At 47.0% G+C, this 57,671-nt stretch carries 55 protein-coding genes (1 of these 55 running past the window's edge); 18 read left to right on the forward strand and 37 right to left on the reverse strand.

From position 1 onward, the window contains the following. Positions 1-456: 456 nt before the first annotated feature. The 5 genes from BLV62_RS20160 to BLV62_RS20180 all read right to left on the reverse strand — a co-directional run bounded on the left by BLV62_RS20160 (position 457) and on the right by BLV62_RS20180 (position 6,140). Entirely contained in the window at positions 457-1,029 is a 573-nt protein-coding gene (locus tag BLV62_RS20160; RefSeq protein WP_139170316.1) for a DUF4142 domain-containing protein, read from the reverse strand. 216 nt (positions 1,030-1,245) lie between these two features. After that, positions 1,246-2,367: a zinc finger domain-containing protein gene (locus tag BLV62_RS20165; RefSeq protein WP_089763732.1), complete on the reverse strand. Its 1,122-nt coding sequence runs from the start codon at positions 2,365-2,367 to the stop codon at positions 1,246-1,248. A 58-nt stretch (positions 2,368-2,425) separates the two neighbouring features. Next, on the reverse strand, positions 2,426-3,538 hold the full coding sequence (locus tag BLV62_RS20170; RefSeq protein WP_089763733.1) for an SPFH domain-containing protein: 1,113 nt from the start codon (positions 3,536-3,538) through the stop codon (positions 2,426-2,428). Positions 3,539-3,607: 69 nt separating this feature from the next. Continuing rightward, positions 3,608-4,456 (reverse strand): alpha/beta hydrolase, encoded by an 849-nt coding sequence (locus BLV62_RS20175; RefSeq protein WP_089763734.1) that lies wholly within the window; start codon positions 4,454-4,456, stop codon positions 3,608-3,610. Positions 4,457-4,778: 322 nt separating this feature from the next. After that, positions 4,779-6,140, reverse strand: a complete 1,362-nt coding sequence (locus BLV62_RS20180) for an acyl-CoA dehydrogenase family protein (RefSeq protein WP_089763735.1) — start codon at positions 6,138-6,140, stop codon at positions 4,779-4,781. Positions 6,141-6,499: 359 nt separating this feature from the next. Between BLV62_RS20180 and BLV62_RS20185 the strand changes: the two genes are divergently transcribed. From BLV62_RS20185 to BLV62_RS20200, 4 genes are read left to right on the forward strand one after another with little or no spacing between them, the layout of a single operon-like run. Beyond that, on the forward strand, positions 6,500-7,063 hold the full coding sequence (locus BLV62_RS20185) for an RNA polymerase sigma-70 factor (RefSeq protein ID WP_089763736.1): 564 nt from the start codon (positions 6,500-6,502) through the stop codon (positions 7,061-7,063). 45 nt (positions 7,064-7,108) lie between these two features. After that, on the forward strand, positions 7,109-8,083 hold the full coding sequence (locus BLV62_RS20190; protein ID WP_089763737.1) for a FecR family protein: 975 nt from the start codon (positions 7,109-7,111) through the stop codon (positions 8,081-8,083). Between the two features lie 43 nt (positions 8,084-8,126). After that, the gene (locus BLV62_RS20195) at positions 8,127-10,721 is read left to right on the forward strand and encodes a TonB-dependent receptor (RefSeq protein ID WP_168927928.1); all 2,595 of its coding nucleotides are present in this window, start codon (positions 8,127-8,129) and stop codon (positions 10,719-10,721) included. 3 nt (positions 10,722-10,724) lie between these two features. Next, positions 10,725-11,747: a DUF4249 family protein gene (locus tag BLV62_RS20200; RefSeq protein ID WP_089763739.1), complete on the forward strand. Its 1,023-nt coding sequence runs from the start codon at positions 10,725-10,727 to the stop codon at positions 11,745-11,747. 27 nt (positions 11,748-11,774) lie between these two features. On the opposite strand, the gene BLV62_RS20205 is transcribed toward BLV62_RS20200, so the two are convergent. Both BLV62_RS20205 and BLV62_RS20210 read right to left on the reverse strand, forming a co-directional pair. After that, entirely contained in the window at positions 11,775-13,640 is a 1,866-nt protein-coding gene (locus BLV62_RS20205; RefSeq protein WP_225889645.1) for a M1 family metallopeptidase, read from the reverse strand. A gap of 34 nt (positions 13,641-13,674) precedes the next feature. Beyond that, positions 13,675-14,025 (reverse strand): hypothetical protein, encoded by a 351-nt coding sequence (locus BLV62_RS20210; RefSeq protein WP_089763741.1) that lies wholly within the window; start codon positions 14,023-14,025, stop codon positions 13,675-13,677. Between the two features lie 240 nt (positions 14,026-14,265). On the opposite strand from BLV62_RS20210, the gene BLV62_RS20215 reads away from it, so the two are divergent. Together BLV62_RS20215 and BLV62_RS20220 are read left to right on the forward strand one after the other, a co-directional pair. Continuing rightward, positions 14,266-15,363, forward strand: coding sequence for a ParM/StbA family protein (locus tag BLV62_RS20215; protein WP_089763742.1), 1,098 nt, complete (start codon positions 14,266-14,268; stop codon positions 15,361-15,363). Positions 15,364-15,437: 74 nt separating this feature from the next. Next, on the forward strand, positions 15,438-15,839 hold the full coding sequence (locus BLV62_RS20220; RefSeq protein WP_258522442.1) for a polymer-forming cytoskeletal protein: 402 nt from the start codon (positions 15,438-15,440) through the stop codon (positions 15,837-15,839). A 119-nt stretch (positions 15,840-15,958) separates the two neighbouring features. Here BLV62_RS20220 and BLV62_RS20225 read toward each other — a convergent pair whose 3' ends face one another. Genes BLV62_RS20225 through BLV62_RS20235 form a run of 3 tightly spaced genes read right to left on the reverse strand, consistent with a single transcriptional unit; the run spans position 15,959 to position 18,560 of the window. After that, a complete protein-coding gene (locus BLV62_RS20225) occupies positions 15,959-16,909 on the reverse strand; it encodes an NADP-dependent oxidoreductase (protein WP_089763744.1) in 951 nt (316 codons plus the stop codon). A 29-nt stretch (positions 16,910-16,938) separates the two neighbouring features. Then, positions 16,939-17,685: a hypothetical protein gene (locus BLV62_RS20230; protein WP_225889643.1), complete on the reverse strand. Its 747-nt coding sequence runs from the start codon at positions 17,683-17,685 to the stop codon at positions 16,939-16,941. Beyond that, a complete protein-coding gene (locus tag BLV62_RS20235; RefSeq protein WP_089763745.1) occupies positions 17,685-18,560 on the reverse strand; it encodes a 3' terminal RNA ribose 2'-O-methyltransferase Hen1 in 876 nt (291 codons plus the stop codon). The genes BLV62_RS20230 and BLV62_RS20235 overlap by 1 nt, the downstream gene beginning before the upstream one ends. A gap of 168 nt (positions 18,561-18,728) precedes the next feature. On the opposite strand from BLV62_RS20235, the gene BLV62_RS20240 reads away from it, so the two are divergent. Beyond that, positions 18,729-20,030, forward strand: a complete 1,302-nt coding sequence (locus BLV62_RS20240) for an O-acetylhomoserine aminocarboxypropyltransferase/cysteine synthase family protein (protein ID WP_089763746.1) — start codon at positions 18,729-18,731, stop codon at positions 20,028-20,030. A gap of 51 nt (positions 20,031-20,081) precedes the next feature. Here the strand turns inward: BLV62_RS20240 and BLV62_RS20245 are convergent, their stop codons facing one another. The 11 genes from BLV62_RS20245 to lepA all read right to left on the reverse strand — a co-directional run bounded on the left by BLV62_RS20245 (position 20,082) and on the right by lepA (position 30,928). Next, on the reverse strand, positions 20,082-22,505 hold the full coding sequence (locus BLV62_RS20245; RefSeq protein WP_089763747.1) for an AsmA family protein: 2,424 nt from the start codon (positions 22,503-22,505) through the stop codon (positions 20,082-20,084). Positions 22,506-22,556: 51 nt separating this feature from the next. Then, positions 22,557-23,264: a hypothetical protein gene (locus BLV62_RS20250; protein ID WP_089763748.1), complete on the reverse strand. Its 708-nt coding sequence runs from the start codon at positions 23,262-23,264 to the stop codon at positions 22,557-22,559. 1 nt (position 23,265) lies between these two features. After that, positions 23,266-24,054 carry an urease accessory protein UreD gene (locus BLV62_RS20255; protein WP_168927926.1) on the reverse strand — a complete coding sequence of 263 codons (789 nt, stop codon included), beginning with the start codon at positions 24,052-24,054 and terminating at the stop codon, positions 23,266-23,268. Continuing rightward, positions 24,051-24,689, reverse strand: a complete 639-nt coding sequence (ureG, locus tag BLV62_RS20260) for an urease accessory protein UreG (RefSeq protein WP_089763750.1) — start codon at positions 24,687-24,689, stop codon at positions 24,051-24,053. The genes BLV62_RS20255 and ureG overlap by 4 nt, the downstream gene beginning before the upstream one ends. 25 nt (positions 24,690-24,714) lie before the next feature. Further along, positions 24,715-25,395, reverse strand: coding sequence for an urease accessory protein UreF (locus BLV62_RS20265; RefSeq protein ID WP_089763751.1), 681 nt, complete (start codon positions 25,393-25,395; stop codon positions 24,715-24,717). Positions 25,396-25,398: 3 nt separating this feature from the next. Beyond that, on the reverse strand, positions 25,399-25,899 hold the full coding sequence (gene ureE, locus BLV62_RS20270; RefSeq protein ID WP_089763752.1) for an urease accessory protein UreE: 501 nt from the start codon (positions 25,897-25,899) through the stop codon (positions 25,399-25,401). A 12-nt stretch (positions 25,900-25,911) separates the two neighbouring features. Continuing rightward, on the reverse strand, positions 25,912-27,633 hold the full coding sequence (gene ureC, locus BLV62_RS20275; RefSeq protein WP_089763753.1) for an urease subunit alpha: 1,722 nt from the start codon (positions 27,631-27,633) through the stop codon (positions 25,912-25,914). Next, complete coding sequence (gene ureB, locus BLV62_RS28820) at positions 27,630-28,004, reverse strand: urease subunit beta (protein ID WP_089763754.1); 375 nt, start codon at positions 28,002-28,004, stop codon at positions 27,630-27,632. The genes ureC and ureB overlap by 4 nt, the downstream gene beginning before the upstream one ends. A gap of 18 nt (positions 28,005-28,022) precedes the next feature. After that, positions 28,023-28,325, reverse strand: a complete 303-nt coding sequence (ureA, locus tag BLV62_RS28825) for an urease subunit gamma (RefSeq protein WP_089763755.1) — start codon at positions 28,323-28,325, stop codon at positions 28,023-28,025. 176 nt (positions 28,326-28,501) lie between these two features. Further along, on the reverse strand, positions 28,502-29,029 hold the full coding sequence (locus tag BLV62_RS20290) for a thioredoxin family protein (protein WP_089763756.1): 528 nt from the start codon (positions 29,027-29,029) through the stop codon (positions 28,502-28,504). 105 nt (positions 29,030-29,134) lie between these two features. Beyond that, complete coding sequence (gene lepA / locus BLV62_RS20295; protein WP_089763757.1) at positions 29,135-30,928, reverse strand: translation elongation factor 4; 1,794 nt, start codon at positions 30,926-30,928, stop codon at positions 29,135-29,137. Positions 30,929-31,131: 203 nt separating this feature from the next. Between lepA and BLV62_RS20300 the strand changes: the two genes are divergently transcribed. The 3 genes from BLV62_RS20300 to BLV62_RS20310 all read left to right on the forward strand — a co-directional run bounded on the left by BLV62_RS20300 (position 31,132) and on the right by BLV62_RS20310 (position 33,361). Next, a complete protein-coding gene (locus tag BLV62_RS20300) occupies positions 31,132-31,389 on the forward strand; it encodes an acyl-CoA-binding protein (RefSeq protein WP_089763758.1) in 258 nt (85 codons plus the stop codon). 73 nt (positions 31,390-31,462) lie between these two features. Beyond that, positions 31,463-32,701 (forward strand): ornithine--oxo-acid transaminase, encoded by a 1,239-nt coding sequence (rocD, locus tag BLV62_RS20305; protein WP_089763759.1) that lies wholly within the window; start codon positions 31,463-31,465, stop codon positions 32,699-32,701. Between the two features lie 15 nt (positions 32,702-32,716). After that, positions 32,717-33,361 carry a VIT1/CCC1 transporter family protein gene (locus tag BLV62_RS20310; RefSeq protein WP_089763760.1) on the forward strand — a complete coding sequence of 215 codons (645 nt, stop codon included), beginning with the start codon at positions 32,717-32,719 and terminating at the stop codon, positions 33,359-33,361. Between the two features lie 216 nt (positions 33,362-33,577). Here the strand turns inward: BLV62_RS20310 and BLV62_RS20315 are convergent, their stop codons facing one another. Together BLV62_RS20315 and BLV62_RS20320 are read right to left on the reverse strand one after the other, a co-directional pair. Then, positions 33,578-33,970, reverse strand: a complete 393-nt coding sequence (locus tag BLV62_RS20315) for a hypothetical protein (protein ID WP_139170319.1) — start codon at positions 33,968-33,970, stop codon at positions 33,578-33,580. A gap of 43 nt (positions 33,971-34,013) precedes the next feature. Further along, the gene (locus BLV62_RS20320; protein WP_089763762.1) at positions 34,014-36,176 is read right to left on the reverse strand and encodes a S9 family peptidase; all 2,163 of its coding nucleotides are present in this window, start codon (positions 36,174-36,176) and stop codon (positions 34,014-34,016) included. Between the two features lie 231 nt (positions 36,177-36,407). On the opposite strand from BLV62_RS20320, the gene BLV62_RS20325 reads away from it, so the two are divergent. The 3 genes from BLV62_RS20325 (at position 36,408) to BLV62_RS20335 (ending at position 38,068) form a co-directional block, all read left to right on the forward strand. Continuing rightward, positions 36,408-36,665, forward strand: a complete 258-nt coding sequence (locus BLV62_RS20325; protein ID WP_089763763.1) for a hypothetical protein — start codon at positions 36,408-36,410, stop codon at positions 36,663-36,665. A gap of 65 nt (positions 36,666-36,730) precedes the next feature. After that, positions 36,731-37,345 carry a trimeric intracellular cation channel family protein gene (locus BLV62_RS20330; protein WP_089763764.1) on the forward strand — a complete coding sequence of 205 codons (615 nt, stop codon included), beginning with the start codon at positions 36,731-36,733 and terminating at the stop codon, positions 37,343-37,345. A 78-nt stretch (positions 37,346-37,423) separates the two neighbouring features. Then, positions 37,424-38,068, forward strand: coding sequence for a MarC family protein (locus tag BLV62_RS20335; protein WP_211117886.1), 645 nt, complete (start codon positions 37,424-37,426; stop codon positions 38,066-38,068). A 371-nt stretch (positions 38,069-38,439) separates the two neighbouring features. Here BLV62_RS20335 and BLV62_RS20340 read toward each other — a convergent pair whose 3' ends face one another. From BLV62_RS20340 to BLV62_RS20360, 5 genes are read right to left on the reverse strand one after another with little or no spacing between them, the layout of a single operon-like run. Next, on the reverse strand, positions 38,440-38,637 hold the full coding sequence (locus BLV62_RS20340; protein WP_089763765.1) for a hypothetical protein: 198 nt from the start codon (positions 38,635-38,637) through the stop codon (positions 38,440-38,442). A 50-nt stretch (positions 38,638-38,687) separates the two neighbouring features. Beyond that, positions 38,688-39,740 (reverse strand): efflux RND transporter periplasmic adaptor subunit, encoded by a 1,053-nt coding sequence (locus tag BLV62_RS20345; RefSeq protein WP_168927925.1) that lies wholly within the window; start codon positions 39,738-39,740, stop codon positions 38,688-38,690. A 22-nt stretch (positions 39,741-39,762) separates the two neighbouring features. After that, positions 39,763-42,981, reverse strand: a complete 3,219-nt coding sequence (locus tag BLV62_RS20350) for an efflux RND transporter permease subunit (protein WP_089763767.1) — start codon at positions 42,979-42,981, stop codon at positions 39,763-39,765. A gap of 11 nt (positions 42,982-42,992) precedes the next feature. Continuing rightward, a complete protein-coding gene (locus tag BLV62_RS20355; RefSeq protein WP_089763768.1) occupies positions 42,993-44,390 on the reverse strand; it encodes a TolC family protein in 1,398 nt (465 codons plus the stop codon). Between the two features lie 36 nt (positions 44,391-44,426). Continuing rightward, positions 44,427-44,795: a hypothetical protein gene (locus tag BLV62_RS20360; RefSeq protein WP_089763769.1), complete on the reverse strand. Its 369-nt coding sequence runs from the start codon at positions 44,793-44,795 to the stop codon at positions 44,427-44,429. Positions 44,796-44,937: 142 nt separating this feature from the next. Between BLV62_RS20360 and BLV62_RS20365 the strand changes: the two genes are divergently transcribed. After that, positions 44,938-45,888, forward strand: coding sequence for an aldo/keto reductase (locus tag BLV62_RS20365; RefSeq protein WP_089763770.1), 951 nt, complete (start codon positions 44,938-44,940; stop codon positions 45,886-45,888). Between the two features lie 71 nt (positions 45,889-45,959). On the opposite strand, the gene BLV62_RS20370 is transcribed toward BLV62_RS20365, so the two are convergent. The 3 genes from BLV62_RS20370 to BLV62_RS20380 form a co-directional block, all read right to left on the reverse strand. Continuing rightward, positions 45,960-46,988 (reverse strand): outer membrane beta-barrel protein, encoded by a 1,029-nt coding sequence (locus BLV62_RS20370; RefSeq protein ID WP_089763771.1) that lies wholly within the window; start codon positions 46,986-46,988, stop codon positions 45,960-45,962. Positions 46,989-47,082: 94 nt separating this feature from the next. Continuing rightward, positions 47,083-48,264, reverse strand: coding sequence for a BamA/TamA family outer membrane protein (locus BLV62_RS20375; RefSeq protein WP_089763772.1), 1,182 nt, complete (start codon positions 48,262-48,264; stop codon positions 47,083-47,085). A gap of 82 nt (positions 48,265-48,346) precedes the next feature. Continuing rightward, positions 48,347-48,622 carry an Rdx family protein gene (locus tag BLV62_RS20380; protein ID WP_089763773.1) on the reverse strand — a complete coding sequence of 92 codons (276 nt, stop codon included), beginning with the start codon at positions 48,620-48,622 and terminating at the stop codon, positions 48,347-48,349. 808 nt (positions 48,623-49,430) lie between these two features. Between BLV62_RS20380 and BLV62_RS20390 the strand changes: the two genes are divergently transcribed. Continuing rightward, entirely contained in the window at positions 49,431-51,395 is a 1,965-nt protein-coding gene (locus BLV62_RS20390; protein WP_168927924.1) for a tetratricopeptide repeat-containing sensor histidine kinase, read from the forward strand. Here the strand turns inward: BLV62_RS20390 and BLV62_RS20395 are convergent. Then, positions 51,384-51,857, reverse strand: coding sequence for an Lrp/AsnC family transcriptional regulator (locus tag BLV62_RS20395; RefSeq protein ID WP_089763776.1), 474 nt, complete (start codon positions 51,855-51,857; stop codon positions 51,384-51,386). The genes BLV62_RS20390 and BLV62_RS20395 overlap by 12 nt on opposite strands. A gap of 164 nt (positions 51,858-52,021) precedes the next feature. Between BLV62_RS20395 and BLV62_RS20400 the strand changes: the two genes are divergently transcribed. Then, positions 52,022-53,155 (forward strand): histidine decarboxylase, encoded by a 1,134-nt coding sequence (locus tag BLV62_RS20400; RefSeq protein WP_089763777.1) that lies wholly within the window; start codon positions 52,022-52,024, stop codon positions 53,153-53,155. A 6-nt stretch (positions 53,156-53,161) separates the two neighbouring features. On the opposite strand, the gene BLV62_RS20405 is transcribed toward BLV62_RS20400, so the two are convergent. The 3 genes from BLV62_RS20405 to BLV62_RS20415 all read right to left on the reverse strand — a co-directional run bounded on the left by BLV62_RS20405 (position 53,162) and on the right by BLV62_RS20415 (position 54,935). After that, positions 53,162-54,046, reverse strand: coding sequence for a mechanosensitive ion channel family protein (locus BLV62_RS20405; protein ID WP_089763778.1), 885 nt, complete (start codon positions 54,044-54,046; stop codon positions 53,162-53,164). Positions 54,047-54,106: 60 nt separating this feature from the next. Beyond that, positions 54,107-54,361 carry a hypothetical protein gene (locus BLV62_RS20410; protein WP_089763779.1) on the reverse strand — a complete coding sequence of 85 codons (255 nt, stop codon included), beginning with the start codon at positions 54,359-54,361 and terminating at the stop codon, positions 54,107-54,109. 94 nt (positions 54,362-54,455) lie between these two features. Next, entirely contained in the window at positions 54,456-54,935 is a 480-nt protein-coding gene (locus BLV62_RS20415; RefSeq protein WP_211117887.1) for a DUF6496 domain-containing protein, read from the reverse strand. Between the two features lie 260 nt (positions 54,936-55,195). Between BLV62_RS20415 and BLV62_RS20420 the strand changes: the two genes are divergently transcribed. Both BLV62_RS20420 and BLV62_RS20425 read left to right on the forward strand, forming a co-directional pair. After that, positions 55,196-55,525, forward strand: coding sequence for a KGG domain-containing protein (locus tag BLV62_RS20420; RefSeq protein WP_211117885.1), 330 nt, complete (start codon positions 55,196-55,198; stop codon positions 55,523-55,525). A gap of 228 nt (positions 55,526-55,753) precedes the next feature. Beyond that, the gene (locus BLV62_RS20425) at positions 55,754-56,167 is read left to right on the forward strand and encodes a hypothetical protein (protein WP_089763780.1); all 414 of its coding nucleotides are present in this window, start codon (positions 55,754-55,756) and stop codon (positions 56,165-56,167) included. A 6-nt stretch (positions 56,168-56,173) separates the two neighbouring features. Here the strand turns inward: BLV62_RS20425 and soxC are convergent, their stop codons facing one another. Both soxC and BLV62_RS20435 read right to left on the reverse strand, forming a co-directional pair. Next, positions 56,174-57,397 carry a sulfite dehydrogenase gene (gene soxC, locus BLV62_RS20430; RefSeq protein WP_211117878.1) on the reverse strand — a complete coding sequence of 408 codons (1,224 nt, stop codon included), beginning with the start codon at positions 57,395-57,397 and terminating at the stop codon, positions 56,174-56,176. A 5-nt stretch (positions 57,398-57,402) separates the two neighbouring features. Next, on the reverse strand, positions 57,403-57,671 hold the 3' portion of the coding sequence (locus BLV62_RS20435) for a c-type cytochrome (protein ID WP_089763783.1). Its footprint extends 268 nt past the window's final position; 269 of the gene's 537 nt are visible here — the last part of the coding sequence; its start codon lies off the right edge, out of view; the stop codon is at positions 57,403-57,405.

The raw sequence follows: 57,671 nt of genomic DNA on the forward strand, positions 1-57,671 counted from the left end.
AGATGGCTCGTTTCCCTGCCTACTATGACCTCGGCTGACTCCCTGTAAAAAAAAACAGGGCCTCCCAGGGTAAGTGTTATCGCTTTCCATCCATGTAGCCGCTGCATTTACGTTGTTACAATCTGTGTAGTATCGGGTTTTTGTTTCTTATGCAACATCACCCTTGTAACCCCGCCTTGTATACAGTTTCTGTTCGTCGGCCCGGATGTTTGCCGCCAGCTTCCTTCAGATTCCACTTTACAGTGGACACCCTTGCTATTGGCTAATGCTTCCTACTACAAAGCGCATTCGGGACTTGCACCCTAGAGATATAACACATGCCTGGCACACATAAAAAAGCTTCAGGAGTTTTTCCTGAAGCTTTAACTGGTATTCTCTACATTCACTAGTTGTTAAATCAGTGCATAAGCTGGTTTCCGTAACGCTCACTAGTCGTTGTCGATTCTTCAACTCTTACTACTTTTTCAGGCCGTCTTTGATTGCTTTCGCAGAATCAAGGTGCGCTCTTAAAGTAGGTAATGTATTTGTTGCCCAGGCTTTAAGATCCGGGTCTGTTACGTTCTTGGATGCGTCTTCAAATTTCTTGATGTCTTTTTCGTGATCGTCGATCATCATATCGATAAAGTCTTTATCGAAGTCTTTACCTGATTTCTTACCCATATCATCTAAATGTTTCTTGGTTTCATCTGAAAGTTCTGCAGGCAAGGTGATGTTTTTCTTTCCTGCCAGGTCTTTCACCTCGTTTTCAGCTTTAGAGTGATCGTTAACCAATAAGGTACCAAATGCTTTTACACGATCGCTGTTACCTTTGTCCTGGGCGAGTTTACCAAAAGCTACCTCCATCATACTTCCGTTTGCGGCTTCAACAGCAAATTTTGAAGAATTCTCATCAACCGGCTTAACTGTTTCGTTAATATCTTGGGCACTGTCTACTGGTGCTTCGGATTGGTGATTATTAGCGTTGTTACCACATGATTGAGTAAACCACATTCCCAAACAGGCAACAGACAGAATAATTAGCTTTTTCATCGGATCGAATTTTTGGGTTTTAGAATAAATTATGATTGCTTGCAACCCAACTTTGCAAAAAGGATACCTATACAGCACAATCCCCTTTGAAACTCAATACCAGTAAGGAAAAAATAGAAAAAGAAAAGTATGGGGCCGATAAAATAGTTTGTAGAGTATTTTTCCCAGAAAGATGATTGAGGAGGGGGTTAGTGACCTCCTCAATATCCAAAATTATTAATTCTGCGAGTAAACGTAGATCAATGCAATAATGGCTATGACCGCTAATACCGCCAATGTAATTTTAATCCAGCTGTATGGCCTGTCGCCGGTTACTTCGCCTGTGCAGGCATTTACCACAAAATGATACAGCTTATTATTATACCGGTAAGCGCTGATCCAAACAGGCAACAAGAGGTATTTCACGCCTAATTGATTATACGTTACCTGGTAATTATCGATCCGTTGTTCGTCGCCTCCTATATCGGCCCTGATCTCGTCTACGATCACAGGGTCCATCCGTCTTTTTGCGATGGCCAAAGCCTGTTCAGCATTGGTCTGGTAAACCTCCGCACGAAAACCGCTGAGATAACGCCCATCGTATTTCTTTAACAGGTTCAACGACCATGGTTCAAGGATCTGGGCCATCTTAAGCGGCAACGAGGGGCTGGCAGATACAAGCACATCCCTGAAATTATACCCTACCCGGCCGCTTGCATTGTACCAGCGGGTGTGCCTCACCTGCCGTGTACGCGTTTCCGTTCGGCCGTTGACTTCTACTGTGTAAGTTTCGGAAGTATAATAGTACTCTCCTCTTTCTCCTACATAATCAGTAACGGTATTGGTATCGTAACTCCAGTGTGGGATGTAAACGCCTTTTAATTGCTGGGAAGCGCCATTGTTCACTTTTTTAACCAGGTCGTTCGGCGCAAACCAGAGCTTCTTCATCCAGTTCTTAAAATATTGCAGGGCCTCTGAATCTTTTACCACGAACGGCAATACATAGTGCGGCTGCAGGATGGCGGTAGTCTGCCCGGTATCTACAACCAGCGGCGAAGCGCAGAAAGGACATGAGTCGGCTGTCACATTAGGCAACATGGTGGTGGATGCGCCGCAATTGGTACATTTAACAACTACCGCGTTCTGGGTAGCAACGGTATGGTTGGCTTCTTCAGCGATGAAAGTCTCATAATCAACGGGCGCAATAGCGCCGGGATCAGTATCGTCTTCAATCTGGTTAACCGTGCCGCAATACTCACATTTCAGGCTGTTGGTGCCGGGTGCATAATGCAGGATGGCGCCACAGTTCTGGCATTTAAGCGAGTTAACCGTCTCACTTGTTTTTTCCTCAAAAGACATAGGAATATATTGCAGGAGCCGGCAGGGAATGTTCTTACCTGCCGGCTGCTAAAATGAATTATGGTAATGGAGGTGGAACCGTAGCTAATATCGGCGCCAGTTCAGGAACCGTGGAAGCTGCAGCCCATGCTGCCATTCCTGTTTTCCAAACTAACGTTTGTGCGTTAAGGTTACCTGCGGCAGCCAGTTGTTTTAACTGCTCTGTATCAAAAGGCCCGTTCTGCTTCCCTTCTATGGCTACATAGAACGGAGCAGCCCCTGGTAGCGGCGGTGGCGCGCCTGCTCCGGGATTGGCGGATTGGTTGTTATTATTCTGGAAGATATTGCCTACCTGTCCCATCATCGCTGCGCCCATGCCGGCTCCAAGTCCTGCTGCCGCCAGGCCTCCGCCTGAAGGATTCTCGGCAGCTTTCTCCATAGAATTGGCCGCCTGGAACTGTGCATATGCCCCCAGGTTGCCCACGATACCGATACTGCTTCGTTTGTCGAGCGCTTCTTCCACTTCTGGTGGCAAGGAAATATTCTCTATCAGGAATTTGGTAAGTTCGAGACCCAGTTCATTGAACTCGGTACCGATTTTACCGGTGATCTGGGCAGATACTTCTTCATAGTTGGCGGCCAGGTCGAGCACGGGGATCTTGGCTTCTGCAATCGCTTCCATACCTCTCGATACGGCGAGGTTGCGGAGTTGCTCGTTAATACCTTCAACACTGAACTCAGGATTTGTAGCTGCCACTTCTTTCAGGAACTGGGCTGCATCCTTTACCCTGAAATTATAGCTGCCGAAAGCCCGCAGCCTTACAGGCCCGAATTCGGCGTCGCGCAGCATAACAGGATTTTTAGTTCCCCATTTCTGGTTGGTGAACTGGCGCATGCTCACAAAGAAGACATCCGCTTTGAACGGGCTGTTAAATCCATATTTCCATCCCTGCAGGGTGCTCAGAACAGGCATATTCTGAGTGGTCAGGGTATACATACCTGGTTGAAAGACGTCCGCGATCTTACCTTCATTCATAAACACCGCTACCTGGGATTCGCGAACCGTCAGTTTAGCGTTCATTTTTATTTCATTCTGGTATCGGGGAAATTTCCAAACAATCAAATCAGATGAGGGGTCTGTCCACTCAATGATATCAATAAATTCATTTCTGAGTTTATCAAAAAGTCCCATATTTTCAGGTTTTATTGTCGCTCAAATTTATACAAATTATCATTCGTACCGCTGATAACGGAAAGTTAATTAATAGCCGAGGGATATCAACCATTTTTCGAGCAAAGCAGGCCAGGTTTTCCCGGCTACGTTATTGGCCCTGAGACCATAACCATGCCCACCAGATGGATACAAATGCTGTTCTACGTTCACTTTTGCTTTTCTCAGCGCGGCAGCCATTACCAATACGCTGTTTCCAAAATAATCGTCGGCTGTTCCAAACAGGAAGGTAGGCGGGGTTTGAGCATCCACTTTCAGTTCGGGGGTCAGGGTATTATTCGGGCCATTGTCGAGGTATGCAGGATAGATCAGTACTGCGAAGTCGGGACGGGCGCTTGCGCTGTCCAGTTTATCTACAGGCGAATAAGTCTGGGTATTATATAAAGTTGAAGCCCTGGCTGCCAGGCTACCGCCGGCAGAAAAGCCCAGCATGCCTATTTTATCAGGATTGATCTTCCATTCGGCCGCCCGGCTGCGCACAATACGTATAGCTCTTTGCGCATCCTGCAGGGCGCCAGCTTCTTTCTTGGGAACGCGGTACTGGAGAACAAAGGCGTTATATCCCAGCTGGTTTAACCAGGCAGCTACATCGTAACCTTCGTGGTTGATAGCTAATATGGAATAACCGCCGCCGGGGTTAATGATCACCGCCTTGCCGTTATTCTTGCCGGCGGGTGCGGGAAAAACCTCCAGGATTGGGTCGGTTACATCTGTTAACCTTACAATGTTGTTGCTGGTATCCGGTGTTTGCACCGCGGCATGTTTGGAAGCGCTTTCTCCCGGAACTGCCTGGGGCCAGAGATGGATCGTTGTTTTCTGTTGTGCATTCGCAGCGGCATTCATACCTAGCATAAATAATAAAATAGATAGTTGTTTCATAACCGGATTTTACTGGTTCGAACAAATGTAGTAAATGTCTGGTGCAGATAAAAGAACAGCCTCCCGAAAGGGAAGCCGCGTTAGCCAATCTAACCGACAGGAAATGCAGGTCCTGTCAGCGTCCTTGCTTGTGATACTTTAACGAATGCTTAGAATACTTAAGAAATGAAACAACCGGGATGATTGGCTGGCAACGGCATTGAGCGGGTATCGGCCACTTGCCTGCCAGCTTTTCATATCAACTGTATGAGTGCAAAGCTAGCAGGTGTGGCGGGTTTGGATGTCAGTATAACTACTGAAATAAGAAAATACGGAAACGGAGTTATACGAAGGCGCTGAAACCTGTGATAGCCCGTCCTACGATGAGGGAGTTGATCTCTTTGGTTCCTTCGTAAGAATAAATGGCTTCTGCATCGGCTACAAACCTTGCTACGTTGTATTCGAGCAGGATGCCGTTTCCTCCCATCACTTCGCGGGCCCGGCTTACCACATCGCGGGTCCGGAGGGTGCAGAATACTTTGGCAAGGGAGGCATGCTCGTCTTTCAACTGACCGGCATCCTGCAGTTCAGAGAGCCGGTAGCAAAGCGTTTGCATGGCTGTGAGATTGGAAAGCATTTCGACCAGGTGTCCCTGGATCAGCTGGAATGCTGCAATAGGTTTGCCGAACTGTTTCCGCTGACGGGTATAGTCCAATGCATTTTCATATGCGCCGCGTGCGCAGCCAACTGCTTCCCAGGCTACGCCGGCGCGGGTCATTTTCAGTACTTTGGCTGTATCTTTAAATGAACCGGCATGCTGCAACCTGTCGCTTTCCGCAACCCTGCAGTTGTTAAGGGTAATCAGGCCATTTTGTACAATGCGCAGCGCCATTTTATCGTGGATCTTTTCTACGCTGAAGCCGGGCGTATCTTTCCGCACGAGGAAGCCTTTTACCTGGTTATCGTCCAGGTCCCGGGCCCAGATAATAGTAACGTCAGCGAAGGTGGCGTTTCCTATCCATTTTTTCTGGCCATTGAGCACCCAGGTATCGCCTTCCCGTTTAGCCGTGGTAGTGAGTCCGCCGGCGGTAGCTGATCCTACTTCCGGCTCTGTAAGCCCGAAGGCTCCTATTATATTCAGTTGCTGCATCCCTGGCAGCCATTCCTGTTTCTGTTCTTCCGAGCCCAATAAATAAATAGAACCCATAGCCAAACCGCTTTGCACGCCGAAGAAGGTTGCAATAGAAGCATCCACCCTGGCCATTTCCATGGCAATAATACCTTCCATGAGGAAAGAACGGTTCGGGCATCCGTATCCCGAATAAGTTACGCCACAGATATTCAGTTCCCTGAACTTGGGAATAATTTCAAACGGGAAAGAAGCATTTAACCAATGTTCGTTAACGATAGGCTTGATCTCTTTCTCCATAAATTCACGTACCTGCAGCTGTAAAGCCCGGTCTTCCTCGTTTAGTTTGGCGCTGAGGTCGTAGAAATCACCGTCGATAGGCGGAAGCTCTTTCTTTTTACCCTGGCTGCCAGACAACATTTTCATCAAACCATTCAGTTGGTTATCATCCATTTTTCCTACTGCCTGCATCACCTGTGAAAGATCTACTTTTTCCGACAGCCGGGAAAGGGCTGCCAGGTCGATACTTTTAAGAAGATGGTAGGCATGCTTGATTTTCGAGAAAGTTCCAGACATCTTTAACGGTTTTTCTTAAAAATACGGAATTGACAGGATATGAGAATCATGTACTTAAGGGTAATAAAAAAGGCGCATGATAACATGCGCCTGGTTTTATATAAAACACAACTAAAATAATGGCTTTAATAAAGCAGTAAACAACCGGTTTGCTTACTGCTTAAACTGTGACTATTATGACTGATACTAGTTTAATAACGCATCATTGGAAAAAACCCTCTAATCAAAATTTAATCTTGATAAGAATAAGATCAAATCAGAAGGTAGCGTTAAAATTCATGATCAGATTTTTAATTCATAATTGTTTCTTTACTTTCGCAACTATCAATTTTTATATATTAAAATATCTTGAAGGTTAAATGCTTAAAACACCTTCCTACCGGGCATATAAAGAACTGTTCTATTCACAATACAGCGATCTGTGTAACTACGCCTATAGTTACCTGAAGGATGATGCTGCCGCGGAAGATGTTGTACAGGAGACCTTTATCAAACTTTGGGAAAAACATCCCGAAATGATAGATATGCCCAATATCAAAGCCTATCTTTACCGGGCTGTCAGGAACAATTCCATTTCTGTATTACGGAAACAGACAACGGAGGATAATGGCAACAAAGGATTTGAATGGGTACAGGATCTTTCAGAAGATCCGGAAGCAAAAGAAATAGCTGAAGCCAAACCGCATTACGATAAGCTGATATACGAAGCAATTGCACAATTGCCGCCGCAATGCAGGGAGGTATTTACCTGTTGCAGGGTACAGGGAATGACACATCAACAAGCCGCAACCAAGCTTGGCCTTTCTCCTAAAACTGTCGAAAACTACATGGGCAGGGCGTTAAAGCTGCTAAGGAAATACCTGCAACAATATGGTTTACCAATATGTGTAATTCTTTTATGGAAAATTTTACAGCCACTTTAGAGGGTTTGGAGAGAAAAGAACGTTATATAAGCAGAGCACAATTCTATGGAGCAATTTGACACTTATTACTACGATCTGATGGCAAAAAAGTTGTCTGGCCACTGTACTGCAGCCGAAATCAATGAGCTGGAGCAATGGTTGGCTGCTTCTCCCGAGCATCAGGCAGAATATGATATATTGTCGAAGATCTGGCAGGATAGTGTGCCTGCAGACAGCGCCCGGACCTATAATCCGGATAGCGCCTGGCAAAAAGTAGAATCGGCTACCGCTCCTGCTACTCCGGTTAGACCTATGGCCAATTGGAAAAAGTTCAGCGCCGCCGCGGCGGTTATCGCTGCTGTAGCCGCTGCCTCCTGGTTCTTCTCCCATACTCCTCCTAAAAAACATGAGCTGGCAGCAAATGAGGGTAAAATAAAAAGCATTCAGCTTCCGGATAAATCTATGGTCACCCTGCGCCAGGGCGCCAGGATTAAATATATCAACGGTTATCACCACGATAAAAGAGTGGTAGAACTGGAAGGCGAGGCCTTTTTTGAAGTAGCCAATGACCCGGAACACCCATTCCTGGTTAAAACTGCCAACGAATCCTATATTGAAGTTTTAGGCACTTCCTTCACGGTACAATCCACGAAAGACAGCACCGCCGTTATTGTAGCTACCGGCCAGGTAAGGCTGGGAGCCGAAAACGATACCGCCGATGTTATCCTTAATGCAGGCCAGAGAGGCGTTTGGGGAAATGGCCAGTTATCTTCCCGGAACAACAACAACCCGAACTTCATCGCCTGGAAAACAGGAGTTTTAGCATTTAATGATCAATCATTACTTGAAATATTGCCGCAATTAGCCGACTTTTACGCAAAAGAAATCAGGATCGATTCTAACTACCAGACTACCGCTGCGAAACAGAAAGCGACGATAACGTTCTCGAATCAGTCCTGTGATGACGCTTTGCATGAATTACAACTATTGCTTGGATTCAACTTTAGACACGAAGGTGACGCTATTGTCATCAGTCAATAAAGTAAAAAAAAGTTACAGGTTAATTGTCCTCCTATTACTGCTGTTGGGTTTAGCAAATATTGTAACCGCGCAAGATAATAAAGACAACCTACTTTACCTTCCATATGCGCCGCCCGCCATCCATGGCACAATCCTGTTTTATATCCAGGACCTGCAAAAACAAACAGGGGTTTCCATCTCCTATAGTTCCAGCTTCCTGCACCTGAACAAAAAAGTGCAGCTTAGCGGCAAGGAACGCACAACCGGCGACGTGTTGTCGACCATCCTGCAAGGTACCGGTATACAGGCAGCTGCCTTAAACGGGAAAATCTTTCTTTTAAGAGAACAATCGCAGACTCAATATTATACTATCAGCGGGTTTGTGAAAGAAAACGGCAGTAAAGAGCTGATCATCGGCGCGTCGGTTTACGATCCGATAACCAAAAAGGGCACAGAAACTAATGCATACGGCTTCTATAGCTTACAGGTTCCGGATACCTGCAAAGGGATTGTTTTTTCACATATTGCCTATCAATCGCATTACCAGCCATTGCCGCCGCCAGACGACGGGCAGATGAACATTTACCTTCAGCCTCATGGTATGCTGCAAACGGTTACGGTAAGCGGAGATAAGAACAAAGTGACCGCCCAACCCGGAGACCTGAATATGCCTGTCGGCTATTTATCAAACTTCCCTGCGTTGTTGGGCGAAAAAGATGTCTTAAAATCATTGCAACTCTATCCCGGTACCGGCAGCTCCCTGGAAAGCAGCAGCAACCTGCTTATCCGTGGCGGCGGCGCAGATCAGAACCTCTACCTGCTCGACGGCGTACCGCTTTATCATACCGGCCACCTGTTCGGCCTCTTTTCCATCTTCAACGGAGATGCCGTAAAAGATGTTTCCCTGTATAAAGACGCCTTCCCTGCCAGGTATGGAGGCCGCCTCTCCTCAGTTGTGGACATACGCACCAAAGACGGCAATATGAAGGAATGGCATGGAAGTCTTACCGTCAGCCCCGTATCGGCCAGCGCGGTGATCGAAGGCCCTATCAAGAGAGACGAAAGCTCTATGTCGTTATCCATACGCCGTTCGCTGGTTGACCTGCTTTACAGCCGCACCCTGCTCAATGATTACGGGAAATACTTCCTTTACGATATCAATTTTAAAATGAACCAGGTGATCAATGAACGGAACCGGGTATACCTGAGCTTTTATAAGGGACAGGATAAAATGTTCATTAAGAGCGATAACCCCACAATCAACCTGTTTGATGACTATAACTTCGACTGGAGCAATATCACCACCGCTCTGAAATGGACCAGCGTGATCAATCCCCGTGTCTTCACCCATACCACTGCTACGTATAGCCGTTTTTACAACGTATTCACACAAAACTCCCTTATTCCTATATCGTTCTATGACTCGTTATTTGTAAAAGGAAAGGGGGTTTCAAGGATCCGCGACGTCTCACTGAAAAACGAAACGGAATACGCGATCAGCAACAACCAGCACTTATCATTCGGGTTGGGGTACACTTATCATAATTTTGCGCCAACAGCATATCACACGAATATTTCAGCGGGAGAAGCCACTATCCGCAAGGCGCCCATCTACTATATGGCTGATGTCAGCGCCTACGCCGAAGATGAACTAAGCCTGTTTAACGATAAGCTGATAGTCAGGCCAGGCCTGCATTTTGGCGCGCTTATTCAAAGCAGTTCCTTTTATGCAAGCGCTCAGCCGAGGATCATGGTTCGCTGGCAACTGGCCCCTAACCAGTTTGTGCAGGCATCTTTCACCAAAATGACACAGTTCCTGCATCAGCTGACAACGCCTGTGATCAACCTGCCAACAGACCTCTGGGTTCCCAGTACGGATAATATCAAGCCCGAACATGCGTTTTCATATAGCCTTGCATACCAGCGGCAATGGAACAGCCAGTGGAGGTTTAACCTGAACGTATATTATAAACAACTGAAAGATATTGTTACTACCAACACCGTCTTAAACATTTTCGACAACTCGGATCTCTGGGAAAAGAAAGTGATTGCCGGAAGCGGTTACAATTATGGCAGTGAGCTGTTACTGGAAAAAACGCAGGGCAAACTTACAGGCATTCTCTCCTATACTCTTTCCTGGGCGTGGCGGCAGTTCGATCGTTTGAACGCCAACAAGATGTTCCCGTATAAAGAAGACAGGAGACATAATCTCTCGCTTGGTTTAAAATACAGGTTCAATCCTACCTGGTACGTTTCCGCATCCTGGAAATTTGCCAGTGGCGCCCCGTTTACGCTGCCTTTGCAGATATTCCCGGATTTTGACTGGAGCAGGAATATCAAAGGGTACCTGGACGAACGTTATTCTCCCTTCTCTACCAACCAGCTGAATTACCTGCCTTATTTTGCCCGGCTGAATAACTACAGGCTAAGGCCTGTGCATCACCTGGATATCGGCGCTACCGCTCATTTCGGCAAAGACCGCAAGTTTCAACATGTTGTGACCGCGGGCGTATACAACGTATATAACCGCAACAATCCGTTCATTGTAAGTTTCGACCAGTTTTCCTACCTGTCTTTTGACGCTGTTTATCCTTTACAACTATATCAATACAGCTTATTCAAAACGCTACCATACCTGAGTTATACTTTGAAATTTTAGTTTATGAGGCATCTGCTTATTATAGGATCATTATTGTGTTTGTGGATTGCGGGGTGCAAACAGGATTTGCCTTTGCCTAAAGGCGGCGGCGCGCCCCGCGCTGTCGTATATAGCGAACTGGTTGCAGGTAAAACGCCGGAAGTGAGGGTTGGCAAAAGTATTCCGGTAGCTCCCGGTATCGACAATAACTTCAGGTTTGTTACCAATGCAAAAGTTGAATTACAGGATAAGAATGGCTCGCCGATAGAGACGCTGCTATACCAACCGGATTCCAGCAGTGTGATGGGATTGTATGTAGGTAAAACAGTTATAGACGCCAACAGGAATTATAAACTGCAGGTAACTGTGCCGGATACTAAACAGGTAAATGCCATGGCAACTGTTCCGCCGCCGTTTAAAGTTGAATTGCTGGATACTGTTAGAACGCTGTTAAACGGACGCCCGGTACTGAAATTTCACCTTAACGTATACCCGTTACCGGGGATAAGGCAGTATGTCGTGATGGAGGCGTTGAAACAAAGCGTAACAACTGATACTTCGTTCACCTACCGCGGAGTAAGATACCGTAAAAGCCAGAACAGGGAGCTTTTTGAACAGGTGAAGAACCGGCCCGATGCCCGTATCAAAAAAGACAGCATCTTTGAAAACGATTACCTGAGGATACCTTGTTATACCCAGGATGAAAATGCAGACAACAACCAGATAGGCGGATTGAATGAAAACTATAACAGCATCCTCTTCACCCAGAACGGCAAACCGCTGACCACCGATTTTTATATTAATGCCACCGCTTTAAGTTCCAATCCTGCCGAAGCCATTGCGCCCGTTGGCAGAGTACTGGTATACGTGAAATCGGTATCTAAAGACTATTATGATTTCCTGCTAACCTACGAGAAAGTAAAAAGGAACCCCGGGCTCAACAGCCTTATCCAGGCCATACAACTCCGCAGCAATACAGCCGGGGGATTAGGAGTAGTAGGAGGAAGTTTCCAGAAGATATATTATCTCTATTACGACGAGCTGTAGTGGCGGATATTAACCGCCACGCCGCTGCTATTTAGCTATATATTGGTTATTCGAGAAATCAATATCCGCCGTTCTGTTATTGCCAAGTACCACTTTCGTGATCTTCTGGGGAGCCGGGAATGTCAGCGTTATTGTTTTATTTCCTTTCTCCCAGCAATCCACCGCCTTATGAATGGTAATGGAAGTATTGTTGGCAAACTGGACCTGCGCTACTACCGGCACCATTTTATGTCCTTTTGCTATCACTTCCACTGTTCCGGTTTTTCCTTTCTGTGTCACCTTCCCGATTGCCAGGTCGGGATACCCGTCGTCGAAAAACCAGTTTTTCCAGAACCAGTTCAGGTTCCTGCCAGCTCCTTCGTTCATGCTGTTAAAGAAATCGTAGGGCTGGGAATGTTTGCCGTTCCAGCGGCTGATGTATAAATGAAGGGCTTTCAGGAAGAGATCATCGCCCAGGAGATCTTTTATGTAGAAATAACCCAAAGCTGGTTTGCCGTAAGAATTGTTGATGTATGGCGATTCCGTCAGTTGGGTAGACGGAGTAATAATAGGAAGATCCAGGTAGGCGCCGGCGGAGGCGCTATATGCCCCAATGCCATAGTTATCTACCAGGGAAGAATCGATACGCGGCGTGATCAGCCACTCGCCCATCGACGCCCATCCTTCATCCATCCAGGCGTACAGGGTTTCGTTGGTTCCCATGTAGAAAGGGAACATAGTATGGAAGATCTCGTGAACAGTGAGTTCAATGCCATCCGCCCTGTTAGCTACCGGGTTATCGTTCACCATCATCGGGTACTCCATCTGGTCCAGGCCATCGAATACTGTTTCGTGGCTATATGGGTAAGGCCATTTCGGGAAGTAGTTTGTCATATTATCCACTGTTTTCCGGGCAAAATCGATCACCTCGAAGTAGTCGGCGTGTTTGGGATTGAAGACAGCATCTACCCTGGTACGTCTTTTAGTGGCGGGGTCCACTTCCAGGCTGGTCGAGCGCCAGAGATAATGATCGCTGACCGCGAATGCGAAGTCTGAAACGTTCTGCGCTTCGAACTTCCATGTATTCTTCGGCTGCCGGCGGGTAATATTGCCGGATTTAAGGTCGGTGCTGTCTATAATATAGATAATGTCGTCTTCCGTTTCCGCTTTGCGGATGCGGGCAACAATTGGCTCTGTATATACTTCGGAGGCATTTACCAGGTCGCCGGTCGCCCATACCTGGAAAGTACCCGGCACGGTGATCGCCACTTTGAAATTGCAGAAATCATTGTAAAACTCGGTTTGTCCCCTGTAGCTGTTTGCATCCCAGCCGTTGATATCGTCGTATACCGCTATCCGTGGGAAGAAATAGGCAATAAACGCGGAGGTTTCATCTACCATGCCTGTCCGGATATGCGAGCCTTTATTCAGCGTATAGGCAAAGGTAAGGGAGACTTTCACCGATTTACCGGCACCCAGTTCGGGGATGCTGAGGAAGTAGTTGGTTCCGGCGATCCTGGCGGGATTTTCAGTTTTTAGCGTGTCATTCACCCTGATATTCCGAATGGTCATCCCGTTTGTGATGTCTTCGGGTGCAACGGGCATATTCCTGATATTTCCTTTCTGGTAGAGATTGGGAAATAGTTTAAAGTTCAGCGCATATAGGTTGCCGGGGCTGTTATTAGTGTATACAATGGTTTCAGTACCTGTGATCTCGTTGGTGGCGGGGTCGAAACTGACCTGTATGTCGTAGTTCCCTGTGTTCTGCCAGTATTTGCTACCTGGGGCGCCGGAAAGGCTGCGGGTTTGATTTTCGTATGCCTGGGCAATGGTCCGGGGCATGTATAACTGGGTTTGGGAAAGGGCGGCGTTGGTAACCAGCAGCAAAAAGCTTAATAGTACAATATTTCTCATGGGCATTTAAAGCAGTATGCCCAAATGTAGGTAATTACTGTTGAATATGCGAAGTAGTGTCGACAGGCGGCTGCGGCGCACCGGCAGTATCCTTTGGCAGCTGTGTGCTGTCGCTGGTTGTACTGAGAGAATCGGCAGCCGATTTTTTTTGCGGCAGCGGAATGGTTGGGGCCGTATTCTTCCGGGTAGGTGAATAAGCGGCTACGCTTCCCTCCTTCCTGAGTTCTTTCATTGTTTTTTTGTCGAAGAGGTATTGCGGATGTTTTTCCGGCCGCAGGCCCTTATCGAACTGCGCTTCAGCGCCCATAGCGGGGGCTTTATAGACTTTATTGGAAGAAAAACAGGCCAGGCAAAGCAGCCAGCCAGAAACAGCCAGGTATTTCATAACCGCAGGTTAATAAATTGAATACGAGGCAAGGGAGGGACAGGTAAAAATATAACGTTTAACATTAAAATTTATTTCCGGATTTTGGAATATACCATCCTAATAGTAATTTTAAGCGGCATTCAGTGGTTGTCATCCCCGGAAATACGAATTTTTTGTCTTTTATTTACTATTTTACTATTTCAATCCCGATGAAAGCCCTCCCCAGGAGAGGTTGTTCGTTATTATCAACAACATACTATGAAAGTATCTACAACCAGCTTCCCTAGCGTATTTGAGACCGCCTTCGGAAACACGGAAAATTCGAGTAAAGACCTGCTCAACGGCTTAAAGATCAAGAAAGATGACACCTGGTACATGGTAGGAAACCTTGCCAAAAGAGGTGGAATCAACCCCAGCAGGGTAACCAATGCCGCGCCAACGGAGGAAGATTATGAAATCCTGTTTAAAGCCGCCATGCTTAACACCATCGATAAGGTGCAACAACCTATAGCCCTTACTGTTGGTTTCCCCTTTTCAACTTACAACGTCTACAAAACCGCTGCGGAGCAATTCCTGAGTAAACGTCATTTTCTCATCGACTACGATACCCAGACATACAATAACAAGGGTGCGTATAAAAAAGCGATGCTTGATATTGAGAAGTATGAAGTGATCCCGGAGGTAGTTGGAGGGATTATTGGATTGAAGAAGACCATTAATGAACCAAACGTAGAGAATTTCATCGCTATCAGCTTTGGTTTTGGTACCATCGAAGGAGGTATGGCCACCGGCGACGGCCTTGTACACCGTACCTGTTTCAGTTCTCACGGTATCCGTTATGCTATCAATAACCTTACCCGTGAATTAAGCCAGAAGCATTACCTGGAAATGAAGAACGAACACCAGGTAGATGATGCGTTCATGAAAGGCTCTATTTTCACTAACCGCAAGCGTATAGACCTGAAAGATCTTCGCAAAGAAGTACTTACCCAGTATTATAAAGAAGTAGTAAGCCCGTTGATGCGCAGCTATTTCACCGACCTGGATTTTGAAACCTGCGAAAAAATATACCTCATGGGAGGAGGCGCGCATTACCGCGAGCTGACAGATGCTTTTGTGGAAGAATTCCGCGATTTCATTCCTGTAGAAGTAGCTCCGGAACCGGAAAAACTGGTAAGTATAGGCTACCTGCACAACTCATTACGCATTTCAGATAACAAGCCACAAAGATGCGTGGGACTGGATCTGGGTAACAGCAGTTCGATCATCTCCACTTTTGAAGATCATTCAACTGTGCATACGCCTTCTATGCCGCCGCCATTGTCATCAAGCAATCCTAATACTGTAAAAGCTTAATTTATATTGTGATCGACTTCAGACATATTTTCCGAAATATTATTGTTCCAGGAGCGTTCCGTATTCCTAAAACCGTGTCTGTGAACGGCAGTATTGAAGCGTCCGTATCGGGGCGTATAGACGGCACCGTGAAAGGCGACGTAAAAACTACCGGCAAGCTGGTCATCAGCCAGACAGCGATGGTTCGGGGGCATGTTTATGCAACCGACCTGGTTGTACAGGGCAAGGTTTACGGGGATGTTTACATCAGCAACAAGGCGCATATCAGCAACAAGGCCCTTGTTAAAGGTGATGTAAATGCGATGACGCTGGAAATTGAAGAAGGAGCTGTAGTTGGAGGGGCTATCAGAAAAAATGTGTTGCCTCCTGCGAATAGCGCTGCCGAACCTGAAGAAACGGTTACCAAAGTAGCTACTCCTGCCGAAAGCGCAGCCGGCGATCTCAATGCTGAGGAGCAATCCAACAGCTGGTTTTAATAAAGATATTTTCAATATAAAGGCTGTATCGAACGTAACCCGGAGGTTGATAGAAGGCTGTTAAATTCTCCTCCTCTGAATTACTTTTTGATACAGCCTTTCGTTTATCTGTCAACTTCTCAGATAATAATAACTGTTTTCCCTTTTCCTTTCGCAGCCCTGCTAAGTTCCACTGCTTCCGGCACTTCTTCCAGCGATATCCTGTTCTCTACCGGGATGGTCAGTTTTCCTGATTCAATGATCTTAGACAAGGCATCCAGAGATACAGCGCTTCCCTGGGTTTCGAAGTTCCCGCCTCTTAAACCCTCTTCTTTGATGGCTGCTTCATCTGCAACGAACATAGTGGTATACACCGCTCCTCCTTTTTTCAAAAGTTCGATGTTTGCTTTCAGGTCTGGCGCTTTGCCTGCCAGGTCTATCAACCCGTCGATCCCTTCGGGGAACAATGCTTTTACCTGTTCGGTCAACGGCTTTTCTTTATAGTTGAGCACTATTTCGGCGCCTAAACGTTTCATCCTGTCGGCATTCGCCTCATCCGAAGCCGTTGCAATCACCCTTAATCCCTGCAGCGCGGCCAGTTGAGTGGCAAATGAACCTACGCCCCCGGTTGCGCCGTTGATCAACAGCACATCCCCTTTTTTCAGGGCAAGATGTTCCAGCAATTGCTGAGCTGTCATCCCCGCGGTTGGAACTGCGGCAGCTTCAGCAGCCGAGATGTTGGCCGGGGCAAAAGTGATAGATGCTTTTTCAGGCACGATCGCATATTCGGCATAAGAACCTTCGCCGATCGGTGAATGAATAAACTGACCATAGATCTTATCTCCTTTCTTAAAACGGGTCACTCCTTCTCCTACTTCTTCAACGATGCCTGCGCCATCTACTCCCATAATCAACGGGAACTGGTGCTTCATTTTGCCATCGTTCATAATTCCATCTACCATTTTCCAGTCAAAAGGATTCATTCCTGCTGCCTGTACTTTGATAAGCACGGTATGAGGTCTTACACCCGGTACCGGAAGATCCATCACGGTTGGAGTTCCCTTAAATTCTGATACAGCTACGGCTTTCATAATTCTTGCTTTTATATTGAACAGATGATTTACAATCTCGGATCCACAGGTTCACTTTCCAGCGCTAATATACCAAATACACATTGATGTACCTGCTGTAAAGACCCATGAGCTATAAATCTTTCCAATGCTTCCAGGCCTAAAGTGAATTCTCTCAGGGCCAGGGAGCGTTTGCCGGCGAGCTTCCGCTGCCGCAGGCGCTCCAGGTGTTCGGGCGAGTCGTACTCCGGTCCGTAGATGATCCGCAGGTATTCTTTCCCTCTCACTTTTATAGCTGGCTGAATCAGTCCTTTTTCGCCTGAGGCTAAGAAATCATAGGGTTTTATAACCATACCTTCTTTCCCTGATGCGGTCAGCGTTTCCCACATCCCGATAGCTTGTTGTTCACTCTCAGTATCTCCTATCTCTACCAGCATATAAGGTGTGGCATGCAACAATTGTTCATCTGCCGCACAGATCTCTGCTATGGTTTGCATATGCCACTCGTGCGGCTTATGGAAGTATGTTTTACCCTCCGTTGCCAGTACATGGAATGGAGCCAGTTTATAGTCGTCGAGCGAGTTAACAGGCCAGCAATACTGCTGGTAGGCTTTTACATAATCGCTGGTCTGTTGCAGGCGGTGCTTATATTTTTCCAGCAAGGCAGTTGCGGGCAGGTTGTTGTTCACCGCTTCCTCCAGTGAGGCTACTACAACGGGTAAAGCCTGTGTGGCTGCGGCGCCTACTGCTGCATACTGTTGCTGCAACAAGGCCTGCGCCTTTGCGCTCCATGGCATCAGCTCTGCATCCAGGCATACCCAGTCGGTATCCAGTTTTTCGTATAGCCCTTCAGCGAACGGAGTATATCCCTTACTGTTTCCAGCCTCAGGTCGTGCAGGCGTTTCAGTTCCTTCGGCGCCGCTTCGGCTTCCTCTTCTTCCATATCTTCTTTCATCATCCTTTCCAATGCCTGGTTAGCAAGCGGCCCTATATGCTTCAGGTAACGCCGGACTATCAGTTCTTTTTCAGGGTGTTGTTCGAGCCAGCCCTCCCCTTTTTCCATCAGCTTTTCCAGTTCGTGCTCTCCCACGAAATAATGTTTGTCGTTATCGCAAACCGGCAGCAGTATGTATAGCTGGCGTAACAGCTTCTTTAAAGTAATAGTATTACGAAGCGCTACATTAAAATAACGACTGACGCCCCATTCGGGGAACGCGGGGTTAAGTGGCGCCGATGCAATTGTCATCTCGTAGCCCAGGGGTTCAAATAAGCGGCGCAGCAGAGTTTCACCGCCTTTAACAGGCAAGGCGGTCAGCATCGCTTCAAATGGCAAAGGTTCATCCACTATTTCAGGTTTGTCTTTACACCTGCCATTCATTGCCGAAGAATAAGCCTGTGCAATCGCTGCGCTCATGAAAGAAGCGCTGACATAGGGCCGGTCATTCACATATTGATCCAGGCTGAAGCCATTAGCGTCGTTCCTGCGAACCAGGGCAACAGGATCAATATCCAGCAGTAATGCTGCTTTACAGGCATGTTCATTCGCTTCCGGGTAGTAAATATGCGCTGTTCCGGCAGTAATGGCAACAGATTGAATTTTAGCAGGATGTTTATGCAATAAATATCCAAGATCGGTTGCGGGGTAACGTTCAGTTTTAATTGTAAATAACATAGGTTAACTGTTCAAGCTTCTCTTCCATTCGGCTGTAAAGTTATTAATTTCCTTCATATATCCGCTTCAGTTGGGCTGAAAATTTATCCTGTGCCAGCAATTTATTTTGAAATTCAAATTAGTCTACTATATTTGTAGACTTTTTTTGAACATTTTAAAACCCAGGTTATGGCTACAAATCCATTACATTTCGACACGTTGCAAGTACATGCTGGTTATCAGCCAGACCCCACAACTCATTCGGCGGCAGTGCCCATCTATCAAACCACTTCCTATACATTTGATAGCGCCGAACATGCTGCCGACCTGTTTCAGCTGAAACAATTCGGGAATATTTACACCCGCATCATGAACCCTACTACCGATGTTTTTGAAAAAAGAGTAGCTGCGCTGGAAGGCGGCGTTGGCGCATTGGCAGTAGCTTCAGGACAGGCGGCGCAGTTCATCGCATTGCATAACATCTTATTGCCTGGCGATAACTTCATCACTTCCTCCTACCTGTATGGAGGCACCTACAACCAGTTTAAAGTTAGTTTCAAACGTATCGGCGTAGAAGCAAGGTTTGCGGACCTGGACAACCCGGATAGCTTTGAAAAGCTGATAGATGAAAATACCAAAGCATTGTATGTTGAAACCATCGGCAACCCCGGCTTTGCTATTCCTGATTTCGAAAAGATCAGCGCCATTGCTAAAAAACATGATCTGCCACTGATCGTAGACAATACCTTCGGAGCAGCCGGCTACCTGTTCAGACCTCTGGAACATGGCGCAAACGTGGTAGTAGAAGCAGCTACCAAATGGATAGGCGGGCATGGTACCAGCATTGGCGGGGTGATTGTAGACGGTGGTAATTACAACTGGGGCAATGGCAAGTTCAAACAGTTCAGCGAACCGGATGATGCTTACCATGGTATGAAATTCTGGGAAGTATTTGGCTCCCATAGTCCTTTCGGCAACATAGCCTATATTATCCGTGCACGCGTTGCCGGTTTGCGCAGCTGGGGTCCTGCATTGGCGCCGCAGAATGCATTTCTCTTTATCCAGGGACTTGAAACTTTGTCGCTCCGCGTACAACGAACGGTAGATAACGCACTGGCTCTTGCCCAGTGGCTGGAACAGCAACCGCAGGTGGAATCGGTGAACTACCCGGGGCTTCCGGGCAACAAGTACCACGAACTTGGAAAAAAATACCTGAAAAATGGTTTTGGCGGGGTATTGAGCTTTAAGATCAAAGGAGGTACTGCAGCGGCAGACAAACTGGTGCAATCTCTTAAATTGATCTATCACCTGGCTAATGTCGGTGATGCAAAAACACTGATCATCCACCCGGCTACCACTACTCACCAGCAGTTAAGCGAGGAAGAACAGCGCAAGGCGGGCGTGGCGCCAGGGCTACTGCGTGTTTCTTTAGGCATAGAACATATCAGCGATATTAAGGCGGATTTCGAACAGGCTTTCGCCGCGTTATAGCTTTAACGAAAAGGGCAATGAACGTCTCATTGCCCTTTTTTATTTATTCAGTTAATCTCCTTTCCCCAACTTCATTTTCACTTTTCCATCCTTATCACTCACGGCATGAAAATGAAGTATGATGCCTTTCCTGCTTCTTCGTCTCTTTTCTTCCTTGTCTGTTATAGCAGAATCTTTTGCCGGGTTGCGCAATGGTACGTCCAGTTTTATGTCTGTTCCGCCATTCAGGCCATATACGCCGTTCAGGTCTATATTCACGGCGCTGGAAGCAATCCTCATTGGCGGTATAATGATCTTGTTTCCCTGCACCTGGAAAGTGCTGTTGAGATTTTCGAATGTGATACTGTCCAATCTTCTTTTCTTAAAAAAGAAATTGCCAATATCCGCTATCGGGTCAAAGTTCAGCAGCGCACCATTTTTCAGGCTGAAATTAAGATTGCCGTATAACGAGTGTTTAGCCAGGGAACCGTTATCCAGCATATTGCCTGTGAGGTTAGCCTTGGCCGTTACAATGCCTCTCAGGTTCTTTGAAGTTAAAGAGGATAATCCAAAATTATCGAAAGCGTAAAAGAGCTGGCTAATATTTACATTATTGATAGAAGTGTTCACCTTGAAGTTATTGTTATTTCCCTGCTGGTGAACGGTTCCTGTCAACTGCGCATTACCGCCTGCATGCCGCAAGGCTATCTGCCGCAATATGATGTCTGTGTTAGTCATATTTATACCAGCTTTTACCTGTTGCGCTTCAAACTTTTTATAAATTACCTTATCCAGCAGCACTTCCATGCTTACATTACTGGCCGCCAGCACCACATCCAATTGTTTCGAGATCCGGCTTGGATTGGCTTTATTCGCGCGTTTGGCGGCTTTCACGCTGCGGCGGGGGGCGAGGAAAGAAGTAAATTCATTCAGGTCTACTATCGGGCTTCGTATATTCCAGCTTATATCGATCTTATCCGGCGTGGTGAAATAGAGGTTCAGCAGGTTCTTTACTACTCCTGTCATTTGCAGGCTGCTCTTCTGTGTTTGCACCCTGGCATTTTGTACCAAAAGATCAGACCCGTTAAAGACCAGTGTAGCGTTTGTATGATGGAAATAAAGATTACGCGGTACATAAGTGAATGCGCCATCCTGCACCATTACGTTTCCCTGCAGCGATGAAGGCGTGTTATCATTTTTCATGAGCGGGCCGGTATAGAACAGGTCGGCGGTGGCATTGCCGCCTGTAAAATTAAGCGGGCTGCCCGAAGTAGAATCGCCCAGCTTGTCCAAAGGGAACTTCGACCTGAAATGCCCACGCAACAGGGGCTGTTTCAGGTTTACAACCCTGATGGTATCCGCATTCAGCGGAATGCCTTCCAGGCTGGCGGAGAGGCCAAGAATAGTGACCGCCGAGTTTTGATCCGTATGTCCATTTCCCGGCAATACCTGGTTATTGAACTTTCCCGTGAAACTGCAGTTCTCCCATGTTCCCAGCGCAGTTACCAGGTCGTTGCCTTTTGTTTGCCATTGCACCACCACATGCGGCGTATCCAGGTACTTCATATGACCTGCCAGTTCGGCCTGCGCATCTAACGGTTTGGTTAAGGTGATTGTGTTCAGCTTATTGCTGATGTTGGGCGATAACCAGGAAGATGCATCTTTCAGCAGCACCTGTTTTACGTTGAAATGCAACACGAATGGTGGCGGTTTTTCGCTGAAGTTGAACTCTCCATCCATTGTTACTGGTATGTTGTCGATCTCGATAGGTTGAGACGGGATCTTCAGTATCCTGGTATGTTTATTAAATACGACAGAAATATTCAGTTCGAGGTATTTGTTTTTCAGGTAGCTGCCTTTCCGGGTATTGAATGCAAATTCTTTGGCCAGGATGCGGGTAGCGTTCATGTCGAAGTGCACGAGGCTATCGGCTACGTTCATTTTACCGTTTAGCTGTTCAATTGCCAGGTTAAACATTTTGAACTTCTGCTGGTTCTCGATCACGAAATTGACATTCCGGAAACTAAGCCTGCTGATATCCGCGTCTTTCGACTCTTTGTTCTTTTTCTGGCTGCCGGAGGATTTCAGGGCGTTGGTATTGGAATAACCGCTGGTATCGGTGAAGAGATAGATGGTACCGTCCTGCAACTGTATATCGCTTACATCAACGTGCTGGCGGAGCAGGGATAACGGGTTAACCCGTACGAAGATATAATCCAGGTTCAGGAGGCTGTGGCGGTGTGCGGCCCAGAGGCTATCCCGTATCTCCACATGCTTTAACCCTATTGAAACATTGGGGAAGCCTTTAAAGATGGAAGATTCCATATCGGCTACCGTGATAGTACCATTGATATGGTCATTTACTTTACCCGTTATCTGTTGGAGGAACTTGTCTTTGTTGGCGTGAATATACCAGGTTAGGCCCAACGATAATAACAGCAGTAGCAGAACAAGGGAGGCAAGGGTGATTAAAGTGATCTTGAGCCATTTTTGCATGCGGTAAAGGTTTAAACGTATAAACGTATAACAGTTGATCTGTTAAACAGTTCACCATCCCATAAAAACCATTCCTATGCCACAAATTGTAACAGCCGCCCCGCTGATTGCCGCCATATATCGTTCAGTGGCTGCGGGTTTCATTAAAGAAAAGCCATAATAGCCTAATAATACCATTACTATCATGGTAAGTATGGTAAAAAAAGTAAATGTGGCTATCAGGGTAATAATACCCACAACGGATTGTTGGGCCGCCGGATAGAAAAGCAATGGCAAAAGCGGTTCTGAAGGCCCCATTACAAAGATGACGAAAAGTATCCAGGGCGTTACCTTGATACGTCGCTGCGGCGCCACATACGCCTCATTATGTCGATGCTGATACACATATACTTCCCCGTTGTCATAAACATCAAAGTGTTTATGCGGCCTGTTGGCAATCGCCCTGTAAATACCATAGACCAGGTAAAACACGCCCAGGATCAGCAAGGCCCATCCGGCTATTCCTCCCCTGATCTCTGTAATCCCACCAAACCGGGATAGTTGCCAGCCCAGGAACACCCCTATCATCCCTATAACGAGGGAGCTTAAAACGTGTCCGAGCCCGCAAAGGGCTGTCCATCCAATAGTTTTGGCAACCGACCATTTCCTCGTACGTGAAAAAACAATAAACGGCACATAATGATCGGGCCCCGATGCTGTATGCAAACAACTGATGGTAACCGCTGTAAGAATCAGGCTACTGTCTACAAGTGAAGCCATATTAAGTGTTTAAATCGTTAAAGATGTTGGCCAGGTCGTGCTGGCAGTTGAAAAGTTGTTCTCCTTTATGCCCCAGCAAACGAACCATGATCCCGTTTTCATGCACTACTGTAACGCCTCCGAGAACGCCCTCCTGCTGGTCAAGATAGGCTGCGATCCCCTCTGTTACCTTTGCCCACTGCCTGGCCGGCCTGGTATCAAAACAAATGAGGCTTGCCTGGTGCGTATAATCTTCCATCCAGCCCAGTGTCGCCAGGTTCATATTTTCCGGCTCCATCAGCAGATGGTCTCTCAACACCAGTTTGCTATGCAGGTAAACTTCCGTCAGGTTTCTCAGTTTTTTAAACCGGAAGATCTCCCCGTTCAGTTTTCTCCCGCAGGTCACTATTTCACCCCATATCAACCTGCAGTTTTCTGCCAGGTACAACTGCGTATGCCCGTTATAGATAGCATCATGATGGGGCACCAGCGGATGGGGCAAAAAAGTGAAAGAACTGCCGGCAGCCATATCAACCTTCATTTCCTGCCGGGCCCCGTTCTGCATGCTGAAAAGGCGTTGATAGGCCTGGGTTTTAAGTTGCAGTGAAGCGCCTGCCGTTACCTGTATATCGAGCCTGTAATGATCTCCGTCGAGCATGCCGGGCGAAGAACTCATCATCATCAGCCGCAATACCGGGTCTGTTCTTTCTTCCCTGACATTAGCCACTTTAAATGGGCGGGTACAATAGGCAGATTTAAGATAAGTGTTATCCGACCTTACCCCTGTGAGGATCTTCAACTCGCTGATCATCTCCATAGGTTAGGCTCTTCAACATCTTCCAGCAATGCCTCCCTTTTGATCCATCCTATAACGTCGTCCAGTCCTTTGCCGCTCATCAGGTCAGTAAATATAAAAGGCTGTCCTTTCCTCATCAGGCGGGCATCCCTCTCCATCACTCCCAGATCGGCGTGTACATACGGCGCCAGGTCTATTTTGTTGATGACAAGAAGATTTGACCTGGTAATACCGGGTCCTCCTTTCCGGGGAATTTTGTCGCCTTCCGCCACGTCGATAACGAAGATCGTGACATCCGCCAGATCTGGACTGAAGGTTGCCGAGAGGTTATCGCCCCCGCTTTCAATAAATATCAGTTCGATGCCCGGGAACCTCTTTGCCATTTCTTCCACTGCTTCCAGGTTCATACTGGCATCTTCGCGGATAGCCGTATGCGGGCAACCGCCGGTTTCCACGCCCATGATCCTTTCCGGCGGGAGGAGGCTGTTCTTTGTCAGGAACTCCGCATCTTCCCTGGTATAAATATCATTAGTGATCACCGCCAGGTTGTAATCAGCGGCCATTTTCCGGGTGAGCCGCTCTATCAGCGCTGTTTTGCCTGAACCAACGGGTCCGGCAATCCCAATTTTTACATATTCACGTGTGCTCATTTACGTTATTGCGTTTTTTAAGAGATCAAGACATATACAGGCGACTGTAAAGCCGCTCGTGCTGCATGCAGCGGATATCGAAACCGCCGGTGCAAAGCCCCAGCTTTTCCATATCCGGTTGCAGGGTAGCTGTACTTAACTGCTGTATCAGCGGTTGCAATTCAAAAAGCAGGTCCTGGCCTTCCATTTGTCCCAGGGGCACCAGTTTTACGCTGTTAGTGACCATACCGGCTGCAGCGTTATAATAAAACGCCTGTAATGCAGCCGGCAGCGGGATAGATAACAGCGACGCATATACGCCGAATGCGATGCAGTAATGAGGCGAGCCGGCCTCCTGTTCATAGGTTTCCATAAAAGAAGACGGATGGCGTCGGGAAAAGATCCTTGCCAGCCGGGTTCCCAGTTTCAGGCTGGCTTCCCTGATCTCCCTGGGCACTTTGGTTGCGGTACAGCAGTGATGCCATTCCAGCAACTCCGCTATCGATCTTTTTTCGGTGGCCGCATATCCCAGGCTCATAAAAGCGGCATCGTTGTATTGCAGGTTATGTTGCAGCATGTTCCTTACGAACTCGCCGGCTGAACGGGCATCTTTTACAATGCCCTGTTGCACGAAGGTTTCCAGGCCGGCAGAATGCGTATAGCCGCCTATCGGCAGCGTACTGTCGGCCAGGTGTAAAAGACTTCCCAGGTAGTGGTGTTGTTCCATATTCTAACGGGATGCAAGGTCAAGGATCTTTTCAAAAAAGGAAGGACCGTTGTTGCCGTGTCCATGTGGCTGTACATTGGTCCGCAACATATTCTTCAAATGCCTTTTCTCCCTGGTTACGTTGTAGCCTGCCGCCTGCAGCCAACGGAACAATGGCTCGTCGGCGGGGATGAGCAGCTCCTCTCCTTCCAGGAATAAAGGCAGATGCTTATTTCCTATTTCATAACATACCTGCGCCATTTCAGCCATGGTAGCTGGTCGGATCACTATAGTATCGCAGGGCAGTATCTCAACGGCTATCGTGATTGCTTCATCCCTGTACAGGATATCATGATGTTTCAGTTGTTGCCCTTCCCTGGTCAGTTTCAGGGCTATTTCCCGGCCCCCCAGGGTCTTTTTCCTTTGTATCTTCCTGGTGGTTTCGAACCATTCCAGTTGCAACCAGTCGATATGCCCGCTTGGGGAAGCTTCGTCAAGGTTGCCGATACGTTCTCTGATCAACATGCCGATGATGGTTTAAAATAAAAAATACCTCTGCGCCATCGCTACTTCCTTTAACGGCTCACAACTGATCTTCTCTCCATCTACCTTCACTTCATACGTTTCCGGGTTGACTGTGATATCCGGTGTTTTATCGTTATGAACCAGGTCGCGCTTTGAAATATTCCTGCAATTCTTTACAGCGATTAATTCTTTTTGCAACCCGTAGGCCTCCTTTATTCCGCGCTCTAACGATAACGCAGATACGAATAAAACGCTGGTATTGGTTACCGCTTTGCCATGAGCCCCGAACATGTGCCGGTAGATCACCGGCTGCGGAGTTGGGATGCTGGCGTTAGGGTCTCCCATCCTGCTGGAGTTGATCATTCCGCCCTTGATGATGATCTCCGGTTTAACACCGAAGAAAGCAGGTTTCCAGAGCACCAGGTCGGCCATTTTGCCCGGCTCTATGGAACCTACGTGCGAGGAAATGCCGTGTGCAATGGCAGGATTGATGGTATACTTGGCTACATACCTCTTAACACGGAAGTTGTCGTTATCGTGTCCTTTATCTTCCGGCAGCGCGCCGCGCTGTTTTTTCATCTTATCTGCCGTTTGCCAGGTGCGTATAACTACCTCGCCTATACGTCCCATGGCCTGGGAGTCGGAGCTCATGATGCTGAACACCCCCATATCGTGCAGGATATCTTCTGCTGCTATGGTTTCGGGCCTGATCCTCGAATCTGCGAACGCTACGTCTTCCGGTACCTGTTTATCGAGATGATGGCAAACCATTAGCATATCCAGGTGTTCATCTATGGTGTTTACCGTATATGGGCGGGTTGGATTGGTAGAAGCAGGAAGTACATTCGGGAAAGAAGCAGCCCGTATGATGTCGGGAGCATGGCCGCCGCCGGCGCCTTCCGTATGAAAGGTATGGATCACCCGTCCGTTGATGGCTGCCAGGGTATCTTCCAGGAAGCCTGCTTCGTTCAGGGTATCGGTATGAATGGCGATCTGGACATCCAGTTCGTCGGCCACTTTGAGCGATGCATCAATAACGGCCGGAGTAGCGCCCCAGTCTTCATGTATTTTCAGCCCTAACGCACCGGCGGCGATCTGTTCTACCAAAGGCGCTGTAGTGGCGCAGTTGCCTTTTCCGAAAAAGCCGAGGTTCATTGGGTATGCTTCAGCAGCCTGCAACATTTTCTGCAGGTTCCAGGCTCCGGGCGTTACCGTAGTAGCGCTGGTTCCGTCTGCCGGCCCGGTGCCGCCGCCAATCATGGTGGTAATTCCGCTGAACAGGGCATGATCGATCTGCTGAGGGCAGATGAAATGGATATGCGTATCTATTCCGCCTGCGGTCGCGATCAGGTTAGCGCCGTTATGTATCTCAGTGGATGCACCGATGATCAGGTCAGGGTGTACGCCATCCATGGTATCAGGGTTTCCTGCCTGGCCAACAGCGACAATCTTTCCGTCTTTAATCCCTATATCTCCTTTTACGATGCCCCAGTGATCGATGACGATCACGTTGGTGATAACAAAATCCAGCACCCCTTCGCTTCTCAGCGCGGTAGCTGATTGGGCCATTCCATCCCTTACACTTTTTCCCCCGCCAAATTTGCTTTCATCCCCGTAATAATTATAGTCCTTTTCGATCTCGATAACCAGGTCTGTATCTGCCAGCCGTACACGGTCGCCCACTGTGGGGCCGAACATGCTCACGTATTTGGATCTTTTAATTCGAAGGCTCATAGGTCTGTAGATTTAAAGTTCAATAATGCTGCCTTTTCCAATGCGGCGGTTCTGACAATAGGATCTGTTGTATCGCCATTTACCAGGTTGTTGATGCCGATCACTTTCCTGTTTCCGCCCAGTTCTACCAGCTCCACTTCTTTTTCCTCTCCCGGTTCGAAACGAACAGCGTTACCTGAGGGAATGTTCAAGCGCATACCTAAAGCCGCTTCACGGGGGAATTTCATTTGTTTATTGACTTCAAAAAAATGGCAATGTGAGCCGATCTGCACAGGACGGTCGCCTGTATTGACCACACTGATCTTAATAGTTTTCCTGCCGGCGTTGGCGATGATATCGTCCGCCTTCAAAAAATATTCTCCGGGGATCATGTTATATGGATTAAACTGTTAGCGAATAGGATCATGAACGGTCACCAGTTTGGTACCATCCGGGAAAGTAGCTTCTATCTGTACTTCATGGATCATTTCAGGGATGCCTTCCATCACGTCTTCGCGGGTAAGAATGGTTGCGCCATACTGCATGAGTTCAGCCACTGTTTTACCATCGCGGGCCGCTTCCATGAGGCGGCTGCTGATCAGTGCAATCGCTTCCGGATAGTTCAGGCGCAGGCCTCGGGCCTTTCGTTTTTCGGCCAGTTCACCGGCCAGGTGTAATAATAGTTTCTCGGTTTCCCGGGGAGTCAGGTGCATATAAAAGATTGTTGTTGTAAAATAATACCGGGAAGATCGGAGGTGTATGTGGTTGGTCCGCAAAGGGACTATGCGAGGCAAAGAAGCATAAGACTTTTGTACGAATGCTTTAAGCGGTGTTAAATTAAGAAGGGAAGATCATAAGAAAAAATTTTTCTTGTGATCTTCCCTTCCTGCTATTTGGCAGAGAATCGTTTCTGGATGGTCGCCAGCTCTGAAGTGGAAAGTGTGGAAGTTTTTTTCAGCACTTCAAGGAAATGTTCAATTTCGTCGGGGGTGCTCGGACAGCCAACATTTGCTTTGCGGCCATCGGGGCCCGTTTTGCGGCTGTCTGCCAGCAGCTGACCTTTGCTGTCTGTTACATACCAGAAAGGAATGCCATCGCCGCCGCCATGAGCTTTAAGAAGTTCCTCGCCGCCTGGATTTTCCAATACTTTTTTGTCTCCGTGTTCCATTACATCAATATGCCTGATAACATATTGTTTGTCGAACAAGGCTTTGCAGGAAGCGTCATTCATGGCGGTATCCATTTTATGGCACCAGCCGCACCAGGAAGCATGGAAAATGATGAATATATTCTTATGTTCTTTAGCTGCGGTGGTCTTTGCTTCAGCGATGATCTGGGCGGCGCTTGGTTGTTTTTGCGCTTGGGCGGCAGCTCCGGCCAGGAGCAGTGCCAGCAGGAAACGGTTGAACAATTTCATGATTGGTTGGGTTTAGTCAAAAAAAGAAAGAGAGCAAAGGTTTTATTCCTTTGCTCTCAATATACTAAAGATCTGTATGGGTTGTTCCCCGGGGAACTTCCTTTATTAATCATCTAATTTCAATACTGCCAGGAATGCTTCCTGGGGCACTTCCACGTTACCTATCTGGCGCATACGTTTCTTACCTTCTTTCTGCTTTTCCAGGAGTTTGCGTTTACGGGAGATATCGCCGCCATAACATTTAGCGGTAACGTCTTTACGCATTGCACTGATGTTTTCGCGGGCAACGATCTTAGCGCCGATGGCAGCCTGGATAGCGATAAGGAACTGCTGACGAGGCAACAGGTCTTTCAGTTTCTCGCACAACTTGCGGCCGAAGTCCTGTGCCCTGCTACGGTGAATAAGGGCGCTGAGGGCATCCACTTTATCGCCGTTCAGGAGTATATCCATTTTTACGATGTCGCTGTCGCGGAAGCCGATAGGCGTATAGTCGAACGACGCATAACCTTTGGTCTGGCTTTTCAGTTTATCATAGAAATCAAATACGATCTCTGTCAGCGGCAATTCGAAGATCAGCTCTACTCTGGTTGTTGTCAGGTAGCTTTGATTCAGGAGGATACCGCGTTTGCCGAGGCAGAGCGTCATGATATTGCCGATAAATTCCGGCTTGGTGATGATCTGTGCACGGATAAACGGTTCTTCGATCCTGTCGAGTTTTGTAGGATCCGGCATTTCGCTCGGGTTGTTCACTGTTACTATGCCATCGCGGGTTGTATGTGCAATGAACCCTACGTTCGGAACGGTAGTGATCACCGTTTGATTGAACTCTCTTTCCAGTCGTTCCTGGATGATCTCCATGTGCAGCATTCCAAGGAAGCCGCAACGGAAACCGAAACCTAATGCCTGTGATGTTTCAATTTCGTAGGTCAGGGAGGCATCGTTCAGCTGCAGTTTATCCATGCAGTCTCTCAATTCCTCGAAATCCTCTGTTACTACCGGGAAAATACCGGCAAATACCATTGGTTTTACTTCCTGGAACCCGTTGATACCTTCAGGTGAAGGGTTATTAGAAAGGGTGATGGTGTCACCCACTTTTACTTCTTTTGCGCTTTTGATACCGGTGATAATATACCCTACGTCGCCCGTCTTCACTTCTTTACGGGGTTCGAGGCCTAATTTCAGGATACCTACTTCATCGGCTTCGTATTCTTCTCCTGTATTGATAAAACGGATCTTGTCCCCTTTTTTGATGGTACCGTTGAAAACGCGGAAGTATGCAATGATACCGCGGAAAGAGTTGAATACGCTGTCGAAGATCAGGGCCTGCAAAGGAGCTTCGTTGCTGCCTTCAGGAGCCGGGATACGGGATACGATCGCTTCCAGTATCTCTTCTATACCGATACCGGTTTTGCCGGAGGCCAGCAGGATCTCTTCTTCTTTTACACCTATCAGGTCTATGATCTGGTCTTTTACTTCCTCGATCATAGCGCCGGGCATGTCAATTTTGTTGATCACCGGGATTATTTCCAGGTCGTTATCCAGCGCCAGGTAGAGGTTGGAGATGGTCTGCGCCTGGATACCCTGGGCTGCATCCACTAAGAGCAGGGCGCCTTCACAAGCTGCCAGGGCACGGGATACTTCGTAAGAGAAGTCAACGTGTCCGGGCGTGTCAATAAGGTTAAAAATATATTTTTCACCGTTCCTTGCAGTGTAATCCATTTGGATAGCATGGCTCTTGATGGTGATACCTTTTTCTCTTTCAAGGTCCATGTCATCCAGTACCTGGGCCTGCATATCGCGGTCAGATATAGTCTTCGTAAATTCAAGTAAACGATCGGCCAGGGTGCTTTTACCATGGTCAATATGGGCAATGATACAAAAATTGCGAATATTCTTCATATGATGTTTTGCTGATCCTTTGGTACCTCTTTACGCACCATTCAGCCCGCAAAGGTATTGAAATTAGTTCATAGTTAAAGCGTTTGTTGAATATGTTTTAGGCAGTTCCCAGGGTACGAAGGCCTATCTTTTTTTGATATATTAACTTTTAATCCTCAACTTTATAGAGATAGCCTATCGTATTACCACGTAAATTATACACCATGGAACTGGTTAAAGCATTTGAACAGGCGGTAGCCGACAGTAAAACCCTTTCGGAAAAACCATCCAACGACGTTTTATTGCAACTTTATTCATTGTACAAACAGGGCACTACGGGAGATGTAGACACAGACCCGCCGGCCAACCCCTTCGATTTTGTAGCGAAAGCGAAATACGAGGCCTGGGCCGGACTGAAAGGCAAATCCAAAGAAGCCGCCATGCAGGAATATATTGACCTGGTAAAAAGCCTTAAAGGATAAAAGACCCGCAGACGGATAACGATGAATAATAAAAATCGTTATCCATCTGCCCGTAAAAACGTACTTTTGAGGTATGATACCGTCATTTACAATTAGCGAAAGATCACAGCATTATCTTGGACTGGAAGCGCAATATGGAGCCCACAACTACCATCCATTACCAGTAGTATTAGAAAGAGGAGAAGGCGTTTTTTTATGGGATGTTGATGGTAAAAGATATTACGATTTTTTATCCGGATATTCGGCCGTGAACCAGGGTCACTGTCATCCCCGCATCATTGCCTCCCTTATAGAACAGGCAAAGCGGCTCACCCTTACTTCACGTGCATTTTATAATAATCTTTTAGGCGAATACGAGCAGTTTATCACCGGGTATTTCGGGTACGACAAAGTATTGCCTATGAACACCGGCGTGGAAGCAGTGGAAACCGCGCTGAAACTTTGCCGGCACTGGGCTTACCTGGTAAAGGGCGTTCCGGAAAATGCGGCAAAGATCATCGTTTGTTCCAACAACTTCCACGGACGCACGCTGAACGTTATTTCATTCAGCACTGACCCTACTGCCCGCAAGAACTTCGGCCCTTACATGGCCGGTTATGAAGTTATTCCTTACAATAACCTCACGGCGCTGGAACAGGCGTTGCAGGATAAGAATGTAGCCGGTTTCCTGGTAGAGCCGATACAGGGAGAAGCCGGCGTAGTAGTACCTGACGAAGGTTATCTTTCCAAAGCTTACCAGTATTGCAAAGATGCCAACGTACTGTTCATCGCAGATGAAATACAGACCGGCCTGGCCAGAACAGGTAAAATGCTGGCCTGCGACCATGAAAACGTAAGACCCGATATCCTGATACTTGGCAAAGCCTTATCCGGCGGCACCTTGCCCATCAGCGCCGTACTGGCCGACGATGAGATCATGCTTACCATCAAACCCGGCGAACATGGCTCCACCTACGGCGGCAACCCGCTTGCCTGCAAAGTGGCCATCACTTCCCTTCAGGTATTGAAAGACGAGAAAATGGCGGAAAATGCAGTGGCCATGGGCCAGTTGCTGAGAGATGGCATCACAGCCATTCAATCGCCCTATCTTTCTATCGTAAGAGGAAAAGGACTGCTGAATGCCATCGTTATCAAACATACCGACCCGGAAGCAGCATGGGACCTGTGCCTCACTTTAAAGGAAAATGGACTGTTAGCCAAGCCAACGCACGGAGATAAGATCCGTTTTGCACCGCCGCTGACCATCACTGCTGCACAGGTAAACGACTGTGTAGCCATCATTCAAAAGAGCCTTGAACAAGCTTTTAGCTAAGCTGCCTTTAGTTGTATGTCTATCACCCACAAAGCCATCCGCAGCTCCGGCTGGAAAACCGATTTCCTGATCGGCTTTCCGGACGGATTACTGCTGCTATTCTTTGCCACCCAGGTTATCCAGCTATGGCCCCTGGATGTGCAAACATTCTATAACATTCATCTCGGTATCTGGCTCGCAGGCGCACTGCTGGTGCTTTACAGCGCTTACCAGGCCAATAAGGGCGATGCGCAACACGACAGCGCCCTATTATCCGATGATGAAAGAAAAAAACTTCAGCACCTGGAAATCAACCAGCAAACGATCAGTCATATTGAGTCGGAAATGAAGAAAGACGCCGCCTCCTGGGAACAGATACTGCAACAGGAAAACGTACAGGAATCTTTCTTCAGCAAAGGCAGGGCTATCAGCAGCGCCATATTTACCAGCTTGTTTTTTATCCTGGGCGGAGCATTGTCTTTTGCTCCCTACCTCGCCAACGAAAACTTTAACGCCGCCTCCCAAACCAGTACTTTACTGGTATTCCTGGGACTGACCGTGTTTAGTTTCATGAAAGCGAAGATCACCGCACAACGGGTGCTGCCTATTATCCTACGTAACTTCGCGATTGGGGCAGGCATCGTTATCTGCGTGTGGCTCCTCCACAAAATCCTCGCGTAGTGGTTGCACGCAGAGGAGTTGCACGCAAAGGGGCATAAGAAGCAAAGAGCGCAAAGATTTTTGTTTTAAGAAAAATAAGAAAGCAAAGAAGGGAAGATTGTGTTATTTGTTATATAACATAATCTTCCCTTCTTTGCTTCTTAAAGTCCGCTTCGGTCCAAAAAATCTTTGCGCTCTTTGCTTCTTATGCCCCTTTGCGTGCAACTCCTTTGCGTGCTACCTTCGGGGAGGGGGTGGCATTTTGGTGAACAGGACGCAGGTGAAGGCGACCAATGCGGCGATAAACGAGAGATACAAAGCCCAGCCGGTTGTAGGGCACTGGCCCATTTCGCAGCGGGCGTAGAGCATCATATTTCTGAAGGTCCAGGCTACCAGGAAACCTGAAACAAACAGGTTAGCGATAGCCAGCCAGCGGTTCCGCAGGAAGAACAGGATAATTGCCAGTACTGATAAAATGATACTTAGTTTGCCTGGCTCGCCATAATTGGAGCCTGCCCCGTTTACGCCTGTAAATACCAGGTTCCGGCTCTCGATCGTAGCCCACGGAAAAAAAGCACATACTATTACCAGCGCTGCAGCCAGTATACCTGTTAAAGCCGTTCTAGACATCTTAAACATTTAATTTAGGAATGCGAAAGTACAACAATAACGATTACTTCCCTCCCGGTTCGCAATGGCTTTTCAGGTAGTTGGTGTATAAAGTTGACAGGTGAGCGGAGGTCCCCTCTCCTTCCGAGATGCTGTGAGTACGGTTCGGATAAGACATAAACTGGAATTGTTTATTGTATTTAATCAGCTCGTTCAGCAGCATTTCCGCGTTTTGATAATGCACATTATCGTCACCGGTTCCGTGGATGTAGAGCAGGTTGCCCTGCAGGTTTTTAGCGTATGAAACCGGCGATCCTTTTACGAAATCCTCCCTGTTCTCTTGTGGCAGCCCCATATAGCGCTCCTGGTAAATGTTATCATAAGTCAGCTGGTTGCCTACTGCGGCCACTGCGATGCCTGTTTTATAGATCTCAGGATATTGGAAAAGGAGGTTAAGGGTCATAGAACCGCCGCCACTCCAGCCCCAGACCGCTACCCTTTCAGGGTCCATGTAAGCATGTTGTTTCAGCAGTTCTTTTGTTGCCATAGCCTGGTCGCGGGCGTTGATTATGCCTACTTTGCGGTAGATGGATTTACGCCACTGCCTTCCTTTTGGCAGAGGCGTGCCGCGATTGTCCATAGATATATAGATGTAGCCATCTTCGTCCATATTACCGCGGTATAAGAAATTGTGCCCCGCGCCATAGCTGTCTGTTGCTGTAGCTGCAGCAGGCTCGCCATACACGTAAAAGACAACCGGATATTTTTTCTGCGGGGAGAAATTCAGCGGCAGTTTCATCCAGCCATCCATCTGCACGCCGTCTGCCGTGGTTACGCTAAAGAATTTCGCAGGATTCGGCGTTTCAGCCGCTTCTTTTAAAGCCTGTGCCACACGGTTATCAAAGCTTTTGTGAGCCGGCAGCTGTACCACTTCTGCAACCGGATAAGTATATGAATTATTAAACTCGTGTATGGCCAGGCCGCTGTAAGGCGAGATCCGGTAATCATGCACTCCTGGCTGATCTGCCGGGGTAACGCGGGTTGCCTTGCCCCCTTTGAGCGGAACCTTGTAGAGGTATTGCTGGGTTGCATTTTCAGGAGAAGCCAGTATGTAGATAACATTATTGGCTTCATCTATCTTCTTAATATTGATCACATCATAATTGCCGGGCGTGAGCAAGGTAGCCTTGCCATCGGCGAGATCAATACTGTACAGGTGCCGCCAGCCATCCTGTTCACTCACCCAGATGAATCCTTTGCCTTTGCCTGTAAAATCCCATCCGGCGATATTATCATCATCCCATCTTGATTTCACATCGATCCAGGCGCTGTCTTTTTCCTGGTATAAGGTAGTCACTGCGCCTGATACAGCATCGCAAACCATGATCTTACTTTCATTCTGTTTCCTGTTCAATTGTTGTATGATCAAAGAGCGTTTGCCGGGAATCCATTCCATTCTTGGAATATAATGCTGTTGCTGATCGCCCGGTACCTTCATCCACGTTGTGTTTGCGGAGCTGACATCTACCACGCCTATACGGCATGCGCTCGGGCTTTCGCCTGCTTTCGGATACTCCACCGGCACAGTAAAAGAATAGATAGAGTCGGTGTTATCGATCATTAAAAAGTCGCGGATCTTTGTTGCATCTATCTGCCAGTAAGCGATGCTTTTACTGTCTTCACTCCAGCGGAAACCGTCCCTGCATCCGAATTCTTCTTCGTACGCCCAGTCAAATGTTCCGTTGATCAACCTGCGGCTGCCGTCTTTTGTCAGTTGTTTAACGCCTCCGTTTACAAGGTCTTCCACGAAGATGTTATGTTCGCTGACATACGCTGCTTTTGTTCCGTCGGGCGAAATTTTTGCAAACATCAGGGAAGCTGAAGGTCTGTCAGCGCCCAGCTGTTGCAGCTTTCCGGATGAAAGGTCCAGTACCCAGTAATCGCCTCTTGTTTCGTAACGCCATACTTTTTGTGAATTGGTATAGAGCAGTACTTTCTTTTCATCGGCAGAAAAAGTAAAATCTTTCAGCGGCAGGTTATTGTATGCACTGGCAGCGATCTTCGTTACGGGCTGCCCACCTGTTAAAGATACGGCTGCAATCCCCGAATCATCCACGCGGTAGTAGCCTTTTCCATCTGCAGTCCATTTCGTGCCTTTACCTGGCTGAGCGAATAACGACAATCCGGTCCAGGTGATAAATACAATTAGTAGGGTTAGTTTTCTCATTTTCTTATTGCAAATAATTTGCAATGGTAGCCAATTTATCAAAGAAAATAATGAACAATTCATGAACGGTAATGTTAACAGCCGTAAATAATATTTTATGAACGGTTATAAAATCACCCTTTAGTTTGAATAAATCAATTATAAATTTTCTAATTTTATGCCTGAATATGAAAATACCTGGTGATAACCAACGGGTTACACATTAATATCATCCTAAGAAAAACCATTTCTATGATTCAGATCACCTTATCTTATAAGAACCGTGAGTACATTCAATTTGAAGACAGTTCACTGGCACAGATAGCAGAGATAACCAGGAAATTGTTATCAGCTTTATTGGAAGACATCTATGATCGGGTGATGCAGGAAGCGGGTCGGTTCCTTATTTATTTAGATCATCATCCGAAGATCGAAGTAGAAGGATTCAGCAACGATCTGCGCAAACAGATAGAACGTACGCTGAGAGGAGAATCGCCGTTCGAGAATTGATTTATACAAATTCGCTTTCCGGGAAGTAAAGTATCCTTACCTTAGTTTTAAAATCAGTAAGGAGAATGCATCTCACCTTTGTTCAGGCACTTGAATTATGCGGAACCATTGCATTTGCAGTTTCAGGCGCAACAGCCGCCATTAATAAGTCGTACGATCTTATAGGGCTGCTGAGTCTTTCCTTTATCACCGCTATCGGGGGCGGAACCATCAGGGACCTGCTGATTGGCGCAACGCCTGTGGCCTGGATGACAAATGAATTGAGCAACTCAGCGATCCTTATAGCGGCTATTATTGCGGCGTTGTTCTTTTCTTACATAAAAAAACTGGTACGCCTTCTCAGCACCTTTGATGCGATCGGCTTAGGCATGTTCACTATTACGGGTATCAATAAAGGTATGGCCGTAGGGCTTCCCTTGCCTATTTGCGTAGCATTGGGAGTGATCACCGGAACATTCGGAGGCTTGCTGAGAGATGTGATCTGCGGTGAGCAACCTATCCTGTTCACCCGCGAAATATACGCCGCTGCCTCTATTGCCGGCGGAACGCTGTACCTGCTTACCGGCCACTATACCGGTTTATCCGGCGACGTGGCGCAGAGTATATCCATTGCCGTTATAGTAGCCATCCGGCTTTTCAGTTTGCATTTCAACTGGCAGCTGCCAAGGCTGCGAGGCTAAGTATCAGACCCGCGGATACCCATATGAAAGTTTATAAAACCAAAATCGTTGAACCTGTTTTTTGATTAATTTAGGAACATGATGGCATTATTCGATAATTATTTCGCTTTCGCTACCACCGTGTTTATGGGATTGCTCGCAATTGTGAACCCCATTTCCGCTATCCCTGTTTTCCTGGAGCTGACCTCGAACATGGACAAAAAGGGCAAGCGGAACATCGCAACCAAATCTGTGCTGGTCGCCTTTTGTATTATCCTCATTTTTAGCGTGGCCGGCAAACTGATCTTCCATGTGTTCGGTATTACCCTGGCGGCATTAAGGGTTACTGGCGGCATCCTTGTTTTTGTTGTGGGCTATGAAATGGTGCGCGGCGACGGTAACAAAGCAGCCAGCTCCAAACTTGGCTCCCAACCCGTAAAAGCCGATCAGGGAATCAGCGTTGCCATCACTCCTCTCGCAATGCCCTTCCTCGCAGGACCGGGTACCATTGCCACCGCCATGAGTTATTCTGCAGCCAAAGATCTTATTCACCTGGGAATAGTAATTGCGGTGTACGCAGTTATCTGCTATGGCAGCTTCCTGCTTTTTTTAGCCGGCGAAAGGATCGTCAAGATCATTGGCACCAATGTCATGATGGTTATTACTAAAATGATGGGGTTAATCCTGGCTGTAATTGGCGTTCAGCTTATTGCGCAGGGAGTCAGGGAACTTTTAAATTTTTAGGCTTTTTTTTCAGAACAATTTGAAATTGTTTCGTGTTAATATGTGAAAGTAACGTTCTGAAATAAGACACGAACACAGATCATAACCCGGATTGCCATTACTGTCGTAGCAGGAGAAGCTATGATACCGAGACAGACAACAATCCAAAAAACTCTATCCTGTTAACATTTAAAATAAATATTAACACGTAATACGTGACGGAATTTGTATTGCCTATACACAAGATTTTTTTTAGTTGAACAACAGGTAAATCCGTTATTGATTACTAGGTGGATGTTATTTGTTCTCTTTTTTTAATCGGAACATAAAGAAATCAATATAGACGGAACAGTTAGCAGAAAAGCCGCCCCGAATCTTCGGGACGGCCTTTTTTATTTCTCCTTGCTACGCTTTTCATCTGCTTTTTCCTTCGGCGTGTATTCCCGTTCGTCGTAGCCTTCCTGGACGTTATTTCCATCAACATCCCAGGTCTTTTTGTTCCCTTTTTTTGCCGGAGCCAGCGATCCGTTCCTGCGTTTGGTGGCTTCCTGTTCCCGGATCTCTTCCGGCGTAAATTTTTTCTGTCCCATACTGCCTTTTTTCAATAGCTTCAGCAAAAAGACTGCCGGACGGAATCAGCTTAGGGTACTTTTATCCCTTCTTTGATCTCATCATTTGCCTGCATCACCACTTTGTCGCCGGCATGCAGCTGCCCGAATACCTCCGTTGAATCGTTGTGGTGATTTCCTTCTTCCACATCTACCCAATGCGTATAATGATCTTTTACTACGATCACATATTTACGTTCGGTAGATGTTACCACGGCGCTGGATGGCACCAGCAAGGCCTGGGCGGAACCTTTAAGGGGCAACACCACTTCCGCATACATTCCTGCCTTCAACACCCTGTCGGGATTTTCCACATCAATTTCCACGGCTTCTGAGCGGTACCGGTCGTTCAATGTTCCGGCCTGCCTCGTGATCTTCCCTGTAAAAGTTTTGCCTCTCAGTGCATTTACTTCAAAAGAAACGGTTGCACTCTCTGCCAGCTGGGCGCTGTACATTTCGGGTACCTGTAATACAAGACGAAGTTTATCTTCCTGTTCCAGCAATAACATCGGCTTATCGTCGACCTTCGTGTCCGGACCTACCAATGCGCCCGGGTGGATGTTACGCTCGGTGATCACCCCGTCAAACGGCGCCGTAACGGTGAGGTAGCTAAGGTTCACTTCCTGGGCTTTAAAAGTGGCTTTTTCACTGTTCATCAAAGCGCTGTCTGCCAGCATCCGCGCACGGCTGAGTTCGAGGTCGTGCGGCGAAATGGTACCGGGTTCGGCGCTGGTTGCCAGGGTCCGCTCGTAATTATCCTTGCTGGAAGCAAACATAGCGGTAGCCTGGATATATTTGGATTGTGCGGCATAGTACTGTTGCGTTACTTCCGGCGCTTCGAGAACCAACAACACCTGGCCTTTTTTTACCTTGCTGCCCCTGTCTACCATTATCTTCTGTACAAAGCCATTGATACGAGGGTATATGCTCACTTTCTGGTAAGCCGCCAGCGAAGCCGGCAAACGGATGCTTCCACCCAATGGCCGTTGCACTACTTTTGCAAGTTCCAGGCTGGTTTCCACGTTCTTCTTTTTCTTTTTTTCCGGCGCGGCAGCAGAATTGCAGGCAGCGACTGCTGAAGCCACAAGAAAGGCGTTTATGATTATTTTAAATGACTTCATTTTCTAATTTATTTATTTTAATAATAGGTTCAGATGGCATTAAAGAAGGAGAAGTATAAGAAGCTTTGCGCTGCATCAGTGCATATACCAACGGAAGTACCAGCAATGCTGCCAACGTGGAAGCGATCAATCCCCCGATCACCGCTCTTCCAAGAGGCGCTGTCTGATCGCCCGCTTCTCCAAGCCCGCTTGCCATGGGGATCATACCAGCGATCATGGCCAGGCTGGTCATCAGAATAGGCCTTAACCTGATACCTGCGCTTACCACTGCGGCTTTATAGGGATCTTCATACTCCAACCTGAGTTTTTCCGCATTGGTTACTATCAGGATGGCATTGGCTACCGACACCCCGGTAGACATGATCATACCCATATATGATTGCAGGTTTAACGTGGCCCCGGTAAGCAGCAAGGCAATTAAAGCCCCGGCAATTACGGCCGGGATCGTGGTTAACACCACCAGCGAAAGTTTGAACGACTGGTAATTGGCCGCCAGCAGCAGGAAGATCACGATAACAGCCACCAGCAAACCTCCCTGCAGGCTATCCAGCGTTTCTACCAGCAAACTGGAAGCGCCTTTCAGTTCTGCTACCAACCCTTTAGGCGGATCGCCCAATTCATGGATCGCGGCCTGCACAGCAGTTGTTGCGGCGCCAAGGTCTTTATCCCTGATATTGGCACTAACAGTAACGAACCTACGCGGTCCTACCCTGTCGTATTCTCCCGGCATCTCCGTCAGGCGAAAAGTAGCAATATCCGCCAGTACAGGCCTCGATTGACCTTTCACCAGCGGGATCTCTTTCAGGTCGTTGATCGCCGTCATGCTGTATTCCGGAACCTGGACCTGTACCTGGTAAGTGTAAGCTACCTTTTCATCCAGCCACTGGTTCTTTTCCGTAAAACGGCTCGATGAAGTAGAAGCGGTAACAGACCTGGCAACCTGGTAGATATTCAATCCCATCTGCGCCAGTTTCAACCTGTCGATATCGATACTGATCACAGGGAAATGCAATGGCTGGGCAATCTGTACATCGCGCAGGAATGGTATATCCTGCAGGGCTTTAACCAGCTTGTTCGCATACCCTGATATCTGCTTCATATCCTTGCCTGCAACCCTTACTTCTATTGGGGTTGAAGCGCCCTGGCTCATGATCTTTTCCGTGAGGTCTATAGGCTCAAAAGAAATTCTCATATCCGGGATCTTTTTGCGTATCGCTTCTCTTAACTGGTCTTTCAGTTGTTCTATGTTGACTTTATAGTCTTCATCCAGGTTGACCTGCAAAACTGCTTCGTGCGTACCGCTGTTGAAGATATACAGGTTGCTTGTTCCGTAGCTGCTGGGAATAAGACCAACGTAGGCGGAGGAAATAGCCACATGACCATCTACTGTACTGTCTACGATCTTCAACACTTCGTGCAATCCCGCTTCTGTTCTTTCCAGCCTGGTGCCGTCGGGCATCCGCAAACGCAACTGGAACTGCCCTGCATTCACATGGGGCATCAGGTCTTTCCCGATGTAGAAATAACAGGCGCCGGCCAGCGCAATGCCGCCCAACAGGTAAACGGCTACCACCCAGCCTGCCCGTTTCATTCCGCCTTGCAGGAGGCGCATAAAGCCCAGCTTGAACTTTTCAAATCCTCTTACCTCATGATGTTGTTCATATTCCAGGTGTTCATCCACTTCTTCCACTTCCTGTTTGTCTAACGCCAGCCCGGCATGGCTATGCTTTGTTTCTCCCAGCCACCAGTTTGCAATTACCGGCACCAGTGTTTGCGCGGCGAAATAAGAAGCGATCATTGCGAAGCCTATAGACAACGATAACGGGAGGAACATGGCCTTGGGCACACCGTTCATGATAAAGGAAGGCGCAAAAACCGCGAGGATGCAGAGCAGGATCAGTAATAACGGGAAGGATATTTCCGCGCAGGCATCATAGATCGCCCGACGTTTATTCTTCCCCATTTCCATATGCTGGTGAATATTCTCGATCGTTACCGTAGCCTGGTCTACCAGGATACCGATGGCCAGCGCAAGGCCGCTCAACGTCATGATGTTGATGGTCTGACCGGCAAGCTTCAATCCCATTACCGCGCAAAGCACCGCTACGGGGATCGTAACCACTACTACCAGGCAACTGCGCAGATCCCTCAGGAACAGGAGCACCATCAGGCCTGTGAGCAACGCTCCCAGGATCCCTTCTGTTACAAGGCTTTTTACGGCATTGATCACGAACACCGATTGATCAAACTCATAAGAGATCTTTACATCATCCGGCAATAAACTTTGCATTTCGGGGATCTTCGATTTCAGCGTCTTCACTACATCCCAGGTTGAGGCATCTGCTGTTTTAACAATGGGAATGTATACCGATCTTTTTCCGTTCACTAACGCGTAATCGACCGTTACGTCGGCAGCATCTGAAACCCTGGCCACATCACGGATAAAAACCGTATTGTTGCCGTTTGTAACGATGGGTATTTCACCGAAATCAGATACCTGTTTCTCCAGCGAATTGATAGTGGTCACATACATGGTGTTGTTGATCCTGATATTGCCGGAGGGCGTCATTACGTTGTTCTTTGCAATGGCTTCTACTACTTCATCGGCGCTGAGATTGAAGCTGCGCAGTTTCTGCGGATCAACGTTCACTACCACCGATCTTGAGTTGGCTCCGAAAGGCGGAGGAGCCGAAAGCCCCGGCACCGATGCAAACATAGGCCTGATACGTGTTGCAGCGAGGTCGTATATTTCTTTCAGCGATTTGGTAGGGCTGCTGAACACCAGCTCTCCTACCGGCAACGAAGATGCGTCGAAACGCATTACCTGCGGCGGTAATGCACCCGGCGGGAAGAACTTCATTGCCCTGTTAACCTGTAACGCTACCTGTGCGGAGGCTTCCGCCATATCGGTATTCTCGTAGAAGGTAAGTTTCAGTAACGTAAGCCCCTGGATGTTCTTGGTAGAAATGCTTTTTACCCCGTTCACATACAGGAACTGGTCCTGCAAGCGGGTGGCAAAGAAACCTTCCATTTGCTGGGGCGACATCCCTCCATACGGTTCAATTACGTATATGGTTGGCAGGTTGAGTTTGGGAAAGATGTCGATAGGTATTTTAAATATCGAGAGCACAGAGAAAAGCAGCAGCCCGCCTGTTATTACAATAACGGCGATCGGCTTCTTTAGTGCAGAAGAAACTAGAGACATAATTTAAGCGTTTAGTTCAGTTCGGGCAGTAATTGTTCTATGCTGTTGCTGGCGTAGGCCGCACTGAACAGCGCTTTCCACGCAGCGTCGCGGGTCATTACAAGATCTGTTTCCGCGCGGTTCAGGACGAATAAGGCTGTGGTCACATCAATGATGTTGGTTAACCCGCCCCTGTACAACGCCATTTTCTGCCTGGCGGCTGCCTTGGCTGCGTTCAGTTGTAAAGGCAGTTCCTGCAGCTTTTCAGACGAAATCTTCAGATCCGTCAGCGATTGCTGCAACATGCCATCGAGATTTGTTTTGATGGTTTCCATTTGTCGCGCTGCGGTTTCAGACTGGTATTTTTGTACCGCCACTTTTTCCCTGGTCCGCTTCAGGTCTGCCAGGTTATAGGTGATACCCAAACCTAACAGGTAATTATACCTGCTATAGCCTAAACCACTCCACAGGTTTTTATCATAAACATCGTTGAAACTGCCGCTGGAACCGCGCATCCAACCTGCCGCCATAAGGTTTACCTTAGGCAGGGTAGATTTGCGGATGACTGCTTCCTTTGCCGTTTGTTGTTCGTAGATGGCGTTATAGTATTCCAGCATCGGGTGTTGTTGCTGAACGCTATCGCCCGGCTGATGCTGCAACAAGGCGATCAACCTGTCTGTATTGACTGTGTCAGGCCGGATGTTGGAGGTATCAAGTCCTGTGAGCACGGATAACTGTACTCTTACCTGTTCGTATTTGTTGTGGATGTCGAGCAGGTTTAACCGGGCCTTTGAAAGTTCTGCTGCCGCCACGGCGCTGTCTACTCCTGGTTTCAGACCATGCAGTACTATTGCTGTAACCGCCCGTACCACTGAAGCATTTCTTCTTACATTGTCTTCAGCGATCTGCTGTAATGCGTGATACTTCAACAATTCCAGGTATTGAGTGATAACGGATACCGTAAGTTGGTTGGCAAGGTTGTGCAGGTCGGATCTTGAAACCTGCAGCGCTTTGCTGGCTTCTGTTTGCTGGCTGCCATAGCCGCCAAAGTTATAGATCTCCCATTGCATGGCGGCCATAGCAATGTTGCCACTCATCAAAGAACTGTTGTTGGCGGCTCTTATACCGCCGGATGTAGAAGGGATCATTCCCATGGTGAAATAAGATCCGTAGATGCTGTTATCTGTACCTACGTCTACCTGTTCGTGAAGCCGGAGAGCCGGGTACCAGTTATGTTTTACGTCAGTAAGATTAGCTTCACCGGCTTTTACCTGCGATGCTTTAGCCCGGATAGCCGGGTAATGTTCCATGGTAAGCGCAATAGCCCGGTGCAGCGAAAAGCTATCCGCTGCTGATTGTGCGGAAGAAGATGTGTAGCATAACAGGCATAGCAAGGCACACAACTTCCCCGCGATAATATGTTTTATCATAAAATCGCCAGAAAAAATAAAATGAATTAAAAAAGATTATATGAGCGAAATGGCTGCTGGCGGGCCTCTCCAGCTTCGGAGCGCTACAGGAATGCTGAGATAAGGATTGAAGTAATAACCGTTCTGAACTTTATCAATTGCCTGAACGGAGTATGGAATTTCGGTAGTGAGCGGGATTAAACTCCTGTCATGATTGTAATAATCATTCAAGGCAACGGGCCTGCGTTTATGCCTTGTTAAAGTAGCTTTTAAACGAAGCGGTTTAATATGGGCATGTGCAGAGGCTGAATGATGTTGTTGCCGGAAGGCAGGAATTGATTGCTGAATAGAAATGCCCTCAGCATGCCATTGCGGCAATGCTAATACAACAACCAACAACAAAAGTATTTGCCTGAACAATTTCATCTATAGCTAAGATATTCAATACCTGGCGTTGTAAGATAATAGTCATAATTTTTTTAACCAAATTTTAATCCACGAACGGCATTGATAAACTGTTTAACTTACAATAAATCACCCTTTTTTAAGAATCGATAAACTGTTTATTATGGAAAAAAAGAAATTGGGAAAATCAGGGCTTTCTGTTGCCCCTCTTGCTTTTGGCGGTAATGTTTTTGGTTGGTCGGCAGATGAGGCCACTTCTTTTTCTTTATTGGATCAATTTGTGGATGCAGGTTTCGACCTCATAGATACCGCTAATGTATACTCGAAATGGGTTCCGGGCAATAAAGGCGGAGAATCGGAAACGATCATAGGTAAATGGCTGAAGAAAAGCGGGAAGCGCGATAAGATTGTAGTAGCTACGAAAGTAGGTGCGGATATGGGAGAAGGCATCAATGTAACAAAAGATTATATACTGAAAGAAGCTGAAGCTTCTTTGAAAAGACTGCAAACAGATTATATAGATCTTTATCAAACGCATTACGACAACGATGCTACGCCGGTTGAAGAAGCTTTATCCGCCTATGAGGAATTGGTGAAAGCAGGAAAAGTAAGAGTGATCGGCACATCGAATATGACGCCCAAAAGATTGGAAGAAAGCCTCAGGGCCAGTGCTGCACACAATTATCCAAAGTACGAAACGTTGCAGCCTGAATACAACCTTTACGACAGGGAAGGTTATGAAAAGAACTATGCAAAGATCTGCGAAGAGAATAACGTGAGCGTTATCACTTACTATTCGCTTGCCAGCGGGTTCCTGACCGGAAAATACAGAACCAGGGAAGATGCGGCTAAAAGCGCTGCCAGGGGCCAGGAAGCGCTCAGCTACCTGGATGACCGCGGCCTTCGTATCCTGGCAGCGTTAGATAAGGTAGCCGCCAGCCAGCAGGCTACATTGGGCGGCGTTGCTTTAGCATGGTTACTGACAAGACCTGCGGTAGCGGCTCCGATTGCCAGCGCTACCAACAGCAAACAGCTGGAGGAACTGATCAAAGGAGTACAGCTCCGGTTAAGCGCCGAAGAGGTGGCACTGCTGGACGAAGCCAGTGCATACTAATATTTTTGATATAGGTTAGATAAGAACAAAGGAGCGGAAAAGTATTCCGCTCCTTTGTTCTTTATAAGCAATTACAGGCGGAATTTAATCCCTGCATTTGCACCAAGACCTCCGATGTTGATGTAGGATTTAAGGTCGTTAGATGGCCTGTTTTCATCTTTATAGATCACCTTCGCCCCTTGCTGGTTGACAGGCGTGTTCGAGTTCTGATCAAGGATGGTTACGTACTCAGTATTTCTCTCTGCAACGCTGAGATCATTCAGGTTCCTGCGCGACAACTCCCTGATCGGGGTACCATTTGAGGCCACGAGGGTGTTCACTTCTTCGTAGCGGGTGATCTCTTTTGATTTGCTTCTTACAGGAACATTCCTGTATTCTGCTTCAACAAAAATGTCGAAACGGTCAGAGAGCATGAACGACACGCCTAACGCGCCCTGGAAGCCGATTGTAGCGTTGGGTTTAACTTCTTCTTTCCTGTTGATGGTGGTAAAGATCTGGGAACCCGGAGGCACCGGCAAGCCAGCAGGAACGGCAGATGTCTGTGAAGCATCCGTTTCAATATAAAGGCGACCCCACAACGGCACTACCACGCCAAAGCGAACATAAGGATTAATTTTCTCGTAACCCGGGCTCACGACCAGGCTGGGCGCAAAATCGACGGCATTAACATGACCGCGTGATTCAACATGTCCCAGTTGCGTAGTGGTGCCTGCAAGCAAGGTTTGTTGCCTTGTCATCAGGTTTTTCCGGCTGCTGAAATAATTGAATGTTCCTTCAACAGACAGGTATTTGTTGATATTGTAACCAAAGGTCAAACCGCCTCTTACTCCTTCCCCGTAGGAACCGGTCAATACCTTCCTGGAAATGGTATCGAGCGGGTGTGAAGGATTGGTCGGGTTATACTGGGTACGCAGATCCTGTGGCGGGTAAGGCCCTACATTCGGGAACTGTCCCGGGCTCACACTAAAGAAATAACCACCGGCAGCTTTCAGGTAAAATTTAGAATGCGGGCGGGAACTGCCATTGTTATCCTGGGCCTGTGACGAGAGTGTAGTTGCAGTCAACAACAAGGCAGCAACAAACAGGGTTAGATTTTTCATATGCGATGGTTTTGGTGTATTGAATCAATCTATTGAAAGTTAACAAATTAATAGCACATAACCATCACCATTACATCACAAAAATCAAGTATCATCAGAAGGCTTCCGCCAGTGAAAAATAAAACCCTTTCTGACGCGGCTCTCCTGCACGTTTTTCACCCACTGCATAGTCTAAACGAATAGTAAGCCTGGAACTTTCATCATAAAAATACCTGATACCAGCGCCGTAGCTGGGCTTGAACCCGGATAATCCGAAATCATGATTGGAGAACACGGAACCCGCGCCGCCAAACGCCGCCAGTGCAAATTTTGGTTTCAGGTCTATAAACCATAACCGTACTCTGAGTTTAGGATCAATAAGGTAACGATATTCTGCCTGGCCGGCCAGGTAATTCTGGTTACGGTATCTGCCCGTATAATAACCGCGCATCATCAGGTCGTTCCCCATTTCCGGCAGCAAATAGAACGGCAGTTCACTGCCCTGCAGGGTTTGAAACAGGCCATTCAGTCCCAGGGTGCTTTTGGGAGAAATTGAGATGAAATGCACTCCCTGCGCATCCAGTTTAAACAAAGGATGTTTGCTTAAAAAAGAAGGCGCGTAAGCTGCGTTCAATTTCAGCATCCAGCCTTTGCGCGTATAGTTTTCTTTATCCCTGTTATCGAAGATACCTGTCAATCCCAGGAAGGTTACGTATCCTCCTGCTTTGTCGACCAGCGAAAGGCTGTTATAAATGCCCTTATCATCTTTGCTGCTGTAAGTATCATGTTGGTAAAGAATGGAAGCGCCAACATAGAAGTGGCCGCCAACGAGTCTTTCAGCTTCCACCTGGGCTTTATACCTGGTATTGTTCAGCAGGGAGCGGTCGTTGTAATGGGTCTCGTCCCCGATGCCGAAAAAGTAAAGGGGAAAGTTATGATAGCGGAGATTGGATTTGATATGCCAGATGTTTCCACGGGTCCAGATGTTGGACTTCAGGTCTATTTTAAACTGATTTTCTGTAGTGATCGCAGGAATGAGATTGATGGTAGAATTCCTCGTAGCACGGTCGGGATTCTTGTTGTCTGTATAAAACGAGTAGAGCATGGCTACCCCGATCTCCAGCCCTTTTTCCTGGGAGTAACCTAAAACGGGTAATGGAAAAAAACTTTTCCTGCGGAGCCAGGCGGTATCTGTTAAAGAAGATGGAGCGGATGAAGTATCGCGGACAATGAACTGACCCTGGGCGCTGACTGCAAACAACAGGAATAAGACTATGATATGGAGGTTTTTACACATAGGGTGCAAATGTAAAGAAATACGAATTACGAAGCTCAGGCAAAATAAATTACCTGTTCAGGCGTTCGCAATTCGTATATCCTTATCTGTCAGAATGCCCCAGGCTTTTATCGGGGCAAACCAGGTCCCTGACCAATTGCTTTAATGCTTTTATTTCGGGGAAATGTCCTGATTCGCGGCGGTCGAATATCACTTCTTCTCCCAGCCTGATAATGTATGTGCCGCCGGTTTCGCTGGGCTGTAATGTAACGCCGCCCAACTCACCGGTAAACGTGGTAAGCAGTTCCTGCGCCATATAGGCAGCCCGGAGCAGCCATCCACATTTTGGGCAGTATTCTATGGAAATAACAGGTTTCATTGGCATACCTTGTTTATTAAAAACTTATTTTGTTGCAACTAATCGACGACCCGATAACGATGATATTGCTATGAACACTCCTGTTACCAGCAATACGCTTCCCGCGATGAACGGGGCGCCCGGGAAATAGCTGCAAGTGCACGGCAGCTACCATCGCTCCCACAAACATAAGCGAATAACCTACTTCTTTTTCTGACCATCTAGATTTTTCTATGGTATAAAAATTCCATGTCAACTGCACCGCATAACCTGCCATGTATGTCAGTACCAAAGCTACAATTAATCCTGAAATCACGGGGTTTTACGCTGATGCAACTAAAAACCCAGGGGGTAGGCTGTTTCCAGTCGAACGTTCTCTTGTTTTCCCGTAACAGCGATCCAGGCAAAATAAAATAACATGATAAATTGATTGATGGCTTAAGCGGCCATTAACCAGCCTGCATAACGCAAGGAATCACGTAATCCCTGACCGGTCAGTTCTTGATCAACCGGGGCATTACAGGTATGATAATTCCAAAGCCCACCACATCTATTAAGTCGTCTCTTTTCACAGTCATAAGAAAAAAATAATTTCGCGAAAGATACGATCCTAATTGATGATTTATAATCAGATATACCAACAAAATAAGTCCTGTTACCTACTTTTTTACCAATGCTGTTTTGAATCATCCTATATTATTTCTATTTTTAACCAATGTTAGGGTGATATACCCCATAACTTTCGCTCTTTTCTCAGCCAACATTAAGACACATTATGCTGCAGGCCAGTCCTCTGAAGAATTGCCTCATAATCCCCTTTCTTTTCCACTTGCTGGCACCAGCGATTGCACAGCAGGCGAAGGATTCGTTAGAATTATCACTTGTACAGCATAGCCCAAAAGACACAACCAGGATCAATACGCTCAATTCGCTTTCCAGGAACTATTTCATGAAAGACCCGGTAAAAGCGGCCGCGTATGCCAACGAAGCTTTAAAGATCAGTGATAGTCTCCATTTTATTAAAGGTAAAATATGGGCATTACGCAATTTGGCTTTGGTAGAAAACGCCAAAGGAAATCTTGATCAACAAATGCAATTGACATTATCATCGCTGCGCCTGGCCGAAACCCAGGGAGATGATTATGTACTCGGTGTTCTCAATAACGATATAGGGAATATTTTCACAGAACTGAACAGCCCGAGGGAGGCTCTTCCTTATTTACATAAAGCGTTAAAAATACGCCAGAAAAGTAATGAGCGTCCCGAAATCGGAAAAACGTTAAACAACATCGGCTCCGCCTATATCGCTTTGCGGGTGCTGGATTCGGCATTACTATTTTTAGAAAAAGCGGAAAAGATCAAACTGGAACTGAAAGACCATAAAAGTCTTGCTTATACATACGAGAACCTGGGCATTGTATCCATGCTGCAACAGAAATTGGGAGCAGCCCTTCGTTATCATACCCTTTCGCTCAAATACTACCAGGAGGCACAGAATCTTTCAGGTATTGCCAAAGCCAGCATGAACCTGGCAGAAGTACAGATCTTTCATGGCAACCTTAAAGAAGCCGCCCGCAACCTCGCGCTGGCAGACAGCTGCAATGCTACTTTGCAAAATGCGAAGAACGAAATGATCTATTACAAGGTCAAATATGAGCTGGATTCTGCCCGTAAAGACTTTGCTTCAGCTTTCGACAGCTATAAGGAATTCAGTACCCGGAGCTTCGATTATTTCAGCGCTGAAAAAGGGAGACTCATTTCCAAAAGCCAGGAAAAGTATGAAGCGGAGAAAAAACAACGGGAGAATATTATGCTGAAAAAGGAACAGCATATGCACCTGGCCACCATACAGCAACAGAAGGTGCTGGTGTTATCTGCCGTCGCTCTGTTCCTTGCCCTGCTGCTGATCACCGTAATGGTTTACCGCCTGTATAAAAAACAACAGGAACTCTACCTGCAACTGAATAACAAGAACCGGGAAGTATCGTTACAGAACCAGATCATCCTGGAGCAGAACAACACACTGGAAAGCCTGAACCAGGTGAAAGACAAGATATTCAGCGTCATCTCGCACGACCTCAGGTCGCCGCTCGCCATCCTTGAAGGCTTGCTCTTCCTGCTGAAAGATGAAAAGATAGATGCCTCGCAGTTTAACAAGTATACAGATGAACTCTGGAGAGATGTGAAGAACACGGCCTATATGATGGATAATATGCTGCAGTGGGCCAGTAACCAGATGAAAGGAATTCGTGTGAAACCGGACGACTTTGATCTGACCCACCTGCTCAACAGGGAATTTGAATTGCTGGAAACCCTGGCAAAGCAGAAGGATATCAACCTGTATCACAAGTTTGATGAGTGCATTATGGTGTATGCCGATCCCGATATGATCCAGCTGGTATTGAGGAACCTGATCAATAATGCGATCAAATTCACCCAGGCGGGTGGCGAAATATCTGTAACCGCGACCGTTCAGAAATACCGGGTGGAAGTTGTGGTCCAGGACAATGGAATGGGTATTCCGGTTGAAAGCCAGCATCGCATCTTCTCCAATATCTACTATTCTACCAATGGTACAAAAAATGAAAAAGGCTGTGGCCTGGGCTTGAACCTCTCGAAGGATTTCATAGAAAGAAATCATGGACAGATCTGGTTTGAAAGCACCCCGGGTAAAGGAAGCCGTTTTTCGTTCACCATACCCGTTGCGGACGAGCCAGACCAGGGCCCCCGTCCCTATTCTACCATGATCGTACAAGATCACCCGGTTACCGGCGTACAGATCTTAAGAAGATAGATCCAGCGGGTAGCTGGTAGTGTATTTCACAGGTGTCATCACAAATGAACTATGAACCTGGGCAATATTTTCTACGGCTGCCAGTTTATTTGTAAGGAAATATTGATAGCTCTTCATATCTGCCACTGCAACTTTCAGCATATAATCGTATGTTCCTGCCAGGTGGTAACATTCCATTACTTCTTCCATTTTCCTGATGGCCGTTTCAAATTGCCGTATCAGCTTTTGGGAATGCAGCTGGAGCGATACATTGCAGAACACTGTCAGGGCCTTGCCTATTTTTTCTGCGTCCAGCAAAGTCACATATTGCCGTATCACACCCGATCTTTCTATCTTCTTCAGCCGCTCATAGGTAGGCGTTACCGACAAACCGATCTTATGGGCAATTTCCTTGGTGTTCAGCCTTGCATCGTCCTGCAATGCCCGCAGGATCTTCATATCTGTCAAATCAAAAGTTTCCATAAAGTAATTTTTTTCTGAATACCAACTGCAATATGCAGAAAATAGCAAAATTGAACTACTAATATTTAAAAAACAGTATTCTTTTACCAAATAAACTTACATCAAAGTTTTATTAGCTTATTAAATTTTACATTCGCAGTATCATACACCTGTAAACAACGCTTATGAATGACTTTACATTATCTGCGGCTGATGCTGTGGAAATGAATAACCTGTTATCCGACTGTGAACGTTTTACGACCAGCTTCCTGGGATACCCGGTGGCAAAAGATTTTGATTATTCTCCCCTCTTTCCTTTCCTGCAATATCCATTGAACAACCTGGGAGATCCCTATATTTCTTCTACCTACGCTGTAGGAAGCCGGGAAATGGAGAAATATGTGATCAGCTTCTTCGCAGATCTTTTCAGGGCAGAACCGGATAACTACTGGGGCTATGTTACCAACGGCGGTTCGGAAGGAAACCTGTACGGGTTGTACCTCGCAAGGGAGATCTATCCGAAAGGCATGGTCTATTATTCTGAGTCCACCCATTATAGCGTTCAAAAGAACATACATCTTTTAAACCTGCCCGGTATCATTATTAAATGCCAGGAAAACGGGGAAATGGATTATGACGACCTGGAAGAAGCAATCAGGCCAAACCGGCACTTGCCGGTGATCATCCTGGCCAACATTGGCACCACTATGACAGAGGCCAGGGACAATGTTTCAGAGATCAAAGCGATACTCAGGAAACTGGCTATACGGCATCATTATATCCATGCGGATGGTGCGTTATCCGGCAGTTATGCAGCCTTCCTGGACCCTCGCCCGGCTTTTGATTTTGCCGACGGAGTGGACAGCATTGCCATCAGCGGGCATAAATTTATCGGCAGTCCTATACCCTGTGGCGTGGTATTGGCCAAGAAGACGCATCGCGACAGGATAGCCAGGTCTGTGGCTTACATAGGAACGCTAGATACTACCATTACCGGTTCCAGGAATGGGCATAGTCCTTTGTTCCTTTGGTATGCGCTGAAAAGTATGGGAATAACCGGTTTGAAGATGAGGGCGGAAAACAGCCTGGCAACCGCAGCTTATGCGGTGGAACGCCTGAACGAAACCGGGATTGCCGCCTGGCGGAATCCCAATGCGATCACGGTGGTATTTCCCGCGCCTTCCGCTGTGTGTTGCAGGCAGTTCCAGCTGGCGGCAGAAAATGGCATCTCGCATATTATCTGCATGCCGGGGATAGGAAAAAGCCAAATAGACCGGTTTGTGGCTGCACTGCAACAGGAAGCGGCAGTTCCTGCATAAACATCTTTAATTACCGATACCTTCTGCAATGGCTAATATCTCCGTGTTCAATGCACGGCGTATCAGCCGTTCTGTTTCTTTGTCGGCCAGCGGCATCAATAACTGCACTTTAAACTGTACAAAATCTTTTTTTATTTCTATGGTTTTAAGGGAGAAGCTATTGGGATCGTAGCTTTTAGCGTAGGCAGCGATGGCGTTCCTGAGCCGCTCTTCCACGCCGGTAATGGTAATGGGATGTTTATGATCAAGTTCAAATTCCAGGCTTAGTTTCCTGATATTCTGCTTGGATTGGTTGACTACCACAGCTGCAAAGATCACGGAATTAGGAATGATGACGATCTCGTCGTCTTCGTTCTGTATCACAACGTTGATGAGGGTTATATCCATGATCTTGCCTTTGTTGTCTCCCACCCTGATATGATCGCCCAGCGAAAGCTGGTCGGAGAACATGATGATGAGGCCATTGATCATATTAGTGATATAATCTTTGGTGAGCAGGGCCAGGGCTGCGGCAACGATGGTGATGCTGGTAACGAACTTCAGCGGATCAACGCCGAAGAAAAAGGTAATGGCCAGCAGGAAGAAGATGGTATTAAAAACGGCGGTGATGCGCGTCAGTCCCAATACAAAATTGTCTTTTTCTATAGGTTTTATTTTGTGCCTCCTGGTATACCAGGAAAGGATCACCAGCCAGGCCAGGGAGATGATGAGGTTGGCGCCAAGGAAAAAAGAGAGGGCATTTGTCAGTTTAAACAGCCATACGAGTTTATCGTAAACGGCAGGATGTTCGAGGTTAAAGTAAACAATCGCCAGGTACAGTACCAATTTAATCAGGAATATGATCCGTTCTTTTCTATGCGTATGTTTATAGGTTTTATCGGTTACCATCATAACAAGTAATCACAGTCTCTTTGCTGCGAAGGTACAAACTTGGATGAGGTTTGGAAAACCTTATTTCATTTTATCGAGGATATCCTCCCAGATGATACGGGCAATTTGCTCCGCTTCAACGATGCGGATATTGCCTTCCAGCGAATCAGTATGATCGGCTGTAAAAGAGGAAGAATGTGGTTGGTATTCTTCCAGCACATATTCCCTCACGTCCGGTACCACCTGAAAAGCTGTTTCAAGTGCTGTCTTATCTATCGTAATGATCAAACCATAGGGCTTCCCATCAATGATCACAGTTATGCTGTGCGTTTCCATAAAAAATCGATTTGAATTACGGATTACGATAAAAGTTAATTACAAATTTATTTTCAACTGTCTACCGTAACCCGTAAATTCTGCCAATTCAATGTCAGGCCGTTGCAGCAGATTTTCTGCGGGCCGTTGTTTTTTTCCTGGATGCAGACTTTTTAGTTGCAGCCTTCCTGGTAGCGGTTTTACGGGTACCAGCTTTAGCTGTGGATTTCCGGCCACCTGATTTGGCTGTGGATTTCCTTGCTGATGTTTTTCCTGAAGTCGTTTTTTTGGAAGCGGCTTTCTTTGCTGTTGATTTCTTTGCTGTAGCTTTCTTGGCAGTGGATTTCTTTGAAGCGGCAGCTTTTTTAGGCGCTGCTTTTTTTGCGGAGCTGCGTTTGGAAGAACTTCTTCCGGAGGAGGATTTACGATCTGGAACTTTGTCGCCTTCTTCACGGGCCTCAGATAAACCAATAGCAACTGCTTGTTTTGGATTGGTTACCTTTTTCCCGCTCCTGCCGCTTTTCAACTTGCCTTCTTTCATTTCTCGCATCACTTTTTCTACTTTCTTCTGTGAGGCGTTTGAATACTTTGCCATGACAAAAAATTTAGATGGGTTAAAAAAAGAATAACACTTGTGAGAAAACAAATTGCAAGCCATTGAGAATCCATTTATTCCAATGTTAGAAATCGGGGTGCTATGTGTGTATTTTTCTATGGATTGTGGAATGAATTGCCCCTATAGTTAGGAATCAATACATCTATACTGTTGTATACTGGCAAAAACAGCGGTGGCATGTTCCTTGATCGCAGTATACAGAGTTTACTTAACCTACTATCACTATTAAAACTACAATTATGGAAGACATGAGATTTAATCAGGCATCTACTGTTGCCACGCATGACAAAAGCAATGAGCCGAAAAAGCACAGTAAACGTGGATTTGCCTCAATGGATCCTGAGCAACAACGTGCGATTTCGAGGGAAGGAGGACGTGCAGCCCATCAACAAGGTGTGGCCCATAAATTCACATCTGAAGAAGCTCGTGCCGCTGGTAGAAAAGGTGGTATAGCAGTTAGCCGCAATCGTGAACATATGGCTGCAATTGGAAGAAAAGGCGGCACAAACCGTGGCAAAAAGAAAAATGCTATGGCCAACGCTAGTAACGAAGGTAATGGTCAACTATAACTTATTATTTCCGGACGTTGGAACAGCGTCATAAATGCCAGGTAGTATAAAGACTCTTAAATTACCAGGAAATTAACGCTGTTCCAACCACCCGGAAATAAACTTTTACACCCCATCCATTGCTTTGCAACCCCATTTTCCTGCTAACCCATTTCTGTTTTCTTTCTTTTTTCTCCTGTTTTAAAACCTGTCTGATACTATATTTGCATGTGAATCAAGTATCGTCAAATGATTTTGGAATCTGATATCAGGATAGGTAATTATGTGTCGTATTTCGACTACAATATGGAGGAAACAGCGTTTACGGTGGAAGGCATCCTCGACGGGTATGTTTACAACTCCGGTTTGCCCTTAAGTAAATTGTCGCTGGAGAAAACTAACCCGGTGATACTTGACCTGTTCCTGCTCAGGAAATTTGGATTTATTAAGGGAGAAAAGGAATATGGTGAAGACGAAAACGTCTACTCCCTCAAATACAACCGTTTACACAGCGTTCATATCAGGTATGAAAATGAAGTTTTTCAGCCTATGGCAGATGCACCCGGGGGATTGGTTCCTTTCGGCAGGCCTATCGTGCATGTACACCAGCTTCAAAATCTTTTTCACGCTATCACCAGGGATGAACTGACCTTATACGAATAATACCCTTTATTTTCTTTTTTCAGGTTTGAACAACACTTTGCCGTCACGCTCAATCAGCCAGGCTGTTACCGGGTTCAGATGATAGCCCCCCATATCGCTGCCTCTCGCATCGATCAACTGTTTCATAAAAGGCTGCCTGTAACCTGTATCATCCACAGCGCGACTCATTATTTCGGCGGGGTTCCCGTCCCAGCGCCACAGATACCTGAAAAAGGTATGGGCCTTGTCCAGCACCGGTTCTTGTAAAACAGCGTTGTTCCAATGTTTGCCCCCATCTGTGGAAATTTCAACTCTGTCTATCTTGCCTCTTCCGCTCCAGGCAATGCCTCTTATTTCAATCCAACCTTTTTCCACCTCCTGGGGGTAACTGGGATAGGTGATAATCGACCTGGCGTCCATATCAAAACTAAATTGCCTGATCTTATGATCCTTAATCGTTTCCGTGTACTTGGAGGTTTCTTCCCTGGTCATAAATGGCTGGTCTGATACTTCTATTCTCCTGATCCATTTTATATTCATATTGCCTTCCCAACCCGGCAGGAACAAGCGCGCAGGATATCCCTGTTCCGGCCTTATGGCCTCTCCGTTCTGTGCATAGGCGATCATGGCATCCTTCCAGCCTTTTTCCATAGGAATGCTTCTTGTCATCACCGCTGCATCGCTGCCTTCAGCCAGGAACCAGGTAGCTTTGGGACTGGCCCCTACTTCCCTGAAAAGGGTAGATAACATCACTCCTGTCCATTCACTCTGACTGGTAAGTCCGCAGATCTCCTGGGGCGTCATTGTCTCTTTGCCTGTTCTGAAATTGCCGGAGCATTCTATAAAGGCGATACGGGAAAGAGCGGGAAATCTTTTAAGATCTTTCAGGGTGAAAACTGTTGGTCGTTCTACCATCCCGTGGATCAGCAGTTCATATTTCTGTGGATCTATTAGCGGAACGCCTGCGTGGCTCCTCTCAAAATGCAGATCCGATGGCGTGATGATCCCGTAAAGGTCCTGCAGCGGGGTTCTGCCGGAGATCTCCGAAGCTTTTTTAATTGGTTGTTCGAACGGTGACCGGGTACCCAGCTTTCCCGGCACGGCGCCCTGCACTTTTGTAGGATCAGGAATTACGCCTGTCTTTACCGGGTCCGGCACTTTCACTCCGCCCATCAAAGCGGTAGTGGCAGATAATGCCGCCGCTTTCAGCATTGCCCGGCGGGGGATCTTCTTATCGTTCTTTTCTTCCATGCTGTTCATTTTACTTCGTTGCCTCCTTTCCTGTCGTCGTTTACATAATACTGCTTTGCCGGCATTACAATGCGGGGCAGCGACCGGGCATCGATCACCGTTGTACTGTCGATGATCTTATTGCTGCAAAGCAGGAAAGCGGTAAGATGGTAAACTTCTTCATTGGTCAGGGAGCCTGGCGCATTAAAGGGCATAGCCCGGCGTATATAGTCGAAGATGGTGGTTGCATAAGGCCAGTAGTTGCCAATGGTTTTTGCCTTCACAGTATCGCCAA

It is taken from the genome of Chitinophaga terrae (ex Kim and Jung 2007) (assembly GCF_900107795.1).
Taxonomy (GTDB): Bacteria; Bacteroidota; Bacteroidia; order Chitinophagales; family Chitinophagaceae; genus Chitinophaga; species Chitinophaga terrae.

Bases quoted from the DNA above. Each gene is read 5' to 3' on its own strand.
- BLV62_RS20170 (WP_089763733.1), bottom strand. From the start codon at position 3,538: ATGGGACTTTTTGATAAACTCAGAAATGAATTTATTGATATCATTGAG.
- soxC (WP_211117878.1), bottom strand. From the start codon at position 57,397: ATGGAAGAAAAGAACGATAAGAAGATCCCCCGCCGGGCAATGCTGAAA.
- BLV62_RS20205 (WP_225889645.1), bottom strand. From the start codon at position 13,640: ATGAGAAATATTGTACTATTAAGCTTTTTGCTGCTGGTTACCAACGCC.
- BLV62_RS20375 (WP_089763772.1), bottom strand. From the start codon at position 48,264: ATGTGTAAAAACCTCCATATCATAGTCTTATTCCTGTTGTTTGCAGTC.
- BLV62_RS20365 (WP_089763770.1), top strand. From the start codon at position 44,938: ATGGAAAAAAAGAAATTGGGAAAATCAGGGCTTTCTGTTGCCCCTCTT.
- BLV62_RS20320 (WP_089763762.1), bottom strand. From the start codon at position 36,176: ATGAGAAAACTAACCCTACTAATTGTATTTATCACCTGGACCGGATTG.
- BLV62_RS20160 (WP_139170316.1), bottom strand. From the start codon at position 1,029: ATGAAAAAGCTAATTATTCTGTCTGTTGCCTGTTTGGGAATGTGGTTT.
- BLV62_RS20185 (WP_089763736.1), top strand. From the start codon at position 6,500: ATGCTTAAAACACCTTCCTACCGGGCATATAAAGAACTGTTCTATTCA.
- BLV62_RS20400 (WP_089763777.1), top strand. From the start codon at position 52,022: ATGAATGACTTTACATTATCTGCGGCTGATGCTGTGGAAATGAATAAC.
- BLV62_RS20405 (WP_089763778.1), bottom strand. From the start codon at position 54,046: ATGATGGTAACCGATAAAACCTATAAACATACGCATAGAAAAGAACGG.
- BLV62_RS20360 (WP_089763769.1), bottom strand. From the start codon at position 44,795: ATGAAATTGTTCAGGCAAATACTTTTGTTGTTGGTTGTTGTATTAGCA.
- ureE (WP_089763752.1), bottom strand. From the start codon at position 25,899: ATGTTGATCAGAGAACGTATCGGCAACCTTGACGAAGCTTCCCCAAGC.
- BLV62_RS20300 (WP_089763758.1), top strand. From the start codon at position 31,132: ATGGAACTGGTTAAAGCATTTGAACAGGCGGTAGCCGACAGTAAAACC.
- BLV62_RS20250 (WP_089763748.1), bottom strand. From the start codon at position 23,264: ATGGCTTCACTTGTAGACAGTAGCCTGATTCTTACAGCGGTTACCATC.
- BLV62_RS20420 (WP_211117885.1), top strand. From the start codon at position 55,196: ATGGAAGACATGAGATTTAATCAGGCATCTACTGTTGCCACGCATGAC.
- BLV62_RS20225 (WP_089763744.1), bottom strand. From the start codon at position 16,909: ATGAAAGCCGTAGCTGTATCAGAATTTAAGGGAACTCCAACCGTGATG.
- BLV62_RS20395 (WP_089763776.1), bottom strand. From the start codon at position 51,857: ATGGAAACTTTTGATTTGACAGATATGAAGATCCTGCGGGCATTGCAG.
- BLV62_RS20340 (WP_089763765.1), bottom strand. From the start codon at position 38,637: ATGGGACAGAAAAAATTTACGCCGGAAGAGATCCGGGAACAGGAAGCC.
- BLV62_RS20190 (WP_089763737.1), top strand. From the start codon at position 7,109: ATGGAGCAATTTGACACTTATTACTACGATCTGATGGCAAAAAAGTTG.
- BLV62_RS20175 (WP_089763734.1), bottom strand. From the start codon at position 4,456: ATGAAACAACTATCTATTTTATTATTTATGCTAGGTATGAATGCCGCT.
- ureG (WP_089763750.1), bottom strand. From the start codon at position 24,689: ATGAGCACACGTGAATATGTAAAAATTGGGATTGCCGGACCCGTTGGT.
- BLV62_RS20265 (WP_089763751.1), bottom strand. From the start codon at position 25,395: ATGGAACAACACCACTACCTGGGAAGTCTTTTACACCTGGCCGACAGT.
- BLV62_RS20325 (WP_089763763.1), top strand. From the start codon at position 36,408: ATGATTCAGATCACCTTATCTTATAAGAACCGTGAGTACATTCAATTT.
- lepA (WP_089763757.1), bottom strand. From the start codon at position 30,928: ATGAAGAATATTCGCAATTTTTGTATCATTGCCCATATTGACCATGGT.
- rocD (WP_089763759.1), top strand. From the start codon at position 31,463: ATGATACCGTCATTTACAATTAGCGAAAGATCACAGCATTATCTTGGA.
- ureA (WP_089763755.1), bottom strand. From the start codon at position 28,325: ATGCACCTGACTCCCCGGGAAACCGAGAAACTATTATTACACCTGGCC.
- BLV62_RS20310 (WP_089763760.1), top strand. From the start codon at position 32,717: ATGTCTATCACCCACAAAGCCATCCGCAGCTCCGGCTGGAAAACCGAT.
- BLV62_RS20425 (WP_089763780.1), top strand. From the start codon at position 55,754: ATGATTTTGGAATCTGATATCAGGATAGGTAATTATGTGTCGTATTTC.
- BLV62_RS20180 (WP_089763735.1), bottom strand. From the start codon at position 6,140: ATGTCTGGAACTTTCTCGAAAATCAAGCATGCCTACCATCTTCTTAAA.
- BLV62_RS20335 (WP_211117886.1), top strand. From the start codon at position 37,424: ATGATGGCATTATTCGATAATTATTTCGCTTTCGCTACCACCGTGTTT.
- BLV62_RS20415 (WP_211117887.1), bottom strand. From the start codon at position 54,935: ATGGCAAAGTATTCAAACGCCTCACAGAAGAAAGTAGAAAAAGTGATG.
- BLV62_RS20255 (WP_168927926.1), bottom strand. From the start codon at position 24,054: ATGATCAGCGAGTTGAAGATCCTCACAGGGGTAAGGTCGGATAACACT.
- BLV62_RS20210 (WP_089763741.1), bottom strand. From the start codon at position 14,025: ATGAAATACCTGGCTGTTTCTGGCTGGCTGCTTTGCCTGGCCTGTTTT.
- BLV62_RS20230 (WP_225889643.1), bottom strand. From the start codon at position 17,685: ATGCCATGGAGCGCAAAGGCGCAGGCCTTGTTGCAGCAACAGTATGCA.
- BLV62_RS20410 (WP_089763779.1), bottom strand. From the start codon at position 54,361: ATGGAAACGCACAGCATAACTGTGATCATTGATGGGAAGCCCTATGGT.
- BLV62_RS20370 (WP_089763771.1), bottom strand. From the start codon at position 46,988: ATGAAAAATCTAACCCTGTTTGTTGCTGCCTTGTTGTTGACTGCAACT.
- BLV62_RS20215 (WP_089763742.1), top strand. From the start codon at position 14,266: ATGAAAGTATCTACAACCAGCTTCCCTAGCGTATTTGAGACCGCCTTC.
- BLV62_RS20355 (WP_089763768.1), bottom strand. From the start codon at position 44,390: ATGATAAAACATATTATCGCGGGGAAGTTGTGTGCCTTGCTATGCCTG.
- BLV62_RS20165 (WP_089763732.1), bottom strand. From the start codon at position 2,367: ATGTCTTTTGAGGAAAAAACAAGTGAGACGGTTAACTCGCTTAAATGC.
- BLV62_RS20200 (WP_089763739.1), top strand. From the start codon at position 10,725: ATGAGGCATCTGCTTATTATAGGATCATTATTGTGTTTGTGGATTGCG.
- BLV62_RS20350 (WP_089763767.1), bottom strand. From the start codon at position 42,981: ATGTCTCTAGTTTCTTCTGCACTAAAGAAGCCGATCGCCGTTATTGTA.
- BLV62_RS20240 (WP_089763746.1), top strand. From the start codon at position 18,729: ATGGCTACAAATCCATTACATTTCGACACGTTGCAAGTACATGCTGGT.
- ureB (WP_089763754.1), bottom strand. From the start codon at position 28,004: ATGATCCCCGGAGAATATTTTTTGAAGGCGGACGATATCATCGCCAAC.
- ureC (WP_089763753.1), bottom strand. From the start codon at position 27,633: ATGAGCCTTCGAATTAAAAGATCCAAATACGTGAGCATGTTCGGCCCC.
- BLV62_RS20315 (WP_139170319.1), bottom strand. From the start codon at position 33,970: ATGTCTAGAACGGCTTTAACAGGTATACTGGCTGCAGCGCTGGTAATA.
- BLV62_RS20290 (WP_089763756.1), bottom strand. From the start codon at position 29,029: ATGAAATTGTTCAACCGTTTCCTGCTGGCACTGCTCCTGGCCGGAGCT.
- BLV62_RS20235 (WP_089763745.1), bottom strand. From the start codon at position 18,560: ATGTTATTTACAATTAAAACTGAACGTTACCCCGCAACCGATCTTGGA.
- BLV62_RS20245 (WP_089763747.1), bottom strand. From the start codon at position 22,505: ATGCAAAAATGGCTCAAGATCACTTTAATCACCCTTGCCTCCCTTGTT.
- BLV62_RS20330 (WP_089763764.1), top strand. From the start codon at position 36,731: ATGCATCTCACCTTTGTTCAGGCACTTGAATTATGCGGAACCATTGCA.
- BLV62_RS20380 (WP_089763773.1), bottom strand. From the start codon at position 48,622: ATGAAACCTGTTATTTCCATAGAATACTGCCCAAAATGTGGATGGCTG.